The sequence below is a fragment of the Curtobacterium sp. MCPF17_011 genome (assembly GCF_003234145.1).
In the GTDB taxonomy this organism is placed as follows: domain Bacteria; phylum Actinomycetota; class Actinomycetes; order Actinomycetales; family Microbacteriaceae; genus Curtobacterium.
In genome coordinates this window covers 1-57,671 of the sequence record NZ_QKSK01000007.1, presented here as the reverse complement: position 1 = coordinate 57,671, position 57,671 = coordinate 1, and the positions used below count along the sequence as shown (strand labels likewise).

50 protein-coding genes and 1 tRNA gene (1 of these 51 running past the window's edge) are annotated in these 57,671 nt (G+C 72.0%); 15 read left to right on the top strand and 36 right to left on the bottom strand.

Annotation, left to right across the window (positions count from 1 at the left end):
• Both DEJ25_RS10335 and DEJ25_RS10330 read right to left on the bottom strand, forming a co-directional pair.
• Nucleotides 1–976: the 5' portion of an aminotransferase class V-fold PLP-dependent enzyme gene (locus DEJ25_RS10335; protein WP_111044628.1), read on the bottom strand. The gene continues 137 nt to the left of window position 1, outside the view; 976 of the gene's 1,113 nt are visible here — the first part of the coding sequence; its start codon is at nt 974–976; the stop codon falls past the left edge of the window.
• A gap of 151 nt (nt 977–1,127) precedes the next feature.
• The gene (locus DEJ25_RS10330; protein WP_181427411.1) at nt 1,128–1,913 is read right to left on the bottom strand and encodes an isoprenyl transferase; all 786 of its coding nucleotides are present in this window, start codon (nt 1,911–1,913) and stop codon (nt 1,128–1,130) included.
• Between the two features lie 75 nt (nt 1,914–1,988).
• On the opposite strand from DEJ25_RS10330, the gene DEJ25_RS10325 reads away from it, so the two are divergent.
• The gene (locus DEJ25_RS10325) at nt 1,989–2,711 is read left to right on the top strand and encodes a hemolysin III family protein (protein ID WP_110903398.1); all 723 of its coding nucleotides are present in this window, start codon (nt 1,989–1,991) and stop codon (nt 2,709–2,711) included.
• Nucleotides 2,712–2,896: 185 nt separating this feature from the next.
• Here the strand turns inward: DEJ25_RS10325 and DEJ25_RS10320 are convergent, their stop codons facing one another.
• Together DEJ25_RS10320 and mca are read right to left on the bottom strand one after the other, a co-directional pair.
• Nucleotides 2,897–3,205, bottom strand: a complete 309-nt coding sequence (locus DEJ25_RS10320) for a hypothetical protein (protein WP_110903341.1) — start codon at nt 3,203–3,205, stop codon at nt 2,897–2,899.
• On the bottom strand, nt 3,202–4,092 hold the full coding sequence (mca, locus tag DEJ25_RS10315; protein WP_181421539.1) for a mycothiol conjugate amidase Mca: 891 nt from the start codon (nt 4,090–4,092) through the stop codon (nt 3,202–3,204). The genes DEJ25_RS10320 and mca overlap by 4 nt, the downstream gene beginning before the upstream one ends.
• A gap of 195 nt (nt 4,093–4,287) precedes the next feature.
• Between mca and DEJ25_RS16700 the strand changes: the two genes are divergently transcribed.
• Entirely contained in the window at nt 4,288–4,647 is a 360-nt protein-coding gene (locus tag DEJ25_RS16700; protein WP_181427410.1) for a DUF4307 domain-containing protein, read from the top strand.
• A 102-nt stretch (nt 4,648–4,749) separates the two neighbouring features.
• A complete protein-coding gene (gene greA, locus DEJ25_RS10305; protein WP_110903343.1) occupies nt 4,750–5,238 on the top strand; it encodes a transcription elongation factor GreA in 489 nt (162 codons plus the stop codon).
• 103 nt (nt 5,239–5,341) lie between these two features.
• On the opposite strand, the gene DEJ25_RS10300 is transcribed toward greA, so the two are convergent.
• From DEJ25_RS10300 to DEJ25_RS10290, 3 genes are all read right to left on the bottom strand, one after another.
• Nucleotides 5,342–5,575: a DUF6611 family protein gene (locus DEJ25_RS10300; protein WP_110903344.1), complete on the bottom strand. Its 234-nt coding sequence runs from the start codon at nt 5,573–5,575 to the stop codon at nt 5,342–5,344.
• Between the two features lie 91 nt (nt 5,576–5,666).
• Complete coding sequence (gene ilvA / locus DEJ25_RS10295; protein WP_110903400.1) at nt 5,667–6,911, bottom strand: threonine ammonia-lyase; 1,245 nt, start codon at nt 6,909–6,911, stop codon at nt 5,667–5,669.
• A gap of 46 nt (nt 6,912–6,957) precedes the next feature.
• A complete protein-coding gene (locus tag DEJ25_RS10290; RefSeq protein ID WP_258366136.1) occupies nt 6,958–8,214 on the bottom strand; it encodes an AI-2E family transporter in 1,257 nt (418 codons plus the stop codon).
• A gap of 106 nt (nt 8,215–8,320) precedes the next feature.
• Between DEJ25_RS10290 and DEJ25_RS10285 the strand changes: the two genes are divergently transcribed.
• Nucleotides 8,321–9,586 carry a winged helix-turn-helix domain-containing protein gene (locus DEJ25_RS10285; protein WP_111044625.1) on the top strand — a complete coding sequence of 422 codons (1,266 nt, stop codon included), beginning with the start codon at nt 8,321–8,323 and terminating at the stop codon, nt 9,584–9,586.
• A gap of 54 nt (nt 9,587–9,640) precedes the next feature.
• Here DEJ25_RS10285 and DEJ25_RS10280 read toward each other — a convergent pair whose 3' ends face one another.
• Complete coding sequence (locus DEJ25_RS10280) at nt 9,641–10,222, bottom strand: LemA family protein (RefSeq protein WP_110903347.1); 582 nt, start codon at nt 10,220–10,222, stop codon at nt 9,641–9,643.
• A gap of 271 nt (nt 10,223–10,493) precedes the next feature.
• Here DEJ25_RS10280 and DEJ25_RS17145 point away from each other — a divergent pair, with 271 nt between their 5' ends.
• Nucleotides 10,494–12,869, top strand: a complete 2,376-nt coding sequence (locus tag DEJ25_RS17145) for an Ig-like domain-containing protein (RefSeq protein WP_146240663.1) — start codon at nt 10,494–10,496, stop codon at nt 12,867–12,869.
• 146 nt (nt 12,870–13,015) lie between these two features.
• Here the strand turns inward: DEJ25_RS17145 and DEJ25_RS10270 are convergent, their stop codons facing one another.
• From DEJ25_RS10270 to DEJ25_RS10235, 8 genes are all read right to left on the bottom strand, one after another.
• Nucleotides 13,016–14,338 (bottom strand): threonine/serine exporter family protein, encoded by a 1,323-nt coding sequence (locus DEJ25_RS10270; protein WP_181427409.1) that lies wholly within the window; start codon nt 14,336–14,338, stop codon nt 13,016–13,018.
• A gap of 369 nt (nt 14,339–14,707) precedes the next feature.
• Nucleotides 14,708–14,781, bottom strand: a tRNA-Leu gene (locus DEJ25_RS10265).
• A 94-nt stretch (nt 14,782–14,875) separates the two neighbouring features.
• Entirely contained in the window at nt 14,876–16,348 is a 1,473-nt protein-coding gene (locus DEJ25_RS10260; RefSeq protein WP_110903349.1) for an NAD(P)/FAD-dependent oxidoreductase, read from the bottom strand.
• Between the two features lie 44 nt (nt 16,349–16,392).
• Nucleotides 16,393–16,941: a DUF501 domain-containing protein gene (locus DEJ25_RS10255; RefSeq protein WP_110903350.1), complete on the bottom strand. Its 549-nt coding sequence runs from the start codon at nt 16,939–16,941 to the stop codon at nt 16,393–16,395.
• 35 nt (nt 16,942–16,976) lie between these two features.
• On the bottom strand, nt 16,977–17,516 hold the full coding sequence (locus DEJ25_RS10250) for a septum formation initiator family protein (RefSeq protein WP_258366137.1): 540 nt from the start codon (nt 17,514–17,516) through the stop codon (nt 16,977–16,979).
• A gap of 347 nt (nt 17,517–17,863) precedes the next feature.
• Nucleotides 17,864–19,147, bottom strand: a complete 1,284-nt coding sequence (gene eno, locus DEJ25_RS10245) for a phosphopyruvate hydratase (protein WP_111044623.1) — start codon at nt 19,145–19,147, stop codon at nt 17,864–17,866.
• 97 nt (nt 19,148–19,244) lie between these two features.
• Nucleotides 19,245–20,489: a histidine--tRNA ligase gene (gene hisS / locus DEJ25_RS10240; RefSeq protein ID WP_111044622.1), complete on the bottom strand. Its 1,245-nt coding sequence runs from the start codon at nt 20,487–20,489 to the stop codon at nt 19,245–19,247.
• Nucleotides 20,490–20,705: 216 nt separating this feature from the next.
• Nucleotides 20,706–21,527 carry a MazG family protein gene (locus tag DEJ25_RS10235; RefSeq protein ID WP_181421543.1) on the bottom strand — a complete coding sequence of 274 codons (822 nt, stop codon included), beginning with the start codon at nt 21,525–21,527 and terminating at the stop codon, nt 20,706–20,708.
• Nucleotides 21,528–21,654: 127 nt separating this feature from the next.
• Here DEJ25_RS10235 and nhaA point away from each other — a divergent pair, with 127 nt between their 5' ends.
• A complete protein-coding gene (nhaA, locus tag DEJ25_RS10230) occupies nt 21,655–22,833 on the top strand; it encodes a Na+/H+ antiporter NhaA (protein ID WP_111044620.1) in 1,179 nt (392 codons plus the stop codon).
• 89 nt (nt 22,834–22,922) lie between these two features.
• Here nhaA and mfd read toward each other — a convergent pair whose 3' ends face one another.
• The 11 genes from mfd to DEJ25_RS10180 form a co-directional block, all read right to left on the bottom strand.
• Complete coding sequence (mfd, locus tag DEJ25_RS10225) at nt 22,923–26,516, bottom strand: transcription-repair coupling factor (protein ID WP_111044619.1); 3,594 nt, start codon at nt 26,514–26,516, stop codon at nt 22,923–22,925.
• A 104-nt stretch (nt 26,517–26,620) separates the two neighbouring features.
• Nucleotides 26,621–26,800: a hypothetical protein gene (locus DEJ25_RS16435; protein WP_146240662.1), complete on the bottom strand. Its 180-nt coding sequence runs from the start codon at nt 26,798–26,800 to the stop codon at nt 26,621–26,623.
• Complete coding sequence (gene pth / locus DEJ25_RS10220; protein ID WP_111044691.1) at nt 26,797–27,381, bottom strand: aminoacyl-tRNA hydrolase; 585 nt, start codon at nt 27,379–27,381, stop codon at nt 26,797–26,799. Before pth ends, DEJ25_RS16435 begins: the two co-directional genes overlap by 4 nt.
• 44 nt (nt 27,382–27,425) lie before the next feature.
• Nucleotides 27,426–28,055, bottom strand: a complete 630-nt coding sequence (locus DEJ25_RS10215) for a 50S ribosomal protein L25/general stress protein Ctc (protein ID WP_110903357.1) — start codon at nt 28,053–28,055, stop codon at nt 27,426–27,428.
• A gap of 338 nt (nt 28,056–28,393) precedes the next feature.
• Entirely contained in the window at nt 28,394–29,368 is a 975-nt protein-coding gene (locus DEJ25_RS10210) for a hypothetical protein (RefSeq protein WP_111044618.1), read from the bottom strand.
• 8 nt (nt 29,369–29,376) lie between these two features.
• Entirely contained in the window at nt 29,377–30,033 is a 657-nt protein-coding gene (locus DEJ25_RS10205; RefSeq protein ID WP_110903359.1) for a response regulator transcription factor, read from the bottom strand.
• On the bottom strand, nt 30,030–31,340 hold the full coding sequence (locus DEJ25_RS10200) for a sensor histidine kinase (RefSeq protein ID WP_181427408.1): 1,311 nt from the start codon (nt 31,338–31,340) through the stop codon (nt 30,030–30,032). Before DEJ25_RS10200 ends, DEJ25_RS10205 begins: the two co-directional genes overlap by 4 nt.
• A gap of 77 nt (nt 31,341–31,417) precedes the next feature.
• Nucleotides 31,418–32,491 carry a hypothetical protein gene (locus tag DEJ25_RS10195; RefSeq protein WP_146240661.1) on the bottom strand — a complete coding sequence of 358 codons (1,074 nt, stop codon included), beginning with the start codon at nt 32,489–32,491 and terminating at the stop codon, nt 31,418–31,420.
• 45 nt (nt 32,492–32,536) lie between these two features.
• On the bottom strand, nt 32,537–33,772 hold the full coding sequence (gene manD / locus DEJ25_RS10190; RefSeq protein WP_111044690.1) for a D-mannonate dehydratase ManD: 1,236 nt from the start codon (nt 33,770–33,772) through the stop codon (nt 32,537–32,539).
• A 306-nt stretch (nt 33,773–34,078) separates the two neighbouring features.
• Nucleotides 34,079–34,777, bottom strand: a complete 699-nt coding sequence (locus DEJ25_RS10185) for a response regulator transcription factor (RefSeq protein ID WP_110903362.1) — start codon at nt 34,775–34,777, stop codon at nt 34,079–34,081.
• Nucleotides 34,774–36,156: a sensor histidine kinase gene (locus tag DEJ25_RS10180; RefSeq protein ID WP_110903363.1), complete on the bottom strand. Its 1,383-nt coding sequence runs from the start codon at nt 36,154–36,156 to the stop codon at nt 34,774–34,776. Before DEJ25_RS10180 ends, DEJ25_RS10185 begins: the two co-directional genes overlap by 4 nt.
• Nucleotides 36,157–36,372: 216 nt before the next feature.
• On the opposite strand from DEJ25_RS10180, the gene DEJ25_RS10175 reads away from it, so the two are divergent.
• Nucleotides 36,373–36,615, top strand: coding sequence for an SHOCT domain-containing protein (locus tag DEJ25_RS10175; protein WP_258366138.1), 243 nt, complete (start codon nt 36,373–36,375; stop codon nt 36,613–36,615).
• 36 nt (nt 36,616–36,651) lie between these two features.
• Here DEJ25_RS10175 and DEJ25_RS10170 read toward each other — a convergent pair whose 3' ends face one another.
• On the bottom strand, nt 36,652–37,179 hold the full coding sequence (locus DEJ25_RS10170) for a gluconokinase (RefSeq protein WP_111044615.1): 528 nt from the start codon (nt 37,177–37,179) through the stop codon (nt 36,652–36,654).
• Between the two features lie 113 nt (nt 37,180–37,292).
• Between DEJ25_RS10170 and gndA the strand changes: the two genes are divergently transcribed.
• On the top strand, nt 37,293–38,750 hold the full coding sequence (gene gndA, locus DEJ25_RS10165; protein WP_111044614.1) for an NADP-dependent phosphogluconate dehydrogenase: 1,458 nt from the start codon (nt 37,293–37,295) through the stop codon (nt 38,748–38,750).
• 150 nt (nt 38,751–38,900) lie between these two features.
• Here gndA and DEJ25_RS10160 read toward each other — a convergent pair whose 3' ends face one another.
• The gene (locus tag DEJ25_RS10160) at nt 38,901–39,599 is read right to left on the bottom strand and encodes a hypothetical protein (protein WP_111079250.1); all 699 of its coding nucleotides are present in this window, start codon (nt 39,597–39,599) and stop codon (nt 38,901–38,903) included.
• 117 nt (nt 39,600–39,716) lie between these two features.
• On the opposite strand from DEJ25_RS10160, the gene DEJ25_RS10155 reads away from it, so the two are divergent.
• Entirely contained in the window at nt 39,717–41,294 is a 1,578-nt protein-coding gene (locus DEJ25_RS10155; protein ID WP_309146512.1) for a molybdopterin-dependent oxidoreductase, read from the top strand.
• A gap of 176 nt (nt 41,295–41,470) precedes the next feature.
• Here DEJ25_RS10155 and DEJ25_RS10150 read toward each other — a convergent pair whose 3' ends face one another.
• The 6 genes from DEJ25_RS10150 to DEJ25_RS10125 form a co-directional block, all read right to left on the bottom strand.
• Nucleotides 41,471–42,253: a putative protein N(5)-glutamine methyltransferase gene (locus DEJ25_RS10150; protein WP_258366141.1), complete on the bottom strand. Its 783-nt coding sequence runs from the start codon at nt 42,251–42,253 to the stop codon at nt 41,471–41,473.
• A gap of 16 nt (nt 42,254–42,269) precedes the next feature.
• On the bottom strand, nt 42,270–43,247 hold the full coding sequence (locus DEJ25_RS10145) for a ribose-phosphate diphosphokinase (protein WP_110903367.1): 978 nt from the start codon (nt 43,245–43,247) through the stop codon (nt 42,270–42,272).
• A gap of 112 nt (nt 43,248–43,359) precedes the next feature.
• Nucleotides 43,360–44,787, bottom strand: a complete 1,428-nt coding sequence (glmU, locus tag DEJ25_RS10140; protein WP_110903368.1) for a bifunctional UDP-N-acetylglucosamine diphosphorylase/glucosamine-1-phosphate N-acetyltransferase GlmU — start codon at nt 44,785–44,787, stop codon at nt 43,360–43,362.
• A 196-nt stretch (nt 44,788–44,983) separates the two neighbouring features.
• Nucleotides 44,984–46,210 (bottom strand): alcohol dehydrogenase catalytic domain-containing protein, encoded by a 1,227-nt coding sequence (locus tag DEJ25_RS10135; RefSeq protein ID WP_111044613.1) that lies wholly within the window; start codon nt 46,208–46,210, stop codon nt 44,984–44,986.
• Nucleotides 46,211–46,890: 680 nt separating this feature from the next.
• Complete coding sequence (locus tag DEJ25_RS10130; RefSeq protein WP_258366471.1) at nt 46,891–48,282, bottom strand: MFS transporter; 1,392 nt, start codon at nt 48,280–48,282, stop codon at nt 46,891–46,893.
• Between the two features lie 40 nt (nt 48,283–48,322).
• A complete protein-coding gene (locus tag DEJ25_RS10125; protein WP_110903370.1) occupies nt 48,323–49,336 on the bottom strand; it encodes a helix-turn-helix transcriptional regulator in 1,014 nt (337 codons plus the stop codon).
• 104 nt (nt 49,337–49,440) lie between these two features.
• On the opposite strand from DEJ25_RS10125, the gene DEJ25_RS10120 reads away from it, so the two are divergent.
• The 6 genes from DEJ25_RS10120 to DEJ25_RS10100 all read left to right on the top strand — a co-directional run bounded on the left by DEJ25_RS10120 (nt 49,441) and on the right by DEJ25_RS10100 (nt 55,150).
• The gene (locus tag DEJ25_RS10120) at nt 49,441–49,890 is read left to right on the top strand and encodes a MarR family winged helix-turn-helix transcriptional regulator (protein ID WP_111044612.1); all 450 of its coding nucleotides are present in this window, start codon (nt 49,441–49,443) and stop codon (nt 49,888–49,890) included.
• 164 nt (nt 49,891–50,054) lie between these two features.
• Complete coding sequence (locus tag DEJ25_RS16695; protein ID WP_181421545.1) at nt 50,055–50,204, top strand: hypothetical protein; 150 nt, start codon at nt 50,055–50,057, stop codon at nt 50,202–50,204.
• A gap of 98 nt (nt 50,205–50,302) precedes the next feature.
• Nucleotides 50,303–51,706: a sensor histidine kinase gene (locus DEJ25_RS10115; protein WP_181427407.1), complete on the top strand. Its 1,404-nt coding sequence runs from the start codon at nt 50,303–50,305 to the stop codon at nt 51,704–51,706.
• Nucleotides 51,700–52,341 carry a response regulator transcription factor gene (locus DEJ25_RS10110; protein WP_111044610.1) on the top strand — a complete coding sequence of 214 codons (642 nt, stop codon included), beginning with the start codon at nt 51,700–51,702 and terminating at the stop codon, nt 52,339–52,341. The genes DEJ25_RS10115 and DEJ25_RS10110 overlap by 7 nt, the downstream gene beginning before the upstream one ends.
• Nucleotides 52,342–52,458: 117 nt before the next feature.
• Nucleotides 52,459–53,358 (top strand): hypothetical protein, encoded by a 900-nt coding sequence (locus DEJ25_RS16690; RefSeq protein WP_181427406.1) that lies wholly within the window; start codon nt 52,459–52,461, stop codon nt 53,356–53,358.
• Nucleotides 53,359–53,596: 238 nt separating this feature from the next.
• On the top strand, nt 53,597–55,150 hold the full coding sequence (locus tag DEJ25_RS10100) for an AMP-binding protein (protein WP_111044609.1): 1,554 nt from the start codon (nt 53,597–53,599) through the stop codon (nt 55,148–55,150).
• 100 nt (nt 55,151–55,250) lie between these two features.
• Here DEJ25_RS10100 and opgC read toward each other — a convergent pair.
• Nucleotides 55,251–57,671 (bottom strand): OpgC domain-containing protein (gene opgC, locus DEJ25_RS10095; RefSeq protein ID WP_111044608.1); only part of this gene is annotated, 2,421 nt, incomplete at its 5' end.

Sequence of the window (57,671 nt, the reverse complement as noted above, 5' to 3'; positions counted from 1 at the left end):
TGAGCGCCGTCAGCCGTCCGGCGGCTGGTCGGAGGACGACGATGCCGGCACGCTCGCGGGGGTCGCGGCTGGACTCGACGGGCAGCCCGAACTCGTCCGCCATGTCGATGATCCGGTCCACCCGGTCGGCGATGCGCTCCTGCACGGCGGCGACGCCGACGGCGGTGAGGCGTTCGAGCGAGACGGCGAGGCGGGCCTGCGAGACCGGGTCCACGCGCGACATGGCGAAGGCGGCGGCTGCGGGGCGGACGCTCGGCACGTCGGTGGGCCAGCCGGTCGTGCCGTGCGGTCCGGACAGTGCCGGCTTGACGCGCTCGAGGGCGCGGTCGCTGAACGCGGTGAACCCGGTGCCCCACCCGGCGTGCAGCCACTTCTGGCCGCCGGTGGCGACGACGTCGGCGACCTCGTACGGAGCGTCGACGATGCCGAAGCCCTGGATGGCGTCGACGATGAGCAGACGGTCACCGATCACATCGCGGATGGCGGCGAGGTCGGCGAGGTACCCGGTGCGCCAGTCGACGAGGGACAGCGCGACCGCGGTGACGTCGTCCGACAGACGCTCGCGGATGAGGTCGGGCGTGAGCCAGCCGGCGCCGGACTCGATGACGACGGGCTGCACGCGGCCGCCGGTGGCCGAGGCGGCGCTGGCGAGGGCGAGCGGCAGCGACGGGTACTCGTCGGCGGCGACGAGCACCCCGCCGGTCAGGCCGAACGCGGTGTGCAGCAGGCCGGGGGTGGTGGCGGTCTGCGAGACGACCTGGTCCTCGCGGCGGCGGACGAGCCGGGCGGCGACGGCGCGGACGCGGGCGTCCTGCTCGTCGAGCGTCTCCATGGCCCCGAAGCGCATGTGCTCCTGGATGTGGCCGAGGACACGCTGCTCCTCGAGGACGGCGGTCTGCACGGGACCGAAGGCAGCGTGGTCGAGGTATCCGGGCTCCTCGGCGAAGCCGGCGACGTACTCGTCGATCGTGGTCACGGGGGCACCTTCCAGTGGGCAGAACCCTGTGAGCCTACTGGGACCCGTGCATGCGGGCGAATGCAGTCCGCGGAACGCCAGGAGGCGGATGCTGGCGACCGGAAGCCATGAGGACGTCTCGCTTCCTGTGCGGGCGCTCAGACCTGTCCGGTCAGCCGCCGAACCGGCGCGACCGCAACCCGAAGTCGCGGACCGCCCGGAGGAAGTCGACCTCCCGGAGGTCCGGGTAGAACGCCTCGACGAAGTAGAACTCGCTGTGCGCGCTCTGCCACAGCAGGAAGTCCGACAGCCGCTGTTCCCCCGAGGTCCGGATCATCAGGTCCGGGTCCGGCTGCCCCTGCGTGTACAGGTGGTCGCCGATGAGCTCGGGCGTGAGGACCTCGGCCAGGGTGTCGAGCGTCCCGCCGCCCTCACCATGGCTCCGGACGATGCTCCGCATGGCGTCGGCGATCTCTCGCCGGCCGCCGTAGCCGACCGCCAGGTTGATGTGCAGCCCGGTGTGGTCGGCGGTGCGCTCCTCGGCGGCTGCGAGTGCCGCGACGAGCTCCGGCGGCAGGCCGTCGTTCGAGCCGACGTGCTGGACACGCCAGGTGCGGTGGCGCGAGAGCCGCTCGGCCAGGTCCGCGATGATCCCGACGAGTTGGTCGAGCTCCTCGCCGCCACGACCCTTCAGGTTGTCGGCCGAGAGTAGGTAGAGCGTGACGACCTGGATGTCGAGGTCCTCGCACCAGGACAGGAACTCGGGGATCTTCGCCGCGCCAGCCCGGTGCCCGTGGGCGGCGGTCTCCAGGCCCAGCTGCCGGGCCCACCGCCGGTTCCCGTCGACGATCATCGCGACGTGCCGGGGCTTCTGCGCCCCGTCGATCTGGCGGCGGATGCGGTTCTGGTAGGCGCGGTAGAGGAGCCCGCGTCCCGCCCATCCCAGCTTGCCCGTCACGCGTCGACTGTAGTGCAAGCACCCCTCGTGCTGACTCTCAGCCACCGTCCCGTCCGCCGGCCGTACGGTCGGAGCATGCAGTCAGACCAGGGCGTGCCCGCCCTCCCCCACGTGCCGTTCACGGAGGAGGCCGAGACCACCCCGACCACGACCGGTCCCGCCGACGCCCGCCCGGCATGGCGCGGTTGGATCCACGCCGGCACGTTCCCGTTCGCAGCGGCCATGGGCATCGTGCTCATCACGCTCGCGGCGACCCCGGCGGCGAAGGGTGCGAGCGCCGTGTTCATGGCCACGTCGTTGATCATGTTCGGCGTTTCGGCGACCTACCACCGCTTCCCCTGGCGACCGGTCGTCAAGCGCGTGCTCAAGCGCATCGACCACACGAACATCTTCCTGCTCATCGCCGGCACCTACACACCCGTCGCGGTCTGCGCGCTGCCGCACGAACTGATGGTGATCGTGCTGTGGGTGATGTGGAGCGGCGCGCTGCTCGGCGTCGCGTTCCGCGTCTTCTGGATCGGCGCACCACGGTGGTTGTACGTGCCGCTGTACCTGGCGCTCGGCTGCGCGGCGTTCCTGATCCTGCCGCAGCTCTTCGCCGCCAGCGTGCCGATGACGGTGCTCGTGCTCGCCGGCGGACTGGCCTACATCCTCGGCGCGGCCGTCTACGGCTTCAAGCGTCCGGACCCCTCGCCGACGTTCTTCGGCTTCCACGAGGTCTTCCACGCCCTCACCGTCGTCGCCTTCGCGGCGCAGTGGGCCGGCATCCTGGTGATCGCGCTGCACCCGGTGCGCTGACCCGGCCGCCAGGGGCCCCGTCTGCGCCAGACGCCGCCGTCCGAGCCAGACTGCGCCGATCTCGGCGGCGTCTCGCGCACACGACGGTGTCTCCCGCAGACGGCGGGGCGCGACCACGCGGACACGGACGGGAGGCTCCCCACCAGCCGGTGGGGAGCCTCCCGTCCGTCCCTCAGCGCGTCGCGTCAGCCGCGCTCGGTGTCGTCGCCGACGTCGGCCCGGCCGTCCTCGGCGACACGACGCGCCGGCTCGTCCGTCACGGCACCGTCGCCGGAGTCGCCGGCGACCTCGGCCTCCAGGCGCTCCCGGATCTCGGCGCGGTAGCGGGTCCGGCGGATGCGTCGGGTCATGTCGACCACCAGCAGGATCGTCACGATGGCGACCAGGGCGATCGCGACGAAGCCGGCGACCCCCGGGGTGACGTCGACGTCCGGGACACCACTCGGGCTCGGACTGGGGGTGGTGGCGGCCAGTACCGCGGCGATGGTGCTCACGCGTGTGCGTCCTCTTCGGATGGGATGCCTGCGAACAGGTCGGACTCGGGGAGCTCGGTGGGGACCCGGGACTCGACGAGCTGGTAGTCCTCGGTCGGCCAGACCTCGGCGAGCAGGTCGTTCGGCCAGAAGAAGAAGGGACTGTCCGGCGGCACCTGGCTGGCGTGTGCGCGGAGCGCGGCGTCGCGCGCGTCGAAGTACTCGTGCACGTCGACGTGCGACGTGGCGAGGTCCGGGCGGTCCGCGAACCGCTCCACCCACTCGCCGAGCTGCTCGAGGAGCGGGTTGTCGGGCTCCCGCTCGCGCAGCGCCTCGTGGAAGGCGGTGATCCGGCGCGGGTTCATCGTGCGCTCGTAGTAGAGCTTCGAGACCGACCAGGCCGGGCCGGCATCCGGGTACGTCTCGGGGTCGGCGGCATCGCGCCAGGCGGCGACCGAGACCTCGTGCGTCCGGATGTGGTCCGGGTGGGGGTACCCGCCGTTCTCGTCGTAGGTGACCAGGACGTGCGGACGGAAGCGCCGGATGACGCGGACCAGTGCCTCGGTGCTGTACTCCAGCGGCACGGTCGCGAAGGTGCCGGGCCGGACGGTCTCGCCCTTCTCGGCGTCGGGCAGACCGGAGTCGTGGTACCCGAGCCACACGTGGTCGATGCCGAGGGCTGCCTGCGCTGCGGCCATCTCGGTACGCCGGAAGCCGGCCATGTCGCGGTGCGCCCGGGCCTTCGCGGTGTCCGGGAGCTGCTCGTTGAGGATGTCTCCGGCCTCACCACCCGTGCACGAGACGACGAGGACCTGGGCGCCGTCGGCCACGTACTTCGCCGCCGTGGCCGCTCCCTTGCTCGACTCGTCGTCGGGGTGGGCGTGCACGGCCAGCAGACGATGGGGCACGGCGTTCCTTCACAGCTCGCGGACTTGCGGTCGCGGGTGGCGCACGGCGAGCGTGAACTACCCTTGGATCAGGATAATCACCCCGGGAGCCCCGAACTGTCCGATCAGCACCACGCCCCAGCAGGCGGAACCGAACGCGGTACGTCCGCCGTCCTCGACGACCGGACGTCGCTCGACGACCGGTACGGACGCAGCGTGGACACCCGGCGGCGCGGCAAGCTGCTCGCCGTCGTGATCGCGGCGGCCATCGCGGTCGTGTTCGCCGTCTGGGTGATCTGGGCAGGCCCCGGTCAGACCACGCACGGGCTCGACACCGACGACGTCGGGTACGAGGTCCTGTCCGACCACAGCGTCGTCGTGCACACCCAGGTCGCCGTCGACCCGGGCACCCCTGTGGAGTGCGCGGTGCAGGCGCTGGACAAGTCGTACACGATCGTCGGATGGCGGGTCGTGACGCTGCCCGCGGAGGATCAGCGTGACCGCTCGATCTCGACGCAGGTGAAGACGACGACGCGGGCGGTCACCGGGTTGATCCACTCGTGCTGGGTTCCCTAGACTGCTCGGAATCACGAATCGAGACCGGCCGCCGGCCGGTCTCGATTCTTTTGCGCCACACGCCGTGACCGGTCCCGACCACCACGGCCGAAGGGAAACGACATGAGCAACGACACGCAGGGCACCTGGCTGACCCAGGAGGCGTTCGACCGTCTCACCGCCGAGCTCGAGCAGCTCACCGGCCCGGCCCGCATCGAGATCGCGAGCCGCATCGAGGCCGCCCGTGAAGAGGGCGACCTCAAGGAGAACGGCGGCTACCACGCCGCGAAGGACGAGCAGGGCAAGATCGAGGCCCGCATCCGGTCGCTGACCGAGCTCCTCAAGCACGCCACGGTGACGGAGGCCGAGTTCGACGGCACCGTCGAGCCGGGCACCGTCGTCACGGCCACCATCGCCGGCGACCCGTCGACGTTCCTGGTGGGCAACCGCGAGATCGTCGCCGAGGGCTCGGACCTCACCGTGTACAGCCCGGTCAGCCCGGTGGGCGCCGCGATCCTCGGCCTCCGCACCGGCGGCAAGACCTCGTACACCGCGCCGAACGGCAAGGAGATCGCGGTCGAGGTCACGAACGTCGAGCGCTACGAGCCCTAGGCCGTCGCTGCCGCCCGGCACCTGACACTCCAGCCCGGCGTGCGCTCTCCCTCGCGCACGTCGGGCTGTTGCGTGTGCGCGCTCGTGCCTGCCCACCGAGTGGTCACCTCACCCCGGTCCAGGCCACCGTGGCCGCTCCCGCCACCACCAGGCCCGCCAGCGGCCATGCGTGCGCGAACCGGAGCAGCAGGCGTTCGTGTCGGTCCGTGCCGGGCGGGTGGACGACGAGTGTGCGGGTCTCCCACGTCGTGCGGCCGACCGGGCGGACGTCGAGTCGACCCGAGCGGTGCGCTCCGTCGACGATCCGCGTCCGGACCCCGTCGACCGTGGCCGACATCGATCTGGAGGCCCGTGGCACGTCCGGCGTGAGCCGGACGTCGGAGCCGGGGCGGCCTCCAGGACGGCCGCTGCCGCCGCGCGGCGATCCGTCAGTTGGTGAGCTGCTCCGGGCGGAACCCGGCTTCCTGCAGACGCGCCATCACCTCGTCCGCGTGGCCGGGTCCACGCGCCTCGATGGACAGGTCGAGGGCCACCTCGTTGATGACGAGTCCCTGGCCGTGGCGGGTGTGCAGGACCTCGACGACGTTCGCACCGGCGTCCGAGATGATCTGGGACACGCGGGCCAGCTGGCCCGGGCGGTCCGGCAGCATGATCCGGATGCCGATGTAGCGCGACGCCGCGACGAGGCCGCGGGTGATGATCCGCTCCATCATGAGGGGGTCGATGTTGCCGCCACTGAGCAACACCACGGTCCTGCCGGTGTCGTGCACGGCGCCGGACATGATCGCGGCGACGCCGACCGCTCCGGCGGCCTCGACCACGAGCTTCGCGCGCTCGAGGAGCACGAGCAGGGCCCGGGCGGTGTCGTCGTCCGAGACGGTGACGATCTCGTCGACCAGGTCGCGGATGATCGGGAAGTTCATGTCGCCCGGACGTGCGACCGCGATGCCGTCGGAGATCGTCGGCGAGGTCGTGATCGTCAGCGGCTCCCCCGCGACGATCGACGACGGGTAGGCGGCGGCGTTCTCGGCCTGCACGCCGATGACCCGGATCTCGCGGCCCAGGCGTTCGGCGAGGCCCTTGACGGCGATCGCGATGCCGGAGATGACGCCGCCGCCGCCGATCGGGACGACGACCGTGTCGACGTCGGGGACCTGGTCGACGATCTCGAGTCCGAGCGTGCCCTGGCCGGCGATCACGGCGGGGTGGTCGAACGGCGGGATGAAGACCGCTCCGGTGCGGGCCGCGAACTCCTTCGCGGCGGACAGCGCCTCTTCGACGGAGTGCCCGCGGAGCACCACGTCGGCGCCGTAGCGGCGGGTGGCCTGCAGCTTGGGCAGGGCGACGCCCACCGGGGTGAAGATCGTGGCGGGGATGCCGAGTTCACGGGCGGCGAAGGCGACCCCCTGCGCGTGGTTGCCGGCGCTGGCGGCGACGACGCCGGCCTCCCGTTCGGCCGCCGACAGGGTCGACAGCCGGTTGTAGGCGCCGCGGACCTTGTACGCACCGGTGCGCTGCAGGTTCTCGCACTTCAGGTGGACGGGCGAGCCGAGCAGTCCCTCGAGGAACTTCGACGTCTCCATCGGGGTGACCCGTGCGACCCCGGCGATCGTCGCGCGCGCCGCCTCGATGTCGGCGAGCGTCGGGATCGGGGGCGCAGTCGTGTCGGTCACGATCCCATCATCGTCGGTCGCGGACTCCGCGGCTGCCACGTGACGCTCAGTTGGTGCTGGCGGTGCCGGGCTCGGCGGCCGGCTGCGCGTCGCTGCCGGGCGCCGGGACGTCGTCGCCGACCTGGTGCCGTCGTCGCCGCAGCAGCTGGATCCTGCCGTGCTGACCGTGCTTCGGGGTCGCCTCGAGCACGTGGTCCGAGTCGAGTCCACGCCAGCGACCGCTCGCGATCGTGGTGACCATCGCGTTCAGGGTGGCGATCAGCGGGACGGCGAAGAACGCACCGGCGATGCCGGCCAGACCGGAGGCTGCGGTCACGCCGAGCACGACGGCCAGCGGGTGCACCTTGACCGCGTTGCCCATCACGAGCGGCTGCAGGATGTGGCCCTCGATCTGCTGCACGAGCAGGACGACACCGAGCACCAGGAGCGCGGCCAGCGGGCCGTTGAAGATCAGAGCGACGAAGACGGCGAGGAAGCCGGTGACGATCGCACCGACGACGGGGATGAAGGCGCCGAGGAACACGATCGCGGCGATCGGGATGACCAGGGGCATTCCGCCGAAGAACAGGCCGACGATGAACGCACCCAGGCCGATGCCGACCGCGTCGACGAAGGCGACGAAGATCTGCACCCGGATGAAGCTCGTCAGGGTGATCCAGCCGGCGACGCCCGCACCGTCGACGGTCGCCCGGGCCTTGCGCGGGAACAGCCGGACCGTCCAACGCCAGACGTTCTTGCCGTCGATGAGCAGGAAGATCGTGGTGAACAGGATGATGAACAGCGCCTCGAACACGTGCGTGGCGCTCGAGCCGGCGCTCGCGACGCCCGACAGGATCGTGCCGGAGTTGTCCTGCACCCACTTGGTGGCCTCGTCGAGCCAGGTGTTGACGTCTTTCTGTGAGATCCCGAATCCGGAGTTGAGCACGAACGACCGGACGTTGCCGTACTGGGACACCGTCCGGTCCCGCAGCGACGGGTACGAGGCGACGATCTGGTCGATCACGAGCCACACGAGGGCGGCCACCGCGGCGAGCCCGCCGAGCAGGCTGATGATGACCGCGAGCCACTTCGGGACGTGCCAGCGCTGCAGCCGGTTCGAGAGCGGCACGAGCAGGGCGGAGATCACGACGCCGATCAGGAAGGGGATCAGGATCTCGCTGAAGATCGTCATCAGCCAGATGAAGAGGGCGATGACGCCCGCGATGACGAGCACGCGCCACGAGAACGCCCCCGCGATGCGCATGCCGAGTGGTACCGAATCCTCGACCACGGGGTCGGGATGAGTCTTCTTGCCCCATGCCATTCCGCCACTGTAGCCACGCGGAACCGGGCAGGTGCCGGTCCGGGCATGTGCGACGTCCGTCCCGGGGCCGGTCCGGGCGTCGGCGGGGATCGGTAGCGTTCCCGTCATGGTCAGGACCACGCTCTCCGCTGCCGAGGCCCGCCGCGTCGCCCTCGCCGCGCAGGGGTTCGGCCGGACACCCTCGGCGGCGGTCCCGTCGCCCTCGACGGCGGTCCCGTCGCCTTCGGGCTCGCCGGCGGTGCTCGTCCCGAACCGGGCGGTGTCGGCCGGCCTCGCCCGACTCGGTGTGCTGCAGATCGACTCCGTCAACGTCTTCGAGCGCAGCCACTACCTGCCGCTCTTCGCCCGGCTGGGTCCGTACGACAAGGGCGCCCTCGACCGGCTGACGCTGACGCAGCGCAGCCCCTGGATCGAGTACTGGGCTCACGAGGCGGCGTTCGTCCCGCGTGATGACCTCCGGCTGTTCCGGTGGCGGATGGACGCCTACCGGCAGCGTGACACGACCAACCCGCTCCGGATCCCCGGCGTGGAACGCACTGCCCGGGTGCGCGACGAGCTCCTGGCCCTGCTCGCCACCGAGGGACCGATGCCCGCGAGTGCGGTCGAACACGAGTCCAACGTCCGACGGGGCCCCTGGTGGGGCTGGAGCGACGTGAAGCACGGGCTCGAGCAGCTCTTCCGTTGGGGTGACGTCGTCAGCGCGGGACGGTCCGGGTTCGAGCGGGTCTACGCCCTGCCGCAGCAGGTGCTGCCGTCGGGGTACTTCGCGACCGCACCCAGCCGGGCCGACGCCGTCCGGGAGCTGGTCCGCCGCTCGGCCCGGGCCGTGGGCGTGGGCACCCGCGCCGACCTCGCCGACCACCACCGACTGCGTGCGGACGACACCGCTGCCGCGATCGCCGACCTGCAGGACGCCGGCGAGCTGGTCCCGGTCACGGTCGAGGGCTGGCGGGACCGGGCGTGGATGCACGTCGACGCCCGGGTGCCGCGTCGAGTCGAGGTCGACGCCGTCCTCAGCCCCTTCGACCCGGTGGTGTGGTTCCGTCCGCGGGCCGAGCGGCTGTTCGGCTTCCACTACCGGATCGAGATCTACACGCCAGCGCCGAAACGGGTGTTCGGGTACTACGTGCTCCCGGTGCTGCAGGACGACGCCCTGGTCGGGCGGGTGGACCTGAAGAGCGATCGGCAGCGCGGCGTCCTGCACGTCCGGACGGCGTGGCACGAGCCCGGAGCCGTGATCGACGTCGAGCGGCTCGCAGCACTGCTCCGGCGGACGGCGGCGTGGCAGGGGCTCGACGGGGTCGAGGTCACCGACCGCGGAACTGCGGCACGCGCACTCGCCGCAGCGCTCGGAGTCACTCCCCGGCCCTGACGGCGCGTGCCGGGGACTCGACGGCGCGTGCCGGGGACTCGACGGCCGGGACCGCTAGAACTGCACCCGCGGCGGCTCGGCGATGGCGGCCGGCTCGGCGGTCTCGAAGAACGGCGCCGGCCCGACGCCCCGACGCTTCGCGATGCTCGAAGCCGGGAACGACTTGACCTTGGTGTTGAGTTCGCGCACGCCACCGTTGTAGTGCCGGCGGGCGGACTGGATCTTGTCCTCGGTGGACACGAGCCGCGACTGCAACTCGAGGAAGGACTGGCTGGACTGCAGCTGCGGGTACCCCTCGGCCACCCGGAACACGCTCTTCAGCGCCTTCTGCATGTGCCCCTCGGCAGTGGAGGCGGCGACGGCGTCGTGCGCAGCGAGTGTCTCGGCCCGAGCGTCGGTGACGGCGGTCAGGACGGACTTCTCGTGCGCCGCATGACCCTGCACGGTGTCCACGATGGTGGGGAGGAGCTCGGCGCGTTCGTGGAGCTGCGCGGCGATCTCGGCCCAGGCCGTGTCGACGCGCTGCTGCAACGCGACGAGGGACTTCTGGCTGGACCAGAACCAGATGCCGATCACCACGAGGACGACGACCACAACGCCGATCACGATGAGCGTCGTGACGAGTCCGGTGTCCATTCGGGCGTACTCCTTTGCGCGTCGGGCCGCAGTTGCGTGCGGACCTCCGCAGCCCGCTGTCGGACCTCAGCGGTCCGGATCGATCTTACCGAGCGCCTCGGAGCGACCTCGCCGCTCGCCGATCTTCACGGCCGATTCCCGAGTGACGCACACCGGGCTCGCGGACCGCGTCCGGAGGGGGCCCCGATCGACGCACGGAAGGGCACGGATGATGCGGAACCGGGGTGTTCCGCCGCGCGGGGTGTTGACCGGAGGGCCCGGATCGCATGGGATGGACAGGATGGACACGGGCGGGGACAACGTGCAGCACCAGGACGTCGGGGGCGACGTCCGTCGTCGACGATCCCGGAGGACTGCCGCCCGGTCGCTCGTCACCATCGTCGGGCTGGTGCTCCTGCCCCTGGTGTCCGTTCCCGCCCTCGCGACGACCACCACGCTCCCCGGCGCCGGGACCGGAGCCGGCATTGGAACGGTGGACGCGCCGCAGCCGTCCCCGACGCAGCCTCCCGTCTACTCCAACCCGGTGCCCGCGCCGGCGCCCGGCCCGGGGGACGCCTCGAGCCCGGTCCCGACGAACACCCCCATCCCACCGTCCGGCGGTACCCCGACCGCGCCGACGATCGTCGACCCGGGGGACATCACGACCGCCCTCGCGCGGTTCGCCGGTCGTGCGACACCGGGCCACCAGGTCCGCGTGGCCGAGCCCGCCGTCCCCTCGGCGTCGGTCTGCCGCGCCACCGCGACGCCCGGCGGGACCTGGTCCTGCGTCGGGACGGTGCGCTCCGGCCCGGCCCAGGTCTTCACCGTCCTGGACATGACGGCGTCCGCGCTGCCGAACGCCGATGCGGCACCGTCGGACGTCATCGTGCCGCCGACCATCGACGCCCGGCGCCCGACCACGGGGACCGTCACCGGCACGGGCCTCCCGGGTGCCACCGTGACCGTCGGCCGGGCCGGCTCCTCCGCCGCGCTCACCGCGGTCGTCACCGCGGCCGGCACCTGGGCGGCTCGATGGGGCACCGGCCCGGGCGCACCGGCCGAGGGCAGCGTCGATGTCAGTGCCACGCAGACCGCGAGCACCGCGACCGGGTACCGATCGGACCTCCGGAGTGCCGCCTCGGCCGCTCGGACCCTCGTCGTCGATCGGACCGCCCCGGCCGCGCCGCGGATCACCGCGCCGGCCGGATCGGCCCCGGGCAGCACGCAGGGGGTCCGGATCACCGGGACGGCCGAGCCGCGCACCGTCGTCACCGCCTACGTTGACTCGACCGCGGTCTGCCGGGCGTCCGTCGCCGCGGACGGATCGTGGTCCTGCCGCGCAGCCGACAGCCTCCGCGCCGGGTCCCACATGGCCCGTGCGGTGGCCCAGGACGAAGCGGGCAACACCTCGTCCGCGGCGACCGCCGTCGCGTTCCGCGTCTCCCGCGGCGCCTCCGTCGACGCCGCCAGCTCCCCCGGCACCACCCCCGGCAGCGGCGCCGGAGGTGGCGGCGCGCACGGCAGCGGCACCGCCCCGGCCCACGGATCGGGCTCCGACACGGCCGACGGGTCCGGCATCGGCAGGGCCGGAACCGGGTCGAGCGACGACGGTACGTCCGGCAGCGCGCTGCCCGGCGGTGGCGCCGGCGGTTCCGGCAGCCACGGCGGCCGCCCCGACTGGACGGGTCCCGCCGGCGACTGGACCGTCGCCACCGGGTACGACCACGCCGTGCCCACCATCCAGTCCGCGTCCTCGTGGCGCACCCTCGCCGTCGCGGCCGGCGTCGCCGCCGTGTTCCTCCTGCTCGTCGCCGGCCCGGTCCGCGTCCTCGCTGGCGCCCTCCGCGAACGGGCACCCCTGCGGGCCGCCCGGTTCACCGGCCGCAACCGCACCCGCTCCGAACGTCGCCACGGCGACGACGCCGTGGCGAGCTGGGTCACGGTCACCCTCGGGATCGCCGTCGCCGGGGTGCTCACGCTCCTCGGGACCGGCATCGCGCTGGAGGCACGCTACGTCCGTCTCGCGATCGGCGTCGTCGCCGGCGTCGCCGTGCTCAGCGCCGGGGTCGTCCTCGCCACCCGCTGGACCGCGGGCGAGGACCGACACACCGTCACGTACCAGCTGTCCCCCGGCCTGCTCCTCGCAGCGGTCCTGGCGAGCGGACTGACCCGCGCCGCCGACCTCTCCCCCGCCCTCGTCGTCGGGGTCCTCCTCGTCCCGGTCGCCCGCACCGACGGGGGCACCGCCGCCATGCACCTCGGACGGGGCCTCGCCGCGTGTGCGCGGAGTGCGATCTGGCGCTCGGTGGCACTGCTCGTCCTCGCGGTCGTCGGATGGGTGCTGCACAGCCTCACCCCGGCCTCCGGGTTCGCAGGGTCGCTCGTCTCCGAGTTCGCCAGCACCCTCTGCGTCGGTGGGCTCGGTGCTCTCGTCGTCACGCTGCTGCCGCTCCGGGGGACCGCGGGTGCCGCGCTCGCCTCGGTCTCGCGACCGAGCTACGCGGCCCTCACGGCGGTCGGCGTCGGCCTGGCCGCAGCGGTCTACTCCGGCACGGCTGGCACCCACGTCCCGGTCGCCGCCTTGGCCACCGGGGTCGGCGTGGTGCTCGTGGCGGCCGCGGCCGCCTGGGCGTGGCTCCGGTTCGACGGGGCCGGCATCCGGTCTTGAAGCGCCCGGCAACAGTTGCCGGTCACCTTGTCTGTCTGCCTGTCGGTCTGTCGGTGTGACTGCCTGACTGCCTGACTGCCGGGAGGCTCGGCACGAGCCCGCCACGGGCCTCCCGTCCCGCCATCGGCGGTGTCCCGGGACCGGGCTCAGTGCGTGGGGGCCGAGCGGGCGAACAGGCCGGGCAGGAGGCCACCGATCTTCGTGCCGACGCAGAGGCTGACGAACGTCGCGAGCGGCGTCGCGAGCGCTCCGGCGTCGAAGGTCGCCACCGCGACCAGGCCGACCGTGCCCGGGACGAGCAACAGGAACGCGGGTCGGAACGACACCGTCGCCGGGATGACCGGCACCATCCGCTCCAGCACGCGCGTCGCGACGAAGAGCAGTGCCGCGGCCAGGCCGGTCGCGACGACGCTGCCGCTGAACGGGGTCAGCCACGAGACGACCGCGTAGGCGGTGACCATCACGACGACCGAGGCCGCGGTGAGGCGCCACCCCGAGCCGAAGACCAGGCTGATGCCGGTCGCCAGGACCACGACGGCGACCCACGACACCCAGAGGGCCGGGACCGCCTCCCAGCCCGCGCGGTCCGTGCCGATGCCGGCGACCTCGCCGACGAGCGCCGCGGACGTCGGGTCGACGCGCAGCCCGGTGACGGCGCTACCGGCCGCGATGCCCGCCGCCATGAAGCCGAGCATGATGAGGCCCTGCATCAGCCGCGCCGAACCGGTGACGATGTCGGCTGCCGTGAGTTCGAGCAGCGCGTTGGTGATGAGCGCTCCCGGCACGAACACCGCGACCGGCGCGCAGACGGCGTAGAGGGGGACGTGGTCGAACCCGGTGCTCGCAGCGACGAGCCCGACGACCGCGGTCGAACAGAAGGCCGCCAGGAACGGGACGACGGCGACGGCCTCCCGGAAGCGCCGGAGCAGCAGCCCGATCACCCCGACCAGCGCCCCGACGACGAGGGCCACGAGCACCGCCCACCACGGGACCCGGAACACGACGGCGAGCCCGGCCGACGTCAGCGCGTTGCCGAGCACCCACGGCAGCGGTGCCGGTGGACGGGTGCCCTGCCGGATGCTGCGGACACGGGCCGGGATCTCGGCCAGCGCGATCGCGCCGCGTTCCAGGCCGAGGACCAGACGGTTCGCGCGGGCCGACTGGCGGAACGACAGTTCGATGCCCTCGGCGTTGACGATGGTGGCGGCGCCGGTCGCGGTCTCGCTGACGATCACGAGCGCCGGCAGCACGCCGATCGCCAGACCGTCGCCGACACCGGCGGCGTCGCGGGTCTTCTCGAGCGCGGACCGGACGTCGGTGACGGAGCTGCCGGCGTCCAGCAGCAGGGTGCCGAGCGTGCCGAGGAGCATGCCGATCGGGACGGTCTCGCCGTCGATGACCTCGACGTGGGCCTCGGGGCGCCGGAGGGCGTCCCGGAGGTTCGTCAGCGCACTCCCGATCCCGACCACAGGGTCAGCGTAACGAGTGGTGGCGTTCCGACGGCGCTGCCCGCCCGGTCCTCGTACCCCCGGTGGGACTCGAACCCACAACTCGGCGATGTTGAGTCGCCTACCCGTCCGTGCTCGTACCCCCGGTGGGACTCGAACCCACAACTCGGCGATGTTGAGTCGCCTACCCGTCCGTGCTCGTACCCCCGGTGGGACTCGAACCCACAACTCGGCGATGTTGAGTCGCCTACCCGTCCGTGCTCGTACCCCCGGTGGGACTCGAACCCACAACTCGGCGATGTTGAGTCGCCTACCCGTCCGTGCTCGTACCCCCGGTGGGACTCGAACCCACAACTCGGCGATGTTGAGTCGCCTACCCGTCCGTGCTCGTACCCCCGGTGGGACTCGAACCCACAACTCGGCGATTTTAAGTCGCATGCCTCTACCGATTGGGCCACGGGGGCGCACGACCGTGACGGTCGGGCCGGGACAGCCTACCGACGCCAAAGGGCGGCCACCCATCGGGTGACCGCCCTCTCGACTGCGTGCGTGCGGTCTCTACTCGGTCTTCGCCGACTCGCCGGCAGCGACGGGCTCGGCTTCCTTCGAGACGTCCTCGGCCGGCGTCGCGTACGCGGGACCGGCAGCACCGGCGGGCTGGCCGGCGGCCGGCGACTCCGCTTCCGGAGCGGCCTCGACGGCCGGCTTCGGGCGGGAGGCCCAGGCCTCGAAGGCGGCGCGGGGGGTCTCGCGGTCGTCGAGGGACGCGATGTCGCGGCCCAGGAAGAAGTTGCCGACCCAGTCGCCGACGACACGGATCTTGCGCTCCCACGACGGCATGGCCAGGCCGTGGTAACCACGGTGGGCGCCCCAGGCGAGGAAGCCCTTCATCGCGAACTTGCCGGACTGGAACACGCCGATGCCGAGACCGAGGCCCGCGACTGCGCCGAGGTTCTCGTGCTTGTAGTCGACCGTCGCCTCGCCGCGGATCGTGGCGACGAGGTTCTTGGCCAGCTGCTTGGCCTGACGGACGGCGTGCTGGGCGTTCGGGACGCACATGCCGCCGACGCCACCACCGGTGAGGTCCGGGACGGCTGCGACGTCGCCGCAGGCCCAGGCGTCGGCGATGACGGTGCCCTCGTCGACGATGCGGAGGTCGGGCTGCACGGTGATGCGACCGCGGGGCTCGAGCGGGAAGTCGGTGCCCTTGACCATGGGGTTCGCCATCACGCCGGCGGTCCAGATGATCAGGTCGGACTCGATGACCTCGATCGACTCGTCCTTGGCCTTGAGCTGGCAGACACCGCCCACGGCCGAGGCCAGCTGGGTCTCGAGGTGCACCGTGGCACCGCGTTCGGCGAGGTTCTTGAGGACCCAGTGCGAGGTCTCGAGCGAGACCTCGGGCATGATGCGGCCCATCGCCTCGACCAGGTGGAAGTGCGTGTCCTCGAAGGCGATCTGCGGGTAGCTGCTGAGCAGGTCCGACACGAAGGAGCGGAGCTCGGCGAACACCTCGATGCCGGCGAAGCCACCGCCGACGACGACGACCGTGAGCAGACGCTGACGCTCGGGGCCGGCCGGCAGGTTCGCCGCCTTGGCGAAGTTGGTGAGGATCTTGTCGCGGATCGCGGCGGCCTCTTCGATGGTCTTCAGGCCGATGGCCTCGTCCGCGACACCCGGGATCGGGAACGTGCGGGACACGGCGCCGGCCGTCATGACGATCTGGTCGTAGGACTCTTCCCAGGGCTCGCCGAGCTCGGGGGTGATCGTCGCGGTCTTGTTCGCGTGGTCGACCGCGGTGACCTTCGCGGTGACGACGCGCGTGGACTTGAGGTGGCGGCGGTGCGACACCACGGCGTGACGCGGCTCGATGGAGCCGGCGGCGACCTCGGGCAGGAACGGCTGGTACGTCATGTACGGCAGCGGGTCCACCATGACGACGTCGGCTTCGCCCTTGCGAAGGTGCTTCTCGAGCTTCCAGGCGGTGTAGAAGCCGGCGTAACCGCCGCCGACGACGAGGATCTTGGGCACGGTTCGTGTTCTCCTTGGGGTGGGGTGAGCTGCTGGGAGGCTGGTCAGTTCTCGCCGCCACCCGCCCCGACTCCGGCGTCTGCATCCTCATCATATGCCCGGCACACACACCGGGAGGGCGACCAGTCCGCGCGCTCGAGCGCGAGGTCGCCGATGGGGTTGACGCCGGGGCCGGCGGCGAGGGCGTGACCGACGAGCGCGTGCAGGCACTTGACACGGGTGGGCATGCCGCCCGCGCTGATGCCCGCGATCTCCTCGACGTGCTCGATCGACTCGCGGTCGTCGAGGTACGCCTGGTGTGCGCGGCGGTACTGCTCAGCGGTGTCGGGGTCCTCGAGGAGCGCGGCCAGTTCGGGCATGACCTGGTTCGCCTCGAGGGTGCTCACCGCCGCGGTGGCGGCGGGGTGGCACAGGTAGTACAGCGTCGGGAACGGGGTGCCGTTGCCGAGACGCGGCTTCGTGGACACGACCGTCGGGTTGCCGCAGACGCAGCGCGCCGCGATGCCGATGACGTCACGAGCGGGACGTCCGAGCTGAGCGGACACCACCGCGACGTCGTGGGCGGTCGGCGGGTCGAACGGAGGGGTCGTCACGGGGACGTGAGCCTACCGGACTCCGCGCGCGGCCCCTACTTCGGTGACGAGTCGCTGTCCGTGCTGCCGGTGCGCTCGAGTTCGCTGCGGGTCTCGTCGGACAGACCGGCCTGCATGACGGAGGACAGCAGCGACTGCACCCAGTCCACCTTCGGGGTCTGCACGGTGGAGCTGACCGGGGTGCCGGATTCAGTGGTGGGCGGCGGCGTCGCCGTGGTGCCCTTCTCGGCACCCATCACCAGGTAGCTCTCCTCGCCCGGGTACACGTAGAGCAGACGGTCGCGAGCCTGCGCCTCGATGTACGCCGGGTCGTCCCAGCGGGCCAGGTCGTGCTTCTTCTGCGCCACGTCGGCCTTCTGCGCCGCCACCTGCCGCTGCATGCCGGCGATCTGCTCCTGCTGCTGCACGAGGGTCCGGAGCGACGGCGCCAGGACGACGACGAACAGCACGATGATCGCGAGCATCAGCAGGCTGAAGCCGGAGAAGTGCAGCGAGCGGTACCAGGGCTGCGCGGAGGCGGCTCCCTCGGGCATCGCCACGGGGACGCGGCGGACTCGGGGCTTCTGGCTGGGCACCCGTCGACGATAACGCGGTGCCGGCGGTGCGCCACTCCGGCACGCGCGTGTGCCGGACCCTCTCAGGGACGGCAGCCGGCCGGGAGGCGCGCCCCGGGCCTCCCGTCGGCTCGCCTCCCGTCGGCTCGCCTCCCCGGGCTCCCGCGCCGAGACACGGCCGTGCCCCTGAGACGCCGCGGAGGCCGCGAGACGCCGCCGGGGTCCGCGGCGTCTCGGGCACGAGGCGGCGTCTCGGGCAGACGGAGGCGTCTCGGCCGGGAGGCACGACCCGCCTCCCGGGGTCGCATCGGCCCGACACGGCGGAACGCCGCCCTCCCGGCGGGAGGACGGCGTTCCGGAGGTGCTGGTTACAGCGAAGCCGAGCGCGGGAACGCCGAGCGGCCGGCGTAGACCGCGGCGTCGCCGAGCTCTTCCTCGATACGGAGGAGCTGGTTGTACTTCGCGACACGGTCCGAACGAGCCGGCGCACCGGTCTTGATCTGGCCGCCGTCGACCGCGACCGCGATGTCCGCGATGGTGGTGTCCTCGGTCTCACCGGAGCGGTGGGACAGGATCGCCGTCATGCCGTGGCGCTGCGCGAGCGAGACCGCGTCGAGGGTCTCGGTCAGCGTGCCGATCTGGTTCACCTTCACCAGGATCGAGTTGCCGGCCTTCTCGTCGATGCCACGCTGCAGGCGCTTCGGGTTCGTGACGTACAGGTCGTCGCCGACGATCTGCAGCTTCGAGCCGAGCTCGGCGGTCAGGTGGGTCCAGCCCTCCCAGTCGTCCTCGGCCAGCGGGTCCTCGATTGTGGCGAGCGGGTAGTCGCGCGCCAGGTCGACGAAGTACTGCGTGAACTCCTGGCTCGAGAGCTGCTTGCCCTCGAACGTGTACTTGCCGTCGTGGAAGAACTCGGTGCTGGCGACGTCGAGGCCCAGCGCGATGTCCTTGCCCGGGGTGAAGCCGGCCTTCTCGATCGCGGCGAGCAGGAAGTCGAGCGCCGCGCGGTTCGAGGCGAGCTCCGGGGCGAAGCCGCCCTCGTCACCGAGGCCGGTCGCCAGGCCCTGCTTCTTCAGCTCACCCTTGAGGGCGTGGTAGGTCTCGACACCCCAGCGGAGCGCTTCCGAGAAGGACTCGGCGCCGTAGGGCACCAGGAAGAACTCCTGGATGTCGACGTTGGTGTCCGCGTGGGCACCGCCGTTGACGACGTTCATGAGCGGGACCGGCAGCGTGTGCGCGTTCGGGCCACCGAGGTAGCGGAACAGCGGCAGGTCGACCGAGTCGGCCGCGGCACGGGCGACGGCGAGCGAGGCGCCGAGGATCGCGTTCGCGCCGAGGCGGGACTTGTTCTCGGTGCCGTCGAGCTCGATGAGCGCGGCGTCGACGAGTCGCTGGTCGGTGGCGTCGAAGCCCTCGAGCGCCGGGCCGATCTCGTCGAGCACGGCTTCGACGGCCTTGAGGACGCCCTTGCCGCCGTAGCGCGAGTCGTCGCCGTCACGCAGTTCGTACGCTTCGAAGGCGCCGGTGGAGGCACCGGAGGGGACGAGCGCGCGCGAGACGACGCCGTCATCCAGGAGGACCTCGACCTCGACCGTCGGGTTGCCTCGGGAATCGAGGACTTCGCGTGCGCCTACGGCATCGATCACTGCCACTTGGTACTCCCTGTCGTTGGGTTGTTGTGGTTCACGGTCGATCCTAGCGACGCCGGTCTCGGACGACGGCGGCCTGTGGATGACCGGTGGGCGTCGATCAGGCGAGCGGCCGGAACGTGACGCCGTCGAGCGTCGTCGTGTCGGCGTCCACCGTGGCGAACGACCCGAAGCCCTGCTCCACCAGGCCGGCGAGCAGGTTCTTCATGTTCTTCGTGCGCTTCTCGAGACGCACCCGGTGGTGCGACCCAAGGGCCTCGGTCTTGAGGGCGGCGAGGCGCACCGGGTCGACGTCCTTGTCGTACACGAGCACGACGGCGTCGTCCGCGTCGGCGTCCGGCAGCGTGACCAGGTCGACGAGCCGTTCGAACCCGAGCGAGAACCCGACCGCTGGCACGTCCTGGCCCAGGAAGCGACCGATCATGCCGTCGTAGCGCCCGCCGCCGCCCAGGCTGTAACCGAAGTCCGGGTGCGCGACCTCGAAGATCGTGCCCGTGTAGTAGCCCATGCCGCGCACGAGCGTCGGGTCGAAGCGCAGGTCCACGCCCGGGAGGGCTGCCCGCAGACGCTCGAGGTCGGCGAACGCGTCGGCGTCCAGCCACGCGGCGCCGCGGACGCTGTCCCAGTCGGCGGACTCGAGCGCGCGGATGGTGTCCGCGAGTCCGGCGCCGTCGAGGTCCAGCGACTCGCCCAGCTCCTTCGCGACGCCGTCCGGCCCGATCTTGTCGAGCTTGTCGACGGTGATGAGGGCCCGGTCGGCCGCGGCCTGCTCCGTGATCCCCCACGAGGCGAGGAGCGCGAGCAGGATGCGGCGGTCGTTGATGCGGATCGAGGTCCCGGCGATGCCCAGGGCGTCGAGTGCCGCCGTGGTCGCGGTGATCAGTTCGATCTCGGCCAGCTGCCCCGGCTCTCCGAGGATGTCGATGTCGCACTGCACGAACTGGCGGTACCGGCCCTTCTGCGGCCGTTCAGCCCGCCAGACCGGCGCGATCTGCACGGCGCGGAAGACGGTGGGCAGCTCGGCGCGGTGTGACGCGTAGAAGCGGGCGAGCGGGACGGTCAGGTCGAACCGGAGGCCGAGGTCGGCGAGGTCCAGGGGTGCTCCGGCCCGCTGGAGGTCGTCGGTGGTCAGGCCGCGCTTCATCACCGCGAACGCGAGCTTCTCGTTGTCGCCGCCCAGTCCCGAGTGCAGCCGGGCGGCGTCCTCGAGCACGGGCGTCTCGATCTCGTCGAACCCGTGGCGTGCGTACACACCCCGGATGACCCCGAGCACGTGCTCGCGCCGGGACTTGTCCGCGGGGAGGTGGTCTCGCATGCCCCGGGGGGCCGTCACGGTCGTCGCCATGCCGTCGATTGTCGCAGAGCACGGAGCCCGGTTGCAGCCGAGTGGTGTCCGCTGATATGCTTCATCCAGAACCTCGGCCGATGGGTGCCTGATCCACTCGTCGGTCGTCAGCGGGGGCAAGTGCTGCAATCGCCCACGCGGTTCGAGCGGGATCCCCTGACGACGTTGCTCCCTGGCGACGTCTTCTCCCGCTCGCGGGCGTCCTCCTTTTTCGGGTTAGGAGGACGCCCGCTCCTCGTCACCCTGCTGTGTCTGCGCCTGCGGCTCCTGCCCGGCTGGCACCTCCGGCTCCTGCCCGGACGGTGCCTGCACCTCCGGCTCCTGCCCGGCCAGCGCCTGCTCCGCCTGGCGAGCCGCCGTTTCCAGCAGCGTCACCGCCGCCCGCAGGCTCGCGACCGGATCGACGCCCTGCTCGTGCACCACCGCCACCTCGGCGAGCATGCCCGCTCCCCAGGCCGCGTCGACGCGACTCCCGAACGGCTGCTGCGCGGTCGCACCGGCACCGCCCGTGTCCGACCCACCGACCTGCTCGACGACACTGCCGTCCGTCACGGAGGCCACCGCCGCGTGCAACTCGCCGCGCTCCTCCAGCCGTTCGAACAGCTTCACGGCACGCTCGAGTGGCGGCATCGCCCGCGGCACCCCCGCGTACACGCTGCTGCGTCCGGCCTTCTCCGCGGCCTTCGCGGCGCGCCAGACGCGGACGACGTCCTCGACCGTGTGCGCCTCCTCGTCGCCGAACACGTGCGGGTGGCGGCGCTGCATCTTCTCGCGGACACCGTCGGCGACGTCGTCGAGGTCGAACCGTCCCTCGTGCGCGGCGATCCCGGCGTGCAACACCACCTGGTACAGCACGTCGCCGAGCTCTTCACGCAGTTCGTCGGTGTCGTCGCCGTCGATGGCGTCGACCAGTTCGTAGGTCTCCTCCACGGCGTACCGGGCGAGGCTCGCGTGGGTCTGCTCGCGGTTCCAGACGCATCCGTGCTCCGGGTCGAGCAGGCGGTCCACGACGGCGACGAGTTCGTCAACGGATGTCATGACGCCATGCTGCCACCGTCCGCTCTGCACGGATCGAACACCAGGGTCCGTCCGGTACGGTGGTCGAGGCGTGTCGGGAAGTCTGGTCGACGATCCGTTCCCCGTACCCGATCGCCTCCGGAGACGCATGCCCTCCTTCGTCCGTTCCCCTCGTTTCAGCGCCATCGCGCTGCTGTCCGCCGCCGTCCTCGGCCTGGTCGTCGCGAACACCGCCCTCGGCCCCGGGCTCGAGCGAGGCCTCGACTGGCACACGCCGTGGGGAGCGATCGGCCTGGACCTGTCGATCGCGCACTGGGTCAGCGACGGTCTGCTCGCGGTCTTCTTCCTGCTCGTGGCCGTCGAGCTCAAGCACGAGCTGGTGGTGGGGGAGCTCGCGAACCCGAAGACCGCCGTGGTCCCCGCGATCGCGGCCGTCGGCGGCGTGCTCGTCCCCGCGCTGGTCTACCTGCTCGTCACGTCCGGCACGCAGTACACGCATGGCTGGCCGATCCCGACCGCGACGGACATCGCGTTCGCGCTCGGGGTCCTGGCGATGTTCGGCCGCGGACTGCCCTCGACGATCCGGGTGTTCCTCCTCGCCCTCGCCGTCCTCGACGACCTCATCGCGATCGTCATCATCGCCGTCGTCTTCGCGCACGGCACCGACTTCCTGGCACTCGGCGGTGCCGCGGTCCTGCTCGTGCTGTTCGCGGTGCTCGGCCGTCGTCTGCGCCCCGGTGGCCGTTCGCAGCCGTTCCTCATCGTCGCGATGGTCCTGATCGGCCTGGTCACCTGGTGGCTCGTGTACCACTCCGGCGTGCACGCCACGATCGCCGGAGTGGCGCTGGGGCTCGTCCTGCCCCGACGTCCGGGTGGCACCCTGCACGAGCACGTCGAGCCGTGGTCGAACGCGATCGTCCTGCCCGTGTTCGCGTTCGTCTCCGCCGCGGTGGTCATCCCCGCCGTCGGGATCGCCGAGCTCTCGCCGACCTTCTGGGGTGTCGTCCTCGCGCTGCCGGTCGGCAAGGTCATCGGCATCACGCTCTTCGGCACGATCGCCGGTCGGGTCTTCCGCGGCCCCGGCCGGTCGGCGCTGTCGTTCGGCTCGGTGATGACCGTCGGGGTGCTCGGCGGCATCGGGTTCACCGTGTCGCTGCTCATGAACGAGCTGGCGTTCGCCGCGAACCAGGAGATCGTCGACGAGGGCGTCCTCGCCGTGCTCGTCGGGTCCGGGATCGCGATGGTCGCCTCCGCGATCGTCGTCTCGGTCCGCGCCCGCCGCTACCGCCAGCGTCGCGAGCTCTCCGAAGCCGAAGCCACCGAGTAGCAGGACCGCTGTCGGACGGGAGGCCCGTGGCGGATCCACCACGGGCCTCCCGTCCGACAGGGGGACCGACGGCCGAACGATCAGACGAGTCAGACGGTCGACGCCTCTTCGCGCGCCGGCGCCCCGTAGACGGCGGTGAGGATGCTCTCCACCCAGCCGATGAGGGCGTCGTCCGGCAGGGTCTCGCCGTGCGGCTTCGGCACCGGGATGCTCGCGGCGTCCTGCTGCGGGAACCAGCGCGCTCCCGGGAACATCCGCTTCAGGCGCACCTGCGCGGAGTCCGCCAGTTCCTTGCCGGCGACCCGCAGGTTGGAGCCCATCACGACGACGTCGGACAGGCCGACCTGCTGCGCCATCCGGCGGAGACGGGAGACCTCGATGAGGGTGAGGACGGCCTGCGGCGGTGTGCCGTAGCGGTCGGTGAGCTCGTCGAGGACCATGTCGATCGCCTCGGCCTGGGCGGCCGGAGCCGACGCAGCCGAGAGCTTCTGGTACGCCTCGAGGCGCAGGCGCTCGGACTCGACGTAGTCGTCCGGGATGTGTGCGTCGACCGGGATCTCGAGCCGGAGCTCGGTCTGCCCCTCGGCGACGTCACCGCGGAACTGCGACACCGCCTCGCCGATCATCCGCAGGTACAGGTCGAAGCCGACACCCGCGATGTGCCCGGACTGTTCGCCGCCGAGCAGGTTGCCGGCACCGCGGATCTCGAGGTCCTTCATCGCGACCTGCATGCCCGCGCCGAGCTCGTTGTTCGCCGCGATGGTCTCGAGCCGGTCCTGGGCGGTGTCGGACAGCGGCTTGTCGGCGTCGTAGAGGAAGTACGCGTACCCGCGCTCGCGCCCACGACCGACACGGCCGCGGAGCTGGTGCAACTGCGACAAGCCGTACTTGTCGGCCTTGTCGATGATGAGCGTGTTCGCGTTCGCGATGTCCAGGCCGGTCTCGATGATCGTCGTCGACACCAGGACGTCGAAGCGGCGCTCCCAGAAGTCGACCATGACCTGCTCGAGGGCCTGCTCGCCCATCTGCCCGTGCGCGACGGCGATGCGGGCATCCGGCAGGATCTCGGCGAGGTGCGACGCGACCGACTGGATGTCCTTCACGCGGTTGTGCACGTAGAACACCTGCCCCTCCCGGAGCATCTCGCGCTTGATCGCCGCAGCGATCTGCAGGTCCGACTGCGGACCGACGAACGTCAGGATCGGGTGGCGGTCCTCCGGCGGCGTCGCGAGCGTCGACATCTCGCGGATGCCGGTCACCGCCATCTCGAGCGAGCGCGGGATCGGCGTGGCGGACATCGCCAGCACGTCCACGTTCGTCTTGAGCTTCTTGAGCTGGTCCTTGTGCTCGACGCCGAACCGTTGCTCCTCGTCGATGATGACGAGGCCGACGTCCTTGAACTGCACGTTCTGCGACAGGATCCGGTGGGTCCCGATCACGATGTCCACCGTGCCGTCGGCCAGACCGGCGAGCGTCTCCTTGGACTCCTTCTCGGTCTGGAACCGGCTGAGCGCGCGGAGGTTGACCGGGAACCCGGCGAAGCGCTCCTGGAACGTCTCCATGTGCTGGCGGACGAGCAGCGTCGTGGGCACGAGGACGGCGACCTGCTTGCCGTCCTGCACGGCCTTGAACGCGGCCCGGATCGCGACCTCGGTCTTGCCGTAGCCGACGTCACCGGAGAGCAGCCGGTCCATCGGGATCGGGCTCTCCATGTCGCGCTTGATCTCGTCGATGGTCGTCAGCTGGTCGGCGGTCTCCGCGAACGGGAACGCCTCTTCCAGCTCGCGCTGCCAGGGGGTGTCCGGGCCGAACGCGTGCCCCTTCGACGCCATGCGCGCCGAGTACAGCTTCACGAGGTCGACCGCGATGTCCCGGACGGCCTTGCGTGCCTTCGACTTCGCCGCGGACCAGTCCGAACCGCCCATCTTGGACAGGGTCGGGTTCTCGCCGCCGACGTACCGGGAGAGCTGGTCGAGCTGGTCCGTCGGCACGAAGAGCTTGTCACCGGGGTAGTTGCGCTTCGACGGTGCGTACTCGAGCACCAGGTACTCGCGCTGCTGCTTCACGGCGTTGCGGCCGCCGGAGCTGACCTCTCGGCTGACGAGCTCGACGAACTTGCCGATGCCGTGCGTCGCGTGCACGACGACGTCGCCCGGCTTGAGCTGCAGCGGGTCGACGACGTTCTTGCGGCGGCTCGCGAGCTTCTTCACGGTTCGGGCGCCCTGCTGGACGCTGCGGCCGTAGAACTCGGCCTCGCTGAACAGCGCGATCCGCGGGTCGGCGACGGAGAACCCGTGCTCGACGCTGGCGGTCGTCACGATCGCGACACCCGGCTGCGGCGGCCCGACCAGCGCTTCGGCCCGTGCCGCGACACCGGCCTCCGCCAGGACCTGGACCGCCCGCTCGACGAGCCCCTGGCCCTGCGCGGTCACCACGACGGCCCACTGGTCGTCGGTGAGCGCCTTGACGTGCGCGACGGCACCGTCTGCGCTGCCCGCGAAGCTCGGGACCGAGTCGCCTGGGACGCGGATGTACTCCCCCGCCTCGGCGACGGCGTCGGAGTCGGTGATCGGTTCGTCGGCACCGGAGTCGAACGGCGACACCGTCCACCAGGTCCGCTGGCCTCGGGTGTTCTTGAGCTGCTGGACCGTCATGAAGTTGCCGGAGTCGAGGTCGATCGGCGCCTGGGCACCCGCGACCGCGGCGCTCCAGGCTGCCTGCAGGAACTCCTGGTTGGTCTCGGCCAGGCTGTGCGCACGCCCGCTGACCCGCTCGGGCGAGAACACCGCGATCGTCGCCGCGTCGGGCAGGTAGTGCGTGACCGGCACGAGCTTCCGGACGAGTGCGGGTGCGAGGGACTCCATGCCCTCCACCGGGATCCCCTCGGACACCTTCGCGAGCATCTGGGACAGGTTGGGGAACTCGTGCAGCATCTCGCGTGCCCGCTGCCGGACGTCCTCGCTCAGCAGCAGTTCGCGGGAGGCGGTGAGCTCGACCGAGCCGAGGTCGTCCTCCGTCGAACGCTGGTCGGCCACCGAGAAGGCCTTGACACCGTCGATCTCGTCGCCGAAGAAGTCGACGCGCACCGGGTGGTCGGCGGTCGGCGGGAAGACGTCGAGGATGCCACCGCGGACGGCGAACTCGCCACGGCGGGTGACGAGGTCGACGCGGGCGTACGCCAGGTCGACGAGCTGCGACGCGAGTCGGCTGAGGTCGTTGCCCCGCGACCCGGTGTGCAGGACGACCGGGGCGAGTTCGGTGAGGTTGTCGGCGATCGGCTGCAGCGCGGCCCGGACGCTGGCGACGACGACGGTCGTGCGACGCTCGTCGGTGGGTGTGTCCTGCCAGCGCTGCAGTGCGCGGAGCGTGGCGATGCGGGTGCCGACGGTCTGCGGGCTGGGGCTGAGGCGCTCGTGCGGCAGGGTCTCCCACGCCGGGAACTCGAGCACGTCGGCATCCGGGATCGTGCAGCTCAGGGCGTCACGGACCGCTTCGGCTTCACGACCGGTGGCGGTGATGACGAAGGCGCACTGGGGTCCGCTCCGAGCGGCCAGCAGGGCGGCGAACAGCGGCACGCGGAGCCCGTCGACGACCGAGAAGTCGGCGTCGCGAGGAGCGGCACGGAGCGCACGATCGAAGGAGGAGGCGCGCGAGAGCGCAGGGATGAGGCCCGAGATCGTCACTCACACGATGGTACCGGGGGCCCCCGACAGCCGTCGCCCCGTGCGCGACGGGCGAACAGGAGGCGACTGGCGGAGTCGGGACGGGCCTCCCGGCCGGTCCGGGGTCAGGAGCTGCCGGGCTCCAGGTCGTCCGGCGGGGTCGTCGGCTCGGCCTCGCGAGCCTGCCCGGCCGCACGGCGGCCGAGGAAGCGCGCAGTCCCGACGAGCGTGAGGCACACGACCGCGACGACGATGATCGCGCCCATCGCGAGCGGGCTCGTCGCGAACACGACCGCGGTCGTCATGCCGGAGCGTGGAAGCGCTGCTGGGCCGCGAGCAGGCCGTCGGACACGATCGCCTCCACCGCGTCAGCGGCGTCGGCCAGCAGGTTCGGCAGCAGCTTCTTCTCGGCCGCGGAGAAGTCACGCAGCACGTAGTCCGCCGGGTCCTGACGCCCGGGGGGACGGCCGATGCCGACTCGCACGCGTGCGAACTCGTTCGTGTCCGTCGCCTTGATGACGTCGCGGATGCCGTTGTGCCCGCCGTGGCCGCCGTTGCCCTTGAGGCGCACGGTGTCGAAGGGCAGGTCGAGCTCGTCGTGCACCAGGATCAGGTCCGCGGGCGAGACGCTGTAGAAGCCGAGGACGGCCGAGACGGGGCCCCCAGAGGTGTTCATGAACGACCCGGGCTTCGCGAGGACGAGCTTCGGGCCTCCCGGCACCAGGCGCCCCTCGGCGACCTGGTTCGGGGTCTTGTGCTTCTTGAACGTGGCGCCCATCCGGGCGGCCAGTTCGTCGAGGACCATCTGGCCGACGTTGTGGCGGTTGCCCGAGTAGTCGGGCCCGGGGTTCCCGAGCCCGACCACCACGAACGTGGTGCCCGTCATGAGCACGTCGCCATCAGCGTCGACCAGATGCCTGCGAAGGGGTGTTACTCGGAGACCGGCTCGGAGCCGCCCTCGGCACCGGCTTCGGCGCCGGCCTCGGCCGAGGCCTCGTCTGCGGCGTCGTCGTCTGCGGTGCCACGCGGGGTGACGATCGCGACGACCAGCGCCTCGGCGTCGGTCTCGAGCTCGGCACCCTCGGGGAGTTCGAGCTGGGCGGCGTGGATCTGCACGCCGTCCTCGAGGCCCTCGACGTTGACGGTGACGTGCTCGGGGATGTCCGTCGCGAGGACGAGCAGCGAGACGGTGTTGAGGTCCTGCACGTGGATGGTGCCCGAGAAGGACTCGCCCTCGATGACCACGGGGACGTCGACGGTGACCTTCTCGCCACGGCGCAGGACGACGAGGTCGATGTGCTCGATGATCTGGCGCACCGGGTCACGCTGGACGTCCTTGACGAGGGCGAGCTGGGCCGCACCCTCGATGTCGAGGTCGACGACCGCGTTGGCGGTACGGACGAGCAGCATCGTCTCGTGGCCCGGCAGGCTGATGTGCTGCGGCTCGGTACCGTGGCCGTAGACGACGGCGGGGATCTTGTCGGCAGCGCGGAGCTTGCGGGCCGCACCCTTGCCGAACTTGGTGCGGACTTCCGCCGCGAGCTTGGTGTAGTCAGCCATGATGCCTCCTGGTGTCGGGGGACGACGCCGGAGTGCCGGCATCGGGGGGTCTGTGGTGTTGCAACTCGAACGCGTGCACGCGTGAGGAACGGTCCCAGAGTCTGGCCGGGTCTCCCACTGCGTCGATCACGGCCGCGCGTACGCGGCCCTCGCCGAAGTCCTGCGCAAGCCTACCAGTACCAGCCCGGGCGTGTCGCACCGTGCGGCGCCAGGGCGTCCGGACGGGAGGCCCGACAGCGGTCGTCCGTGTGCCTCCCGTCCGAGCGCCCGGGCCGGCGGCAGCTCCCCCCACGTGCAGCTGCCGACGGCCCGACGCGTCCCGCGGCGAGCAGCGGAGGTCAGCGGACGCCCGCCGGCGCCTTCGGAGCGAGCCGGCGGATCGTCTCCTCCACCCGCCTGTCCACGGTCGCCTGGTCCCGGGAACCCGCCGCGAGCACCGCTGCGTCGGACGCCGTCACCCGGAGCAGCCGCCGCCACTCCGCGTCGTACAGGGCTTGCCGGTAGCCGGTGGACTCCTGGCAGGCCACGTCCTGCTCCGCGAGCCGGACTTCGGCGCGTGGAACGTCCTCGTCGTCCAGGTCCGTCACCCGGTCGACGGCGCGCATCGACGCGGTCGGCAACCCCGACGGGTCGGCCGGCAGACCCCCGGCCACCGGACCGACGGCGGCGTCCGCGAGGCAGGACCGCCAATCGGCAGCCGCGGCGACGACGGACGGGTCCGACCGCGCCGCCACTGCTGCCAGGTAGGTGAGCCGCTTCGCGACCTGCGCGGCCGCGTCCTTCGACCCGTCGTCCCCTGTGCCGAGCGTCGACCGCGCCTCCCGGATGCACCGTTCGGAGGTCCCCGGAGGGAGGGCGTCGAACGCAGCGTTGCGCTCCGTGGAGGAGCCCCACCGCCGGAAGCCCTCGTTGTTCGCGCCGGCGAGGGACGGACCGCGGTACCCCCGCGCGGAGGCCTCGTCGGCGGTCAGCGGTCGGGTCTCGGCGAGGGACGGCGACGTGTTGCCCCTGGCGGCGGTCTCCTGCGCGGCGTCCTCGGCGCGGAGGCCCGTGATCGTCGCCCACGGGGGCGGATCGTCGATCCCGGCAGCTCGGAGGCACGGCTGTTCGACGAGGTCCTCGGCGTACGAGGCTGGTCCCCACGCGAGCACGTACCCGTCGAGGGGCATCGTCCATGCGGCGACGTCCTTCGTGGTCGTCGGTCGGACGGCGTGGTCGACGGGCTCCGGCAGGCCGTGCAGGACGGCTCCGCCGAGACCGGCCACGACGAGGACGAGGGTGCCGGTCTTCGCGGCCCGTTCGGTGATGCGCATGGTTCCCCCTAGGCGCGGACGAGGCCGCGTTCGTGTGCGGTGATGACGACCTGGATCCGGTTCCGCAGCCCGAGCTTGGTGAGCACCGACCGGACGTGGGTCTTGACCGTGGCCTCGCTGAGGAACACGGACGCGGCGATCTCCTGGTTGCTGAGCCCCTTGGCCACGAGCAGGAACACCTCGCGCTCACGAGCCGTGAGCGCGTCGAGGACCTCGTCCCGCCGCTCGGACTCGACGAGGGTGCCCTGGGCGCGGAGGAGGTCGAGCGCCTCGGTCTCCGTGGGTGCCGGTCGTCCCTCGTGCACGTCACGGATCGTGGCCGTGACGACCTCGGGTAACGCGTCCTTCGTCAGGAACGCCGCCGCTCCGGCACGCAGCGCGGCGAGGACCGCGTCGTCGCGCCGGATCGTCGTGAGGGCGACGACCCGCGGCCGGTCGTCACCCTGCTCGGCGAGGCGCACCATCGTCTCGATGCCGTTGAGGACCGGCATCCGGAGGTCGAGGAGCAGCACGTCCGGCCGCTCTGTCGCGCAGAGCGCGAGCGCCTCGGCGCCGTCGGCTGCCGTCCCGACGCACGTCATGTCGTCCTGGGCATCGACGAGCATCCGCATGCCCGAGGCGAACAGCCGCTGGTCGTCGACGACGGCGACGCGGATCGCCGTCACCGGGACGCTCCCGTGGCGCTCGTCCCGCCGGGTCCGGTCGCGTCGACCGCTCCGGCTCCGACGACCACCGGGAGGCCCGTGCTCGCGTCCGTCCCGAACGGTACCGTCGATCCGCCGACCGTCGGCAACCACGCGGTCACGACGTACTCGTGTTCCTCGTCCCCGACCCCGGCGCGCAGCCAACCGTCGACCAGCCGTGCGCGCTCCCGCATCCCCGACACCCCGGACCCCGGGCCGTCGAGCGCGACGAGCGGACTGCTGCCGGTGGAGTTCACGACGACCCCGAGCCCCGGCCCGCGCCAGTCCAGCACCACCCGCACGGCCGCCGTCCGGCCCTGGTGCTTCAGCACGTTCGTCAGGCTCTCCTGCACGATCCGGTGCACCGCTCCCCCGGCTTCGGCCCCGATCGGCCGTGGGTCCCCGTACTGCTCGAACACGGCCTGCATGCCGAGCTCCCGCATGTCCTCGACCAGGTGCGGGACGTCTGCCAGGCCGTGTCGGGCCTCCTGGCCCGTGCCCTGGATCCGCTCGACGAGGGCGCGGACGTCCCCGAGGGCGGTGCGGCTCACCTCGGCGATGTCCTGCAGCGCCGTGGCGGCTGGTCCGTCCCGGAGCGTGAGCGCCGCGGCACCCTGCGCCTGCGAGACGACCACGGCGAGGGAGTGCGCCAAGGAGTCGTGCACGTCCCGCGCGATGCGGGCACGCTCCTGCTCGGCGCGGAGCTCGGCGCTGGCGACCTCGGTCTCCTGCTCGGCCTCGACGACGCGGACCCGGGCGAGCCCGACGCGCCAGGTCGCACCGACCGCCACGCCGATGGCCCACGCGATGCCGCTCGCACCGGCGATCGCGAGGGCGAGGAACGCCAGGTCGGACCGTGTCCCGGAGAGCGAACCGGTCCACGCGCCCCAGACGTCCTGGTCGGCGACGGTGGGGACGACCATCGCCCAGGCCGCTGCGGAACTCGCGAGGCCGAGCGCCGGGATCGCGAGCCAGCGGAGCAGTCCGGACCGACCGGCACCGATGATGCCGACGACGATCGCGATGGCGAGGTACTCGGGCCAGGTCGTGCTCGTCGGACGGTCGAGCAGCCGGAGCGCCTGCAGGACGGGGACGACGACGACCAGACCGAGGCTCGTCGACGGCATCCAACTCGCGAGGCCGATGGTGACCGCGAAGGCCGACACCACGAGGACGTGCCCGATCAGGTCCGCGCGACCGGCCTCGGCGACGATCCACAGTGCGAGGTACACCGCACCGGCCACCGGCGCCACGAGGTGCCGGGCCCACCGGCGGAGGAAGAGGAGCATGGCGCCGAGCGTAGGGCGGGGGTCACGGCCGGAGCGAGCGGAGACAGCCGCTTTCATCCGAGTGGATGAGGGACCGGTCAGGAGCCCGCGCGGCGGTGCCGACGGGCGGCGACGAGGGCCTCCCGGGCTCTGTCGCTCGCGGCCTCGGCGTCGTCGCGCTCCTGGCCGAGCCGGTCGGCCTCTGCGTCCAGGTCGGCGCGCTCGTGGTCGAGGGCACTGAGCTGCCGCTCGAGGTCGCGACGGCGGCGGTCGAGGTCGGTGCGGCGGTCCTCCACGTCCTCGAGGGCGGACTCCGCCTGGTCGAGGGCGGCATCGGCGTCGCGGGAGGCACGCCGTGCTGCCGCCTCGGCCTGGCGCGCAGCGCGGCGGTCGGCTGCGGGGTCGCGCTGGTCCTCGTCGGCGGCCGGGCTCTTCCGGGCGTCCGGGGCGTCCGGCTCCTCGGAGGTGTCCGGTTCGCCAGGGGCGTCCGTCTCGTCGGGCTTCTCCGCTTCGCCAGGGGTCTGCGGTTCGTCGGCGGTCTGCGGTTCGTCAGGGGTCGCCGGGACGTCCTCTGCGGGACCGGACTCGCGGGACCGGCGTGCACCGCGCCTCCCGGCCGTGATCGGGATCGGTGGGGCATCACTGCCGGACCAGGCGTCGGGGACGGCGTCCGGGACGGCGAGCGCATCCGTCAGGTCGACGTCCTCGAAGCCGACGCTCTCGAGGGGCCGGAGGAGGAGTCCCGACCGGATGGCCGCGCCGGCGTGCGGGTCGGCCATGCCCGCCTCGATGGTCGCCCGGACCTGGTCGAGCACCGCGGGCGTCGCCGGGTGACCGGCCGCCGCCGCGCGGTCGGCTCCGGTGTCGGCGAGCGCCGCCACGACCTCGGACCGCTGCTTCCGAAGCGTCGCGATCTGCTGCGGATCGGCGGAGGCCTGGGCCTGTCGGAGGGCAGGGCCGAGGTCGACGGCGTCGTCGAGCGCGTTCTCGGAGGCGAGCAGGTCGACGATCCACGCGGCCGGTGTGGGCTTCCTGAGCTTCCCGATCGCGGCCGCCAGCTCCCGGTCGTCCGTGCGGACAGCTCGTTGGCGGGTCGTCCGGTCGGCCACGAAGTCACCCGGGGCGGTGCGCAGCAACTCGCGGGCGATGTCGGCGAGCGCTGCGGAGTCCACGCCACCACTCTGCCCGTCGCCCACGGTGGGACGCCCGGGAACGGCTCACCAGTCGTGGACGGTGCCGTCGGCCAGTCGGTTGAAGGGCAGGTAGGCCTGCTCGTACGGGTACTTCCCGGCCTCGTCGACGTCGAGCGAGACGCCGATGCCGGGCTCGTCACCCGGGTGCAGTAACCCGTCCGTGAAGGTGAACGTCTGTCGGAACACCCGGTTCGTGCGGTCCCCGTGCTGCATGTACTCCTGGATGCCGAAGTTGTGGATCGCGAGCCCGAGGTGCATCTGGGCGGCCATGCCCACCGGGGAGATGTCGGTCGGCCCGTGGAACCCGGACTTCACCTGGTACATCGCGGCGTAGTCCATCGTCTTCCGCAGCGGCGTGATGCCGCCCATGTGCGTCACGGCACCGCGGACGTAGTCGATGAGCTGGTCGCGGATGAGGTCCTTGAAGTCCCAGACGGTGTTGAAGACCTCGCCGATCGCGAGCGGCGTCGTGGTGTGCTGCCGGACGAGCCGCAGCGCCTCCTGGTTCTCGGCGGGTGTGCAGTCCTCGAGCCAGAACAGGTCGTACGGCTCGAGGGACTTCCCGAGCTTCGCTGCCTGGATCGGGGTCATCCGGTGGTGCCCGTCGTGCAGGAGCGGCAGTTCCGGGCCGAACTCGTTGCGGACGGCCTCGAACACGGTCGGCAGGTGCCGGAGGTAGGCGCGGGTGTCCCAGTCCTCCATCGCCGGGAACGAGCCGCGCTGTGCCGGCTCGAAGTCGTAGCGGACGCCGGTGTTGCCCTCGGTCGTCCGGTTCGAGGCGATGCCGTAGATCGACTCCAACCCGGGCACGCCGGTCTGGACGCGGATCGACCGGTAGCCCTCGGCCTGGTGCTCGCGGATCGAGTCGAACAGCTCCGGGAGCTCCTTGCCGGAGGCGTGCCCGTACGCCATCAGCCCCGTGCGGGACGCCCCGCCGAGCAGCTGGTAGAGCGGCATTCCGGCGACCTTGGCCTTGATGTCCCAGAGCGCCATGTCGACGGCGGCGATCGCGGCCATCGTCACCGGGCCGCGGCGCCAGTACGACGAGCGGTAGAGGAACTGCCAGGCGTCCTCGATGCGGCTGGCGTCTCGGCCGATCAGCAGCGGCACGACGTGCTCGGACAGGTACGCGGCGACGGCGAGTTCGCGGCCGTTCAGGGTGGCGTCGCCGAGGCCGATGACGCCGTCGGCGGTGGTGAGCTTGAGGGTGACGAAGTTGCGGTCCGGGCTGGTGACGATGACCTCGGCGCGGTCGAGCAGCTGGCCGCGGTCCGTGCTCGCCCAGGTGTCCGGCCTGGAGGCTGGGCCTCCGCCGTCAGGTCGGGCATCGGTCGCACCGGGGGTCGGGTTCGCGGGATCGGTCACGGCGTTGTTCCTCCTCGAGGTGGGCGCGGCGGCCCTCCGCGGCGGTGCGGGTGCGTCCGACGTCCACGTGTCGAGCCTGGCACCGGCGGCGGCCGCCTGTCCACGGTCGGCGACCCGGCTCAGGCGTGACGGACGGCGGGTGTCAGGTGTCTGATGATGCTCGGACGTCGTCGAGCAGTGGTATCGATCCGGTGTTCCTGGTCATCCCGTCCACCCGGGGGTGACGAGGCCGGTCTCGTAGGCGAAGACCACGAGTTGGGCGCGGTCGCGAGCGCCGAGCTTGATCATCGCGCGGGAGACGTGGGTCTTCGTCGTGGCCGGGCTGACGAAGAGGCGCTCGGCGATCTCGGCGTTCGTGAGTCCGCTCGCGACCAGGCGCATGACCTGGCGTTCGCGGTCGGTCAGGGCGTCGAGCTCGGGAGCGAGCGCCACCGGCTTCGCGTGCGCTGCGTACGCCTCGACCAGGGAACGGGTGGGTCCGGGCGACAGCAACGACTCCCCCGCGACCACGGTGCGGATCGCCCGGAGGAGTTCGGCGGGCTCGGTGTCCTTGACGAGGAACCCGGCAGCACCACCGCGGATCGCCTCGAACACGGTGTCGTCCTCCTCGAAGGTCGTGAGGACCACCACGTGCACCGCGGCGAGCGCCGGGTCCGCGGAGATCCGCCGCGTCGCCGTGAGGCCGTCGGTCCCCGGCATGCGGATGTCCATGAGCACGACGTCGGGCAGCTCCCTCGCGGCGACCGTGACGGCACCGTCACCGTCCGACGCTTCACCGACGACCTGCATCCCGGGCTCGGCGGAGACGAGTGCGCGGAGCCCGGCCCGGATGAGGCTCTGGTCGTCCACCAACACCACCCGGATCGGGTCGGGCGTGGTGGTGGTCGAGGGCGTGGTCATCCGTCGCTCTCCTTCTGCACGGTCACGGTGCGTGCGGGTTCGCCGATGGGCAGGCGCGCGCGGACCGACCAACCGTCGTCACGTGTCGGTCCGACGGCGAGGGTGCCGCCGACGGCCGCAGCCCGCTCGTGCATCCCGACGAGGCCGTTGCCCTGACGGCTGCCGCTGCTGCGGTCCACCCGCTCGGCGTCGCTGTCCGGGCCCGCCGCACGAGCGAGGGCAGACGACGGGCGGTGCCCACGGTGCGCCTCCTCGGTCCGCGGAGCACCGGCGACGGTCGAGACGGACGACGGGACGTCGGTCACCGTGATGTCGACGACCTCGGCACCGACGTCGACCACGACCGTGGCGCGGTGGTCGGCGGCGTGCTTCATGACGTTCGTGACCGACTCCTGCACGATGCGGAACGCGTTGCGCGAGACGACGCCGGCGACGGCGTCCACCGGGCCCTCGAGGTGCAGCTCCACGTCCACTCCGGCTGCGCGGGCGCGGTCCACCAGGTCGGGGACGCGGTCGAGGCCGGCGACCGGGGCCCGGTCGGAGGTGCCGGACGGCGCGTCGACGGCTCGCAGCACGCCGAGGATCGTCCGGAGTTCCACGAGCGCCTGCTTGCTGGAGTCGCGGATGTTCAGCAACGACTCCCGCGTCTGCTCGGGCAGTTCCGCCCCGAGGTGCAGGGCCACCCCCGCCTGCAGGTTGATGAGCGACATGCTGTGGGCGACCGAGTCGTGGAGTTCCCGGGCGATGCGGACCCGCTCGGCACCGGCGCGCTGCTGCTCCACCGCGAGTCGGGCACGACGGACGTCGGCGGCGCGAGCCACGCGTACCCGGACGAGCTCGGTGACGGCGATGGTGACCGTCAGCCACGCCAGGCAGAGCGTCATCGTGGTGACGGTCGGGAAGGGCGCGCGACCGGTCAGGGTGTCCGCCGAGGGCAGGACGACCGTCGCGACCGCGGCCGCGATGTAGGTGGGGACCCGGTGGCCGCGGAACCAGGCGTTCGCGAGCGCCATGGTCAGCGCCGCGACGAACGGTCCACGCGGACTGACGACCAGGGCGTAGCCGATCGTCGTGCCGAGGGTCAGGGCCAGGACCACGACCGGCCACCGCCACCGGAAGGGCAGGACGACGATCCCGCCCACGAGCAGCACCCATGCCAGGGGCCCGAGGAACACCGGGTCGACGCCGTCACCCAGGCGTTGTGTCCACGGTGGGCCACCACCACCGACGGCACCGGGACCGGGACCGACCCCGGCTGCCCACCGGGTGGCGACGACGGTCCCGAGGATCTGCACGAGCGCCACCGGCAACACCCGTCCCACGCGGGCGAACCGGTGTCCACCCACCGGGCGGGTGTCGGAGCGCGTGTCGGTGGTCATGCAGCGAGCCTACGGTCGGCCCTCGCTCAGGACATCGCGCACCGGGAGGGCCTGTGGACTACGCCCGACGGAGTACTCACCTGTGGAGGAACGGGCGCGGGTGGGCCGGCGGGAGCAGGTCGGAGTGGGCTCTCCTGGCGGACGCGGGTGGCGCCCCCCGGCCGACAGCCTTGTCATGTCGCGACCGCGGCACCACAACCGACCTCGGAGGTCCCCATGCTCACCACACTCGCTGCCACCGCTCCGTACTGGCACGGCGGGATGCCGTCCCACGGATTCCCCGTGTTCCCGGTGATCCTGCTCCTGCTCGTCATCGGGGCTCTCGTCTTCGGAGTCCTGCGCCGTGGTGCCGGACGGGCGATCGCCGACGCACGATCGGTGCTCGCCGACCGCTTCGCCCGCGGCGAGATCGACGCCGAGGAGTACCGCGCCCGTCGATCGGAACTCAACAGGAAGTAGGCCCGACACCCGTTCAGGCCGTCCTGCGCGGGATGCTCAGGGCAGGACGGCGAGGATCGCCGCCACCGTCTCGTCCACCGATCCGCTGATCGGGACCGCGGCCGAGGCCTCGTCCGGACCGGGACGCTCGAGCGTGGCGAACTGCGAGTCGAGCAACGAGTTCGGCATGTACTCGTGGTGCCGGTGGCTCTGCCGCTCGGCGATGAGCTCACGCGAGCCGTCGAGGAACGCGATGAACAGGTCCGGGGCGTCCTCGCGCAGGCGGTCGCGGTAAGCGCGCTTCAACGCCGAGTTCGCCATGACGCACCGGGAGCCCGACTGCTGCACGTCGGCGATGCGTGCGGAGCAGGCGTCGAGCCAGGGGCGTCGGTCCTCGTCGGTGAGGGGGATGCCGGCGTGCATCTTGTCCTTGTTCGCCTGCGGGTGCAGCCCGTCCGCGTCGACGAACTCCGCCGCCTGCCCCCGATTGACGAGTGCACGAGTCAGCGCCTCACCCACCGTCGACTTGCCGGATCCGGAGACCCCCATCACGAGCACGGGCTGGAGGACGGTCGCATCGGCCATTCCTCCACACTACGAACAGGGGGTCTCGTGATCCACAGCATGCGGAAGACCTGGGTGAGCACACGTGGCCCTGCATAGGTTGGCCATGGCCGTCCAGACACGAAGGAGTCGACGTGGCAGAGAACAACGACAAGGCGAACATCGGGGTCATCGGCCTCGCGGTGATGGGCTCGAACCTGGCGCGGAACCTCGCGTCGCGCGAAGGCAACACCGTCGCGGTCTACAACCGCACCTACGCCCGCACCGAAGAGCTCATGAACGAGCACGACGACATGGGCTTCATCGCGTCCGAGGACATCGACGGGTTCGTGGCGTCACTGTCGAAGCCGCGCACCGCGATCATCATGGTCCAGGCCGGCAAGGGCACTGACGCGGTGATCTCGCAACTCGCCGACCGGTTCGAGGAGGGCGACATCATCGTCGACGGCGGCAACGCCAACTTCCACGACACCATCCGCCGCGAGCACGACCTGAAGGAGAAGGGCCTCAACTTCGTCGGCACCGGCATCTCCGGCGGTGAAGAAGGCGCGCTGCACGGGCCGTCGATCATGCCCGGCGGCTCGGACGAGGCGTGGGAGACCCTCGGGCCGATCCTCAAGTCGATCGCCGCCGTGGCTGAGGGTGAACCCTGCGTCACGCACGTCGGCACCGACGGCGCGGGCCACTTCGTGAAGATGGTCCACAACGGCATCGAGTACGCCGACATGCAGCTCATCGCCGAGTCGTACGACCTGCTCCGCCGCGTCGGTGGCTACAGCGTCGACCAGCTCGTGCAGGTGTTCGACGAGTGGAACAAGGGCGACCTCGAGTCCTACCTGATCGAGATCACCGGAGAGGTCCTCAAGCAGCAGGACGCCGACACCGGCAAGCCGCTGGTGGACGTCATCCGTGATGCCGCCGGTTCGAAGGGCACGGGTGTGTGGACCGTGCAGAACGCGGTCGGCCTCGGCATCCCGGTGTCCGGCATCGGCGAAGCCGTGTTCGCCCGCGCGGTGTCCTCACGCGCGACGCAGCGCGCTGCGGTGCAGGAGTCGGTGCGGGAGCGCCCGTCGATCGCCGAGGTGCCCGACACCTTCGCCGATGACGTCCGCGCCGCGCTCTACGCCTCGAAGGTGGTGGCCTACGCGCAGGGGTTCGACCTCATCATCGCCGGGGCGAAGGAGTACGACTGGGACATCGCGCTCGGGGACATGGCGAAGATCTGGCGCGGCGGCTGCATCATCCGCGCCCAGTTCCTCAACCGCATCGTCGAGGCGTACGACAAGGACCCGGAGCTCGCGTCCCTGCTCGTCGACCCGTACTTCGCGAACGCCGTCGCCGAGGGCGAAGCCGCCTGGCGTCGCATCGTCGGCATCGCGGCTGCATCCGGGATCCCGGCACCCGGGTTCTCGTCGGCGCTGTCGTACTTCGACTCGTTGGCGTCGGAGCGCCTGCCCGCCGCCCTGATCCAGGGGCAGCGTGACTTCTTCGGAGCGCACACCTACCAGCGCACGGACAAGGACGGCACGTTCCACACGCTGTGGTCCGAGGACGGCCGCCCCGAGGTCGAGCAGGAGCCTTCGACGCACTGATCGCACCCGCTGCAGCCCGAGGGCCTCGTCGTCGACGGGGCCCTCGGTGCGTCCGGGGCAGCGCGGACCCGGCCCGCTCCTGGCCGAGCCGTGGTCGGCCGGCGGTGTCCAGCGAGCCGTGTTCGCCGTGTTCGCCGCGCCATGTGCGACTCAGGCGACGATGCGCTCGCGGGCCAGCCGGGCGAGCAACTCGTCCAGGCGGTCGCCGCGGCCGACCAGACGGTCGGACCCCGGGGCCGCACGGACGAAGAACGTCGCGACCGCCGTGGTGTCGTCCGGTCGGACGTAGTGCAGGACGATCGCCGGCGCGGTGCGTCGCCCGGCACCGGGGACCAGGACGTCCTCGACCCCGACGTGCACGACGCGGCTCCACCGGATGACGAGCAACCGGGTGGCGCGGCGTCCGTCGAGTTCCCACAGGGACGCCTCGGTCGCCCCGAACGCCCAGGTCACGTGCTGCGCGAGCGTGACCTCGGGGCGTGCAGCTTCCAGCGCGCCGCGCAGCTCCGGTGTGGCGGAGGCCGGCACCAGCCAGACGGTCGGGTCCACGCGCCGGACGGCCACTGCGAGCAGGTCGTCCGCTCGTCGCCGGGCGATGGCCCGCGCGCGGAGGACGGCGATGACGATGACCGTCACCCCGATCGCGACGGCGGCGACCTCGGCGATGCCGAACGCCGTCAGGTCCGCGTCCGGATCGGCGTTCACGACGATGATGCGCGCGGTCACCAGGGCTGCCCAGAGTCCGACGATCGCCCACCGCAAGGCCAGGAGCCGACGGTACGGCGACCAGCGCTCCCGGTCGCCGCGGGCACGACCAGGACCCGGAACACGGATCGGTCGCCTCGGCACGGTGACGATCCTGCCACGGCGACGGACTCCGTCGGCACGTCCATGGGTGAACGCTCCCCCAACCGGTGTCCGCACCCGGATCGCCCGTTCCCAGCGGCGCTGACCTAGCATCCGAGGGTGACCGAGCCTGACCCGCGCCTCCTCCCGCACCGTCGCTGGGCCGCCGCGCTCGTCGGGGTGATCGCCATGCTCGCATTCCTGGCCGTCGCGGAGCTCGGCGCGCTGCTGCTCGGCGGTGCCGGCAGTCCGCTCGTCGCCGTCGGTTCGGCGGTCATCGACCTCGCGCCCCGGGCCGCGAAGGACCTCATGGTGTCGCTGTTCGGCACCGGCGACAAGGTGGCACTGTTCGCATTGATGACGGTCATCCTGGTCGTCGTCACCGCCGGCGCCGGGGTCCTCGAGCGTCGCCGACCGCCGTACGGCGCCCTGGTCTTCGCCGCCGGCGGAGTGCTCGCCCTGCTCGCCGTCACCACCCGTTCCGGCAGCGGCACCTTCGACGGCGCACCCACCGTCCTCGGGGTGGCCGCGTCGATCATCGCCCTCCGACTCCTGCTGCAGCGCCTCCGCCGGTGGGAGGACGCCCGCGCCGTCCCGACCGCCGGTGCCGACCGCGCCGGCGGGGTCCAGCGTCGCTCGTTCATCGGCTGGGCGGTGACCACCGCAGCGGTCACGGCGGTGGTGGGGAGCGCCTCCCGGCTGGGGTCGGCGTCCCTGCAGGCCGCAGCCGCGGTCCGCCGAGCCGTGCGGTTGCCGACCCCGGCGACCACGGCGCCACCGGTGCCGAGCGGCGCGAGCCTCGACGTGACGGGCATCACGCCCTACGTCACGCCGAACGCCGACTTCTACCGGATCGACACCGCCCTCCGCGTGCCGTCGATCGACCCCGCCGACTGGTCGCTGAAGATCCACGGCGAGGTCGAGGAAGCGGTCGAGATCACCTGGGCAGAGTTGCTCGCCCTCCCCCTCGAAGAGCACATGGCCACGCTGAGTTGCGTCTCGAACGAGGTCGGCGGCGACCTGATCGGCAACGCGCTCTGGCTCGGCTACCCGATCCGGTCGCTTCTCGCCCGTGCCCGGCCGAAGCCGGGAGCCGACATGGTCCTCTCGCGGAGCATCGACGGGTTCACCGCCGGCACGCCGCTCGACGTGCTGCAGGACGCCGGGACGCAGGCGCTCGTCGCCGTCGGCATGAACGGATCGCCGCTGCCCGCCGAGCACGGGTTCCCGGCGCGACTCGTCGTCCCGGGACTGTTCGGGTACGTCTCGGCGACCAAGTGGGTGACCGAGCTCGAGGTGACGCGGTTCGCGAAGGCGCAGGGCTACTGGACGCCCCGCGGGTGGTCCGAGCGCGGGCCGGTGAAGCTCGAGTCGCGGATCGACACACCCGCCGACGGCACCTCCGTGAAGGTCGGTGACCGGGTCCCGATCGCCGGCGTCGCCTGGCAGCCGCACATCGGCGTGAAGGCCGTGCAGGTGAAGGTCGGGTCCGCCGGGTGGCAGGACGCCGAGCTCGCCGACTCCGTCTCGTCCGACACCTGGCGGCAGTGGGTCTACCGGTGGACGGCGGTCGCCGGGCAGCATGAGGTGCAGGTCCGCGCGGTCAGCGCCGAGGGCGAGGTGCAGACGAGCGTGCAGCGTCCGCCGGCACCGAACGGTGCGAGCGGCTGGCACGGGGTCACCATCTCCGCGTCCTGACGGGAGGCGCGGGTCCCCGCCGACGGGTCCGTACCGCCGTCGAGACGCCCCCGTCTCCTTCCGGCGGCGCAGGAGTCGCGCGACGCCGTCGACTTCGGCGGCGTCGCGGGGGTTCGGCGCCCTCTCGGGGGTACGGCGGCGTCTCGGGAAGTCGGCGGCGTTCCGGCCCGCAGTCGTCAGGCGGCGGGGAGGGTCGCGACCACGCAAGTGCCGTCGACCTCGTCGTCGCGGGCGAGTTCGGCCGCGAAGCCGGCCGCACGGAAGAGGCCCGCGGACACCGGCGCCTGCGCTCCCGACACCTCGATGACGACGGCCCCGCCGGGCCGCAGCCACGAAGCCGCACCGGCAGCGATCCGCCGGTGCACGTCGAGGCCGTCCGCGCCGCCGTCGAGGGCGACCCGGTGTTCGTGGTCCCGGGCCTCCGGCGGCATGGTGCCGATGGCGTCGGTCGGCACGTAGGGGGCGTTCACGGTGAGCACGTCGACCTGGCCGTGGAACCGGGTCGGCAGCGGTGCGAAGAGGTCACCCGTCACGACGATCCCCCGGTCGCCGAGGTTCTCCGCTGCCACGTCGGTGGCGTCCGGGTCGATGTCGGACGCGACGAGGTCGAGCGCGCCGATCCGTTCCAGCAGCGCCATGCCGATCGCGCCGGCACCGCAGCAGAGGTCGACGACGCGGTCGTACCGGTGCAGGCGTCGGGCGGCTTCGGTGACGACGACCCGGGTCCGAGCCCGCGGCACGAACACCCCGGGTGTCACGCGGACCCGGTGCCCGTCGAACGCCGCCCAGCCCAGGACGTACTCGAGCGGCTCCCCCGCGAGGCGCCGCTGCAGCAGCCCGCGGAGCCGGGTCGGGTCGCCGTCGCCGGCAGCGAGCAGCAGGTCGGCCTCGTCCTCGGCGAAGACGCTCCCCGCCGCGCGGAGTCGGGCGGCGAGGGCGTCCCGCGGAGTCAGTGCCACGGCTGCGTCGGAGGACTCAGGCGGCGCCGTCGAACATCGACGTCACCGAGCCGTCGTCGAAGACCTCGTGGATGGCGCGGGCGATGAGCGGTGCGATCGGCAGGACCTCGAGCTTGTCCCAACGCTTCTCGTGCGGGACCGGCAGCGTGTCCGTGACGACGACGCGGTCGATGAACTCGCTCTGCAGCAGCTCGGTCGCCGGGTCGGAGAACACCGCATGGGTGGCTGCGACGACGACGCCCTTGGCCCCGCTGGCCTTGAGGGCCTCGGCCGCCTTGGCGATGGTGCGGCCGGTGTCGATCAGGTCGTCGACGAGCAGGCACCAGCGACCGGAGACGTCACCGACGATCTCGTGCACGGAGACCTGGTTCGGGACGAGCGGGTCGCGACGCTTGTGGATGATCGCCAGCGGCGCCCCGAGCTTCTCCGACCAGATGTCGGCGACGCGCACGCGACCCATGTCGGGCGAGACGACGGTCAGCGTCTCGGGGTCGAGCATCTCGCGGAAGCGCTCGAGGAGCACCGGCATCGCGAACAGGTGGTCGACCGGGCCGTCGAAGAAGCCCTGGATCTGCGGGGCGTGCAGGTCCACACTCATGATGCGGTGCGCGCCGGCGGCCTTGAACAGGTCGGCGACCAGACGGGCCGAGATCGGCTCGCGGCCACGGCCCTTCTTGTCCTGCCGGGCGTACGGGTAGAACGGCGCGACGACCGTGATGCGCTTGGCGGAAGCACGCTTCAGGGCGTCGACCATGATGAGCTGCTCCATGAGCCACTCGTTGATCGGCGCGGTGTGCGACTGGATGACGAAGGCGTCGCAGCCGCGGACCGACTCGTCGAAGCGGGCGTAGAGCTCACCGTTGGCGAAGGTCCGGGCGTCGGTCGGGACGAGGTCGACACCGAGCTCTTCCGCGATCGACTTCGACAGTTCCGGGTGCGCTCGCCCTGCGACCAGGACGAGTCGCTTCTGGCCGGTTGTCTTGATTCCGGACACGTGTGGTGCTCACTCCCTGACCCCGTGGAGGGGCCGATCTGACCCGCCGGGGCCGATGTCCTGGGCTCCGGTCGGGGCCCACCGCTGACGGCCGCGGGGACCGTCGAAGGTGTCATTCGCCTCGCGCACGCCGAGCGGACTCGGCCGCCGGGGTACCGGGTCGGTTCTCCTCGACCCATCCCTCGGTGTTGCGCTGTGGGGCGTAGCTGATCGCGAGCGACCCGGCCGGCACGTCCTTGCGGACGGTCGTGCCTGCACCGGTGTACGCCCCGTCACCAATCCTAACCGGGGCGACGAACACGTTGTGCGACCCGGTCCGGACGTCGGAGCCGATGACGGTGCGGTGCTTGTGGACGCCGTCGTAGTTCGCCGTGATGGTGTTCGCGCCGATGTTGGAGTCCTCGCCGACCTCGGTGTCGCCGATGTAGGACAGGTGCGGCACCTTGCTGCCGCGGCCGATCACGGCGTTCTTCGTCTCGACGAAGGTCCCGATCTTGCCCCGCTCGCCCAGGATCGTGCCGGGCCGCAGGTAGGCGAAGGGTCCGACCGAGGCGCCCTCCCCGATGACCGCGAGGGTGGCGTCGACCCGGTTCACGGTGGCGCCCGCCCCGACCTCGGTGTCCCGCAGCGTGGTGCCAGGCCCGACGACGGCGCCGGTGGCGATCGCCGTCGCACCGAGGAGCTGGGTGTCGGGCAGCAGTTCGGCATCGGGTTCGATCGTGACGTCGAGGTCGATCCACGTCGAGGCGGGGTCCTGCACGCTGACCCCGGCCAGCTGGTGCCGGCGGACGATCCGGGCGTTGAGCTCCCGCGCCGCGTCGGACAGCTGCGCGCGGTCGTTGACGCCGGCGACGAGCCACGGGTCGGTCAGCGTGACGACGTCCACCCGGCCACCGCGGGCGGCGATGAGTGCCGGGACGTCGGTGATGTACTTCTCACCCTGGGCGTTCTCGGTCGTCAGGGACGGCAGCACGGCGCGCAGCTCGGTGACGTCGAAGGCGTAGATGCCGGCGTTGGCCTCGGTGATCTGCAGCTGCTCCGGTGTGGCGTCCTTGTGCTCGACGACCCCGGCGAACGACCCGTCGGCATCGCGCACGATCCGCCCGAGTCCGGTCGGATCGGGAGCGATCGCACTGACGAAGGTGGCGCCGTGGCCACCACCGCCGTGGGCGTTGACGAGGGTGCGCAGGCTCTGCGCGTCGAGCAACGGGACGTCGCCGGAGAGCACCACGACGACACCGTCGAAGTCGGCGGGGAGCGCGTCCACCGCGACCTCGACCGCACGCCCGGTCCCCGGGACGTCGTCCTGGTCCACCAGGAGGGCGTCGGGGGCTCGCTCGGTGATCTCGGCAGCGACGCGGTCGCGCTCGTGCCGCACCACGACAGCGACGTGCTCCGGAGACAGCGACTCCGCGGTCCGGAGCACGTGGGCGATGAGGGGCAGGCCGGCGAGCCGGTGCAGCACCTTGGGGAGCGAGGACTTCATGCGTGTGCCCTGCCCGGCGGCGAGGACGACGACGGCGATCCGCTGGTCGGTCATGCGTCCCATCCTGGCGCACTGCCCCGGCCGCGGCCGACCGTCGCGCCGATGTGTGGGCAACTGCGCGGAGAACCGCATCGGTGCAGGGGAAGCCGCACCGAGCCGCCGAGCCACGCACCGGCTGTCGCGGCCGGACCACGGGAGGCCCGGTGCCGGCCCGTCGGACCGGCACCGGGCCTCCAGGCCGGCACCACCGTCAGGCGGTCAAGTCCGTCAGCTCCACCTTGATCCAGCCGGGCTCGCGGCGGTCGAACGCCTCGTAGGCCTCGATGGCGGAGCCGATGCCCTCGTGCTCGGTGATGAGCGCCGTCGGGTCGAACTGCCCGGCCGCGACCATGTCGATGAGCGGCGGCGTGACCGAGTGGTGGTCGCAGTTGCCCATGCGGATGGTGAGGTTCTTGTTCATCGCCTCGCCGATCGGGTAGGACTGCGCGGTCGGGCCGTAGACGCCGATGATCCCGATCCGGCCGTACTTGGCCACCGAGGCGACCGCCCACTGCGCGACCTGCGACGGCCCGTCGCCGGGCTTCCACTGCTGCTGGTCGCCGAACCCGTCGGGTGAGGCGTCCGGAGCGACCTGCTGCACCTCGGCGTCGAACGCGGCAGCCTGCTCGTCCGACACGGCGGCCGGGCCGTGCTTCGGGCGTTCCGCGTCCACGCCGACCGCGTCGATGACCGCGTCGGCACCGATGCCGTTGGTGAGGTCCATGATCGCCTGGACCGGGTCCTCCCGGTTGTAGTCCACGACCTCGCAGTGCTGCGCGAGTGCCGCGGCGAGCCGGGTCTCGTGCCCGTCGACCACGATGACGCGGCCGGCGCCCTGCTTGTAGGCGGACGCGGCCGCGAACTGGCCGACGATGCCCGCCCCGAACACCACGACGACGTCGCCGCGGCGGACGCCGGCGAGCTCGGCGCCGAACCAGCCGGTCGGGAAGATGTCCGAGAGCAGGATCGCCTGCTCGTCGCTGACGTTCTCCGGCAGCGGGTGCATGGTGTTCTGTGCCCACGGCACGCGGACGTACTCGGCCTGCAGTCCGTCGACGGGGCCGGTGGACTGCGGGCCGCCGAAGAAGCTCGTGCCCGCCTGCGGTCCGTTCGGGTTCGCGACGTCGCACTGCGCGGTCTGGCCCATGCGGCAGTACCGGCAGGCGCCGCAGGAGATGGTCGAGTTGATGACGACGCGGTCGCCCGGGCTGAAGCCGCGGACGGCGTCGCCGACCTGGGAGACGACGCCGACGGCCTCGTGCCCGAGGATCGTGCCCTCGACCATCGGGGCCATGGTGCCGCGCACGAAGTGCAGGTCGGTGCCGCAGATCGCGGAACGGGTGATGTGCACGATCGCGTCGTGCGGGTCCTGGATGGTGGGCTCCGGAACCTCGTCGAGCCGGATGTCGCCGATGCCGTGCCAGACAACTGCCTTCATGGGTTCCTCCTCGTGGGTCGTCCGGGCGGACGCTACGCGCGGGGGTCTCCGCGGCGACGGAGGGCGGAGCGGCATGCGGACAGGCGGGCGGGCGTACTGGCCGGGCGGGCGCTGGGCGTCGACGCGCGCGGGCGCGGGGCGTCGAGAGGCCGCAATGTGTCGCTCTGGGCGCCCGAGAGAGACGGATCGCGACACCTCGGCGGAACTGAGCGGGGTGTCGCGCGACCGTGGCAGCCCCCGGACGGGAGGCACGCCCCGCGTCCGGCACCGCGCCTCCCGCCCGCCGGCCACCGGCCGCCGCGACACTCCCGGCTGCCCGACGCCGAGAGGCCGCAATGTGTCGCTGTGGGCGCCCGAGAGAGACGGATCGCGACCCCTCGGCGGAAGTGAACGGGGTGTCGCGCGACCGTGGCAGCCCCCGGACGGGAGGCACGCCCCGCGTCCGGCACCGCGCCTCCCGCCCGCCGGCCACCGTGACACCCCCGGCTGCCCCACGTCGAGAGGCCACGATGCGTCGCTCTGGGCGCGCGAGAGGGACGGATCGCGACACCTCGGCGGAAGTGAGCGGGGTGTCGTGACCGCTCGGCCGCGGGGAGGCAGAGCGCGGCGCAGCCGCAGAGGGGCGCGGGGAGGCGCGGCGCGGCGCGGCCGCAAGGGGGCGGGGCGGCAGGTCCCGCGCGTCAGGCGGCGGGCGCTGCGGACTCGTCGCGGACGAAGGCCATGAGCACGAGTCCGGCGATGAGCACCACGACGACGCCGAGGATCCCGTACCGCGTCGAGCCGCCGATCGTCACCGCGACCCCGAAGAGCGCCGGCGCGATGAACGACGCCGCCCGCCCGGTGGTGGCGTACAGGCCGAACAGCTCCCCCTCGCGGCCGGGCGTCGCCAGCTTCGCCAGGTACGCCCGGGAGGACGACTGCACCGGCCCGACGAACATGCAGAGCCCGAGACCGAGCACCCAGAACGACGCCTGCGCGGACCCGGCGAAGAGCACCGCGGTGCCGAACACCGACAGGCCGACGAGCGACACCATGATGAGCGGCCGGGACCCGAAGCGGTCGTCGAGCCGTCCGGAGACCACGGTGGAGATGCCGGCGACGACGTTCGCCACGATCGCGAACATGATGACGCCGGACGGACTGAAGCCGAACACCTGCGCGGCGATGATGCCGCCGAAGGTGAACACCGCGCCGACGCCGTCGCGGAACACCGCGCTGGCGAGCAGGAAGGCCAGCACGTTCCGCCGGGTGCGCCAGAGCCGGGCGACGTCGCGGCCGAGGTCGGCGTAGGCGGACCAGATCGACGCGCGGCGGTCGGGGTCGGCGGGCGCCTCCGGGACGACGACGAACAGCGGGATCGAGCTGACGGCGAGCCAGACGGCGGCGATGCCGATCGCGACACGGACGTCCCACTGCCCGGTCGCGACGGTCGCGGGCAACTGCAGGAGGCCACCCTTGCCGGTGACGCCGAAGTCCTGGATGCAGAGCAGCAGCAGCACGATGAGCAGCACGATGCCGCCGAAGTACCCGGCGGCCCAGCCGATCGCGGAGACGCGGCCGGTCTTCGGCCCGGTGGCGACCTGGCCGATCATGGCGTTGTAGCCGACGCAGGCGATCTCGTAGGCGACGGTGCCGATGCCGATGAGGGCCGCCCCGAGCACGAGGTACGGCTGCTCGGGCGCGACGAAGACCATGCCGACGATCGACAGGACGATGCCGATCGTGGCGATGAGCACCGAGCGCTTCCGGTGGCCGGACGTGTCCGCGAGCCGGCCGATCGCCGGCGCGACGAGGGCGACGACGATCCCGGCGATCGTCAGCGCCGTGGAGACGATCGCGGCGTTGTGCGCGAGTTCGCGCTCGACGGCGGCGGCCGCGGCGGACGACGAGTCCTCGGCGGCGACGAGTGCCGGGTCGACGAACGCCCGGCTGGCCAGGTACGTGCTGAACACGAACGTCGTGACGACGGCGTTGAAGGCGGCGGAGCCCCAGTCCCAGAGCGCCCACGACACCAGCGCTCGACGCCGGAGCGGGGTCGGCGGTGCCTCGGCGGTCATCGGCGTACCGGTCATGGCGGAACCGTAGCGCCTCCGGGCGTCCGGCAGGCGCGCCTCAGCGCCGCAGCGTCTGCTTCGGGTACTCGCCGAACCGCTCCGCGTAGGACGCCGAGAACCGTCCGAGGTGCGCGAAACCCCAGCGGGTGGCGACCTGCCCGACCGAGACCGTCCTGGGGTCGAGCGCGAGCAGCTCCTCGTGCACCCGGTCCAGCCGCACCTGCCGCAGGTAGCTCAGCGGCGACACCCCGAAGGTGCGCCGGAACGCCTCCTGCACGCTGCGGACGCTGAGCCCCGCGACCTGCGCCAGCTCGGTGATCGTGATCGGGTCGTCGGCATGCGCGTGGATGTGCTCGACGGCGGCTCGGAGCTTCGCCTGCCGCGGGTGCAGCAGTTCCGCGGGCAGCTGGTCGAGCTGCGGCGGGACGACCCGCAGGAAGGCGTCGACGGTCTGCCGCTTCGCCTCGTGCCAGACCAGGGAGCCGGTCCCGCCCTCCCGCAGTGCGCGGGCCAGGGCACCGAGGGAGTCCCGCCAGTGCCGCACGATCAGGCTGTCCGCGGGCCGCAGGTGGTCGAAGCGCATCTCACGCGTGCCCACGTCGAAGCGTTCGGCGGCGACCTCCCGGACGAACCCACGGTCGAGGTGGACGAGCTGCTGGTCGTAGTCGGTGGCCACGAAGACGACGTCGCGGTGCGCCGGGAAGAGCATCGGCACTCCGACACGCAGGGCGACCCGGTCACGGAGGACGTCCGGCGTGCCGGAGCCCGCGGTGAGCCAGCTCATCACCAGGTCGTCTCCGGGTGCCGACGCGCCGCGGAGGAAGCCGTTCATGGTGGACCGGCGCATCGACACCTCGGAGTCGCCGATCGCCGTGTAGCGGTAGGAGTACTCCCCCTCGGTCCGTCGTGACAGCCACTGCTTGCCGGAGTAGATGCCGGCGAGGTCGCGGACGGCGGCGTCGGGGTCGGAGCCGGCCACCTCGAACCGCACCGGCACCGCGGTGTCGGCGGGCGCCTCCCGTCCGGCCGGCTCCCGGGTCTCCCGGGGTTCCGGAGCGAGCGACTCGCTCACGTCGTCACCACGCTGTGCTCGAGACCAGCGGTATCTGGATACCCTTGCGGCGAGCACGCCGGTCCCCACTCCGGTGTGCCGCGACGCACCGAGGAGGGCATCCGGTGAGTGACCTCGACGTCATGGGTGCCCTGACCCGTCTGGAGCATGCCTCGGCCGCGTTGCGGAACCGCCTTCGCGACCGCACCGGTGTCTCCGGCACGGACCTGTCGGTCCTGCAGTACGTCTGGCGAGCGAGGAGCGGCGACCGCTCGGTCCGGGTGAAGGACCTGACGTCGCACCTCGGCCTCACGGGGCCCGCGGTGACGGGCGTGATCGACCGGCTGGAACGTCAGGGGATCCTGCAGCGCGTCCCGAACCCGGAGGACGGTCGGAGCCGGTTCATCGAGCTGACGCCCGGCCAGGAGCAGGTGTTCGCAGCGGCGCTGGACGGCACCAACGAGCAGTTGCACGAACTCCTGTCCTCCTTCTCGGAACGAGAGCGCCGACGCCTCGTCCGCATCGTCGACCGCATCGTCGGGGCGCTCGACGGCGGGGTGCCGCCCACGTCGTAAGGCAGGTTATGGGCCACTCGGTTCGCACCCGGGCGAATTGTCCATGCAACGCGGATGGGTAACTTCTCGACCTACTTGTCCGGGCGTGGCTCCGAACGCGGCCGTACCGTCGGACACGATCAGGACCCCTCGCACGGGGGTCACCGCCGACGGGAAGGGACACCATGGGCCTGTACGAGACCGAGCCGGGCGTCGATCCGGTGCGCATCACCACCATCCGCCGTCTGCGCCGTCGCTGGAAGCACGGCGAGCAGCCCACGGAGGACCAGGGGCTGTTCGACGACCTCTTCGTGGCGACGACGAAGCAGCGCTGACGCAGCGACGTCGACACCTCGACGGGAGGCCCGTGGCGGGATCGCCACGGGCCTCCCGTCACGTCCGGGGACGCTCGGGCGCGGGTTACGGTGACCCTGTGCCCGGACTACGAACCCTCGACTCCGAGTACGGCGACGACGCCGTGCTCGTCGTCCGACGCGACCTGCGTCGCCGCCCGGCCCGGTCGGTACCGTGGCGACGGGTGCTGGTGGGCGTGGTCCTCGCGGCCCTGCTCGGTGGTGCGGCCGTGGCGACGGTCGGCACGCTCGTCTCGCAGCGCACGGCGGAAGGGTTCGCCGTCGCGGACGCGACCGACGACACCGCCGCCGTCGCCCGCGCGGTCGTGGAACCGGCGCTGCTCGACGCCGTGGCCGACCCGGGGGCGTCCGCCGCCGACCGTCGTGCTGCCGCCGACCGGCTGGACCGCGCCGTGCGGGCCGTGACCGCCGCGACCGGTGCAGTCCGCGTGAAGCTCTGGGCCGCGGACGGCACCGTCCTGTGGTCCGACGAACCCCGCCTGGTCGGGCAGCGGTTCGCACTGTCCGAGGACGACCTCGAGGCGCTCGAGTCCGACCGCTCCGACGCCGAGGTGTCCGACCTGACCGCGCCGGAGAACCGGTACGAACGGGGGCAGGGGCCGCTCCTCGAGGCTTACCAGGCGGTGCACGTGCCCTCCGGCGACGCGCTGCTGCTCGAGGTGTACTACCCGTACGACGCCGTCCTCGGCAGCGCGGCCTCGCTCCGTTCGGCGTTCGCCACGCTGGCGTTCGGCACCGTCGGCGTCGGCATCGCACTGCTGCTGCCCGTCGTGCTGTGGCTGCTGCTGCGGCTGCGCTCCGGCCAACACGACCGGGAGCGGTTGCTCGTCCGGGCCCTCGATGCCGAGACCGCCGAGCGCCGCCGTCTCGCCGCCGACCTGCACGACGGTCCGGTGCAGGACATCGCCGGACTCGCGCTCGGCCTCGGTGCCGCCGCCCGGAGCATGCCCGGACCCGGTGCCACGGTGCTCGAGGAGTCCGCGACGACGCTGCGGTCCGCGGTGTCGGCCCTGCGGTCGTCCATGTCCGCGATCCAACCGGCGGCCCCCGACCGCGACGGGCTCCGCGCAGCGCTCGACGACGCGACCGCCCGCGGGCGCGCGGCCGGTCTCGCGGTGCGACTCGACGTGCCCGCGACCGTCCCGGCCGCTCCCCCGGCGCTGCTCGCCGCCGTGCGCTTCGTCCGCGAGGCCGTCGCGAACGCCGTCCGGCACGCGCGTGCGACCACCGTCCGGGTGCATGTCGACCGACGGGACGACGAGCTCGTCGTCCGCGTGTCCGACGACGGGGTCGGCTTCGACGCGGAGGCCGTGCTCCGGTCACGACGCAGCGGTCACCTCGGCACCACCCTGCTCCGCCAGATCGCCGAGGACGCCGACGGCTCGCTGTTGCTCCGGACCGCCCCGGGTGCCGGCACCACCTGGGAGCTCGCGGTCCCCGCCGGGAGGGAGTCCGGATGGTGAGGGTGCTGATCGTCGACGACCACGCCCTGGTCCGCGGTGGTCTCCGTGCGGTCCTCGACACGACCGACGACTGCGAGGTGGTCGGTGAGGCCGCGACCGGTGAGGACGCCGTCGACCAGGCGCTCGCGCTCCGTCCCGACGTGGTGGTGATGGACCTGTCGATGCCCGGTGCCGGCGGCGTGGTCGCGACCGCGAGCCTGCACGTGGGTCTGCCGTCCGCCCGGGTGCTCGTGCTGACGACCTTCGCCGACGACGCCCGGGTCCGGGCCGCGCTGGCTGCGGGGGCGACCGGCTACCTGCTCAAGGACGCCACCCCGGACGACGTCGTACGGGCGGTGCGGGCGACCGCGCGCGACGAGGTGCCGATCGACCCACGGGTCGCCCGGAGCCTGCTGCCCGCGGCGGAAGCAGTGCGCGATCCGCACGCCGCACCCGCCACGTCCGGGCCGGTGCTGTCGCCGCGCGAGCGGGAGGTCCTCGTCCGCCTGGCCCGCGGGCTGTCGAACCGGCAGATCGCGTCCGAGCTGGGGATCGCCGAACGGACGGTCAAGGTGCACGTCGGCAGCGTCTTCCGACGACTCCAGGTGGCGGACCGCACGACCGCGGCGCTCTGGGCGCGGGACCACGGGTACTAGTACCAAGGTCCGATGGTGCCCGTGTGGTGGAACGGCGACGATCGTGCCGAGGGGTCGAACCGCCCCGCACATCGAACCGGTCCGGACTCTCGAACCGCCCCGCACAGGAGGCACACCATGCCCACCACCACCGACCACCGCACCGGCCGTACCGGCCGTACCGGCGGGACGACCACGCTCCTCGCGGCGGCCCTCGCCGCCGCCACCGTCGCCGCGGTCGCCCTCGTCGGGGTCGCCCCGGCACAGGCGTCCGGCAAGACCTCGACCGGCGGCGACTACGCCGTCACGGTCAACGGCACCACCACGAACCCCGCCGTCGGCAAGGACTACAAGCTCCGGGACACCGCCGTCTCGGGCACCATCGCGGTCCGCGGCAAGCACAACGGCTTCGACATCCGGCTCGCCGACCTCGGCGTGTACGACTACACGCTGACCGGTGCGCCCGACTCGCAGCGGATGGTCACGAAGCCGACGGTCGTGTTCGCGTCGAAGGTGCCCTCGCTCACCGCCGCGCAGCTCGCCGGCACCCGGCTGTCGTCACTCGAGGTCCGCGACGACACCCTCGTCGCGATCTTCAGCACCGGCGCCGGCAAGTTCAAGATCCAGGCGAAGGACGGCGCGCAGGGCGGGATCTTCCAGATGGAGACCGAGTTCGCCGGTCCCGTCACCTTCACCCACACGCTCGGTGCCGGACTGTTCTACTTCGTCAACCCGTACACCGGCAAGGTCAACTTCGGCGACGGCACCGCCGCCGTGACCGCCGGCAGCGACGCGCACCAGATGCTGCTCGGCAAGGACAGCCCGCAGGTCGCCACGAAGACCTCGCAGACGGCGACGACCACCACCTGGACGGTGCAGCCCGGCGGCCGTCTCGGTGGGGTGCTCGGCGAGGACGCCGTCGAACTCAGCGCCGGCGCGACGAACTGCACGAGCGACTGCCAGGCGCAGAACCAGATCCGCGGCTCCCTGCCGGTGCCGCCGGACCCGGTGGATCCCACGCCCATCGGGTCGCGCTGAGCGTCGCGCACCAGCGCACACCAGGACGGACGGGAGGCCCGTGGCGGGATCGCCGCGGGCCTCCCGTCCGTCGTGGTGCGACCCGGGTACGGCGCCCTGTCCGCCGAACGGGGGCTGCATGCGGACCGCCCGTGCTGGGTAGCGTCGGGAGGGCGGTCGGACCCGACGACCGCGCAGCGTCGTCTCACCAGCGGCGCGAACGAGGGCGACGACGCCCGCATCGACGAAGAGGGGCACGATGTCCACCAGCACCACCGGACCGGGAACACTGAACGTCGCCACGATCGTGGCCGAGGGCGCACGACGGCACCCCGGCAAGACCGCCGTCCTCACCGCGATGCCGGACGGCGTCCACGAACTGACCTACGGCGAGCTCTGGGAGCGGGTCCGCGCGACCGCCGGTGGCCTCCGCGCCCGCGGAGTCGAGCGCGGCGACCGGGTCGCGGTGATGCTGCCGAACGTGCCCGAGTTCCTGGTGGCGTACTTCGCCGTCCTCGCGATGGGCGCCGTCGTCGTCCCGATCCACCTGCTGTTCAAGCGCGAGGAGATCACCCACGTCCTCGGCCGCTCCGGCGCCCGCGTGCTCGTCGCCGCCGGCTCGGTGCTCGGCGAGGCCGGCCCCGCGGCCGCCGAGACCGGTGCACTCGTCGTCGGCGTCGGGGCCGGCGACGACGTCCTCTCGCTGACCGCGCTGGCGTCGGAGGGCGAGCCGCTCGACGCCGTCGTCGCGACGAACCCGCTCGACCCCGCCACCATCCTGTTCACCAGCGGCACGACCGGGCAGCCCAAGGGTGCCGTCGGGTCGCACTTCGCCCTCGTCGAGCAGGTCAACGTCTGCATCATCGACGTGTTCGACCTGCGCGAGGAGGACGTCGTCTTCGGCGGCCTCCCGCTGTTCCACACGTTCGGGCAGACGGTCGTGATGAACACCACGCTCCGCCGCGGAGCGACGATCGTGCTGCTCCCCCGCTTCGACGCGGCCACCGCGCTGCAGCTGTGCACCGACCAGCAGGTGACCGCGTTCCTCGGCGTCCCGACGATGTTCATCGCGCTCCTCGGGGCAGCCGAGCAGCACGACGCCCGACCGCCGTTCCGCTGGTGCGTCTCCGGCGGCGCCGCCCTGCCCGCCGCCGTGCTGGAACGCTTCGAGTCGACCTTCCGGGCGCCGATCCAGGAGGGTTACGGCATGACCGAGACCTCTCCGGTCATCTCGGTGAACCCACGCGGCGTCCCGAGCCGGGCCGGCAGCGTCGGTCCCGCCGTGTGGGGTGTCGACGTCGTCGTGGCGGACGCCGAGGTCGAGGGACGCATCGTGCCGGTGCCGGTCGGTGAACCGGGCGAGATCGTGGTCCGGGGGCACAACCTGTTCCTCGGCTACCTCGACGACCCCGAGTCCACCGAGGCCGCGATGGCCGACGGGTACCTGCGCACCGGCGACATCGGCGTCCTGAGCGACGACGGGTACGTCAGCATCGTCGACCGCAAGAAGGACCTCATCCTGCGGAACGGGTACAACGTCCACCCGTCCGAGATCGAGGCGGTGCTGCACCGGCACGAGGACGTCGCCTCGGCCGCGGTGTTCGGCGTCGACCACCCGGTGCACGGGCAGGAGGTGCACGCGGCCGTGGTCCTCCGCGACGGCGCGGCGGGGTCCGACGCGCTCGACGCGTTCGTGCGCGACCGCGTCGCCTCGTTCAAGTACCCGCGGGTCTACCACGTGGTCGACGTGCTGCCGATCGGTCCGAGCGGGAAGGTGCTGCGTCGGGAGCTCACGCGGCAGTACGGGGACTGACGGCGCGACCCGGCGGACGGGGCGGACGACGGACGGGAGGCCCGTCACCAGCTGGTGACGGGCCTCCCGTCCGTTCCGTCGCCGCCCTGCGGTCGGACCGTCAGCGCGGGATGACGGAGAACAGGAACTTCCGCCGCACCATGTACCAGCTGAGCAGGATGAGCGCGGTGTGGACGGCGGTGCCGATCCAGACGTTGCCGTAGTCGAGGGGCAGTGACGCGATCACCAGCGCGAAGAACACCTGCCACACGAAGACGTAGAGACTGGCCTGCCCAAGCGGGATCCACAGCCACCCGATGACCGCGTTCACCGGCTTCCAGAACACGGTGAGGATCGCGTACGAGACGATCGCGAAGAAGGCGATGTCGATCAGGCGACCCCACTGCAGGTCCACACGCTGGTACGCGGTGTTGTAGAGGTCCTGGTACATGGTCGCGGGGAACGGTGCCGGGGTGAACGCGAACCGGTCGCCCGCCCACACGTAGACCAGGAACGCCGCGTACCCGCAGACCAGCACGCCGATGAGCACCTTGCCGAGCCGTCCGGTCAGCGCCCGGGTGATCTGGCGTCGGTAGTAGCCGAGCACCAGGCCGTGGGTGAACACCACCTGCCAGGTCAGCAGCGGGAACACCGCGTCGAACTGCGCGTTGAGCGGCTTGAACTCGGGGTGCACCGCCTGGAAGACGTAGAGCGCCCAACTGACGACGAGCAGCGCCCACCAGTACCCGCGGCGGATCACCCACATGAACACCGGGATGAACAGGCTGAGCACCACGAACAGACCCATGATGTTGAACGGCCACGGGCCCATCTCGAGCAGCAGGAACTGCCGGATCGCGTACCAGGGCGGCGGGTACGCCAACAGCTGCATCGCGTTCGGGTACAGGTCGTAGACGCGTCCCTCTGCCTGCACCCCGTCGAGGCCGGTGCCGCGGTCGGTGAACGTCGTGATCGCGTCGGTGTCGAGCAGCGGGACGAAGCTCAACGCGAAGACGATGAGGATCACCACGAGCGTGACGACGTACTGCTTGCGGGCACGCTTCCAGGCGCCGACCGCGGACGCCCACTCGCCGAAGCGGGCGACGCCCAGGGGGTAGACCATGCCGAGCACCATGCCGGAGAGGAACACGAACATCTCGGCGCCGGTGATCGCGCCGACCGCGTGCAGCGTCAAATACGAGTACGGGCCGGAGACCTCGATGTGCGTGATCACCACCGCCAGGATGATGAAGCCGCGGAACAGGTCCAGGCGCAGGTCACGCCCCGGTTTGCCGTCGTCCGGGTACCGCCAGCTCGGCACGAACCGTCCGACCAGACCGCTCAGGACGAACACGAGCGCGAGCCCTGCCGCCAGCCAGACGATCCACGCCATCTGGTCGCCGCCGGTGTCGAGCTGCTGGTTCGTCGCGGCAGCGCCCTGCTGCGGGGTCACCCGGTCGGTGACCGGGCCGAAGACGAACTGGTCGGCGCCCTGCAGGTCCGTGCGGAACGAACCCGCGGTGCCCGGGGCCTTCGCGAAGCGCCAGTCGGCCACACGGTTGCCGGCCTCCGGTTCACGGCGGTTCGCCTCGATGAACGTGACCCCGCGGATCTCGGGGGTCTTCCGCACCTCGGCGATGACCTGCCGCCACCAGCCCTGCTTCACCTGCAGCTCGCCGGCACCGCCGAGTGAGTGGTCGTAGAGCGCGCCGGTGTCCAGCAGCATCGGGCGATCACGTTCGACGGCGAACCGGTCGACGAACGAGCCGGGCTGCTGCCGGTCGTAGCCCCAGCGCTCGGCGAAGCGCTGCGCGACCTCGTCGGACGCCGGCACGTCGTTGCTCGTCAGCGGGACGTCGCGACCCGCTGCCTCGGTGGCCTTGCCCTTGCCGAAGTAGAACATGGACAGGCCGACCCAGTCGACGGACGACGCCCCGGGCCAGTACGGCTCGTAGGGGTCGTCGGCCGCGGTGATCTGGCCGTCACCGTTCGTGTCGAGCTTCTCGGTGTCCGTCGCCGACAGGTCCGCCAGGCGGCCGGCCGACGAGCCGAACGGGTAGCCGGCACCGTAGGAGGGCGACCACACCATGCGGGCGTCCGAGTTCCCTGTGTGCACCTGCCGCGCCACGGTCCGGAAGGCCCGCACGAACTGCGTCGGCTGCTGCCCCCACCGCACCCACGTGCCGTTCATCTGCGGGGCGAAGCGGACCAGGAGCTGGGTGTCGTACTGCCGGTGGGCCTGCTCGAACAGGGTGTTCGCGCGTCCGGCGTCGGCCTTGGTCAGTGATCGGAGGGACTGGTCCGGCACCAGGCTGACGACGAGCACGGCGCCCTGCGCGGCGGCCGCCCGGGTGGAGCGGAGGAACTGCTCCTCGGCCCGCCGATCGACCGGGTAGGCGATCTCGACCCCGTACATCGACGGGATCGCGTCGAGCCGGCCCTCGTAGCCGTCGGGGGCGTCGGAGCCCCAGTCGAGGTCGGGGCCGAACCAGGTCTTCCCGGTCGGCGGGGTCAGTGCGGACTTCGGGGTGGGCGTCGGGGC

Excerpts from the sequence above, each read along its gene's own strand:
- DEJ25_RS16690 (WP_181427406.1), top strand. The coding sequence starts at position 52,459 with ATGCCCACCACCACCGACCACCGCACCGGCCGTACCGGCCGTACCGGC.
- DEJ25_RS10185 (WP_110903362.1), bottom strand. The coding sequence starts at position 34,777 with ATGACCACGCCCTCGACCACCACCACGCCCGACCCGATCCGGGTGGTG.
- DEJ25_RS10215 (WP_110903357.1), bottom strand. The coding sequence starts at position 28,055 with ATGGCTGACTACACCAAGCTCGCGGCGGAAGTCCGCACCAAGTTCGGC.
- DEJ25_RS10280 (WP_110903347.1), bottom strand. The coding sequence starts at position 10,222 with ATGGACACCGGACTCGTCACGACGCTCATCGTGATCGGCGTTGTGGTC.
- DEJ25_RS10100 (WP_111044609.1), top strand. The coding sequence starts at position 53,597 with ATGTCCACCAGCACCACCGGACCGGGAACACTGAACGTCGCCACGATC.
- pth (WP_111044691.1), bottom strand. The coding sequence starts at position 27,381 with ATGACGGGCACCACGTTCGTGGTGGTCGGGCTCGGGAACCCCGGGCCC.
- DEJ25_RS10110 (WP_111044610.1), top strand. The coding sequence starts at position 51,700 with ATGGTGAGGGTGCTGATCGTCGACGACCACGCCCTGGTCCGCGGTGGT.
- DEJ25_RS10300 (WP_110903344.1), bottom strand. The coding sequence starts at position 5,575 with ATGTCGGCCACGGTCGACGGGGTCCGGACGCGGATCGTCGACGGAGCG.
- DEJ25_RS10130 (WP_258366471.1), bottom strand. The coding sequence starts at position 48,282 with ATGACCGGTACGCCGATGACCGCCGAGGCACCGCCGACCCCGCTCCGG.
- DEJ25_RS10235 (WP_181421543.1), bottom strand. The coding sequence starts at position 21,527 with ATGACATCCGTTGACGAACTCGTCGCCGTCGTGGACCGCCTGCTCGAC.
- DEJ25_RS16695 (WP_181421545.1), top strand. The coding sequence starts at position 50,055 with ATGGGCCTGTACGAGACCGAGCCGGGCGTCGATCCGGTGCGCATCACC.
- DEJ25_RS17145 (WP_146240663.1), top strand. The coding sequence starts at position 10,494 with ATGGACAGGATGGACACGGGCGGGGACAACGTGCAGCACCAGGACGTC.
- DEJ25_RS16435 (WP_146240662.1), bottom strand. The coding sequence starts at position 26,800 with ATGACGACCGCGGTCGTGTTCGCGACGAGCCCGCTCGCGATGGGCGCG.
- DEJ25_RS10175 (WP_258366138.1), top strand. The coding sequence starts at position 36,373 with ATGCTCACCACACTCGCTGCCACCGCTCCGTACTGGCACGGCGGGATG.
- DEJ25_RS10180 (WP_110903363.1), bottom strand. The coding sequence starts at position 36,156 with ATGACCACCGACACGCGCTCCGACACCCGCCCGGTGGGTGGACACCGG.
- DEJ25_RS10170 (WP_111044615.1), bottom strand. The coding sequence starts at position 37,179 with ATGGCCGATGCGACCGTCCTCCAGCCCGTGCTCGTGATGGGGGTCTCC.
- glmU (WP_110903368.1), bottom strand. The coding sequence starts at position 44,787 with ATGACCGACCAGCGGATCGCCGTCGTCGTCCTCGCCGCCGGGCAGGGC.
- greA (WP_110903343.1), top strand. The coding sequence starts at position 4,750 with ATGAGCAACGACACGCAGGGCACCTGGCTGACCCAGGAGGCGTTCGAC.
- DEJ25_RS10135 (WP_111044613.1), bottom strand. The coding sequence starts at position 46,210 with ATGAAGGCAGTTGTCTGGCACGGCATCGGCGACATCCGGCTCGACGAG.
- DEJ25_RS10285 (WP_111044625.1), top strand. The coding sequence starts at position 8,321 with ATGGTCAGGACCACGCTCTCCGCTGCCGAGGCCCGCCGCGTCGCCCTC.
- DEJ25_RS10290 (WP_258366136.1), bottom strand. The coding sequence starts at position 8,214 with ATGGCATGGGGCAAGAAGACTCATCCCGACCCCGTGGTCGAGGATTCG.
- hisS (WP_111044622.1), bottom strand. The coding sequence starts at position 20,489 with ATGGCGACGACCGTGACGGCCCCCCGGGGCATGCGAGACCACCTCCCC.
- DEJ25_RS10325 (WP_110903398.1), top strand. The coding sequence starts at position 1,989 with ATGCAGTCAGACCAGGGCGTGCCCGCCCTCCCCCACGTGCCGTTCACG.
- nhaA (WP_111044620.1), top strand. The coding sequence starts at position 21,655 with ATGCCCTCCTTCGTCCGTTCCCCTCGTTTCAGCGCCATCGCGCTGCTG.
- DEJ25_RS10200 (WP_181427408.1), bottom strand. The coding sequence starts at position 31,340 with ATGCTCCTCTTCCTCCGCCGGTGGGCCCGGCACCTCGTGGCGCCGGTG.
- DEJ25_RS10210 (WP_111044618.1), bottom strand. The coding sequence starts at position 29,368 with ATGCGCATCACCGAACGGGCCGCGAAGACCGGCACCCTCGTCCTCGTC.